Here is a 50,844-nt window from a genome sequence, read left to right on the forward strand (position 1 = left end):
TCGGTCGGAGGGGTGGCTTTGTAAAGCCGTTTGTCTCCACCCGCATAGCGGGTGGGTTGAAGCTGGCCGCTGCGCGCCCAGCAGACTAAAGTCTTGAACGCAAAGGAGGCCACTTAATGTGGCCTCCGTCTTGCGCAGGACTGCCCGAGCAGGCGATGTTACCCCATACGCCCGCCCAGGTCCGCCGGGATCACGACAGCTTGACGATCGGCGCAAAGCCCTTCATAAGCTTTTTGGTCTGGCCGGTCTTTTCGAATTGAACCTCGATCATGTCTCCAGCGACCGAGATCACGGTACCGGTGCCAAAGGTCTTGTGGCTCACGGTATCGCCCGCGGCAAAGTCCTGCGACGCGCTGGCGCGATCGACTTTGCGCTCCACCGTCGGCGACACCTTGGACGACGGCTTTTTGGCTCGCGGCGCGCCCGAGCCAAAGGTCGAGGCAACACGGCCGGCGTCGGGCGAGACCCCACGATGGCGCTCGGTCCCATAGCTGCTGCCGCCAAAGAAATCGTCGAAGCTCGATCCGCCGCGCGATCCGGAGCCGCCGGTCGAGCGCGTATGCGAACCGAACACCTTGCCGCCATACATATCCGAACCCATGCCCGAGCCAAAAGTGCCGTGACGGTCGCCGCGCTTCTCCCATCCCGTGCCCTCAAAACCGGCAGAGCCGATACCGCTAAACTCGATATCTTCAAACGGAATCTCGTTGAGGAAGCGCGAGCGCGGGTTGGCCGAGGTCGAGCCATAGGTACGGCGCGTTGCCGCATATGTTAGGAACAGGCGCTTGCGGGCGCGCGTGATGGCGACGTATGCCAAGCGGCGCTCTTCCTCGAGCTTGCCCGGATCGTCGCTGCCACCAAAGTCGTGCACGTGCGGGAAGATGCCCTCCTCCATGCCGGCAACGAAGACCGCCGGGAACTCCAGACCCTTGGCGGAGTGGATGGTCATCATGGTGATGGCATGCGTCTCGCCGGCCAGGGAGTCCAGGTCGGAGCGCAGGGCCAGCCACTCCATAAGGGCGGGCAGTGCCTTGCAGGTAAGCGGGCCATAAGTGCGCTCAATCTCGTCAGCATGCACGGCACCGGCCGGCAGCTCCGTCGGCGCGGCGTACGCGTTGCCCGCGATGGCGGCAGCCAGAGCATCCTGCGGAGAGAGCGCCGGAGCCGCCAGACTGTCGAGCGGATTGGAGCCAGCGGCGTCACGGGCGCCGACCAATGCCTCAAACGAGGATGCGGGTGCGGACGGTCCGGGCTCGGGCGCAGGTGCGCTCACCACGACGGGCTCGGGCTCGGCGCCTGCCGGCACATCGGCAACGCCAGCCGCACGCAGCTCTTCCAAGCTCTCGAGCGTACCCTCGATATCCTCGTGCGTCTCCTCAAACTCGGCGGCGACGCCCAGGAATTCCTGGATGTTCTCGGCGCGGCTCTCGGACTCCATGGTGCCCTCGGCGCGGAACGCCTGCAGCAGGCCCGTCTTGTCGATGATCATCTCAACGACGTCCTTGAGCTCGCCGTCCATGCGGCGGCCCTCGCGCACCAGCGCCACAAAGCTCGACAGGCCGTTGCGCACCTTGGCGCTAAACATGCCCGTCTCGGCCGTTGCGATCTCGCAGGCCTGGAAGAACGAACAGCGGTTATCGCGCGCCAGCTGCTCGATCTTTTGAATCGAGGTGGAGCCGATACCGCGGCGCGGCGTGTTAATGACGCGCTTGACGCTCATTTCGTCGGCCGGGTTCACGATCATCTTGAGGTAGGCCATGACGTCGCGGATCTCGGCACGGTCGAAGAATCGCGTGCCGCCGACGATCTTGTAGGGCACGCCCGCGCGCAGGAACATATCTTCGAGGATACGCGACTGGGCATTGGTTCGGTAGAAGACGGCGATATCGTCGTAGCTCGTGCCCTTGGAGTGCAACTTTTCGATCTCGCCGGCAATCCAGCGGCCCTCGTCGCGCTCATCGCTCGCCTGGAAGGCCTGGATCTTCTCGCCGTCGCCCTCGGCCGTAAACAGGCGCTTGTCCTTGCGCTGCGAGTTATGGCGCACCACGGCGTTGGCGGCGCTCAGGATATGACCCGTGGAGCGGTAGTTCTGCTCCAGCTTGACGGTCTTGCAGTTTTTAAAGTCCTTCTCAAAGTCCAGGATGTTGGTAATGTCGGCGCCGCGCCAGCTGTAAATGGACTGGTCGTCGTCGCCCACGACCATGAGGTTTTGGTACTTGGCGGCCAGCAGGTTGGCGATCTCGTACTGAACGTGGTTGGTGTCCTGATACTCGTCGACGCTAATGTAGCGGAAGCGCTCCTGATACTTATCGAGCACCTCGGGGCGGGTGCGCAGCAGCTCGAGCGTGCGCACGAGCAAGTCATCGAAGTCCATAGCGTTGGCGGCGCGCAGGCGGCGTTCCAGCTCCAGGTAGACCTGCGCGGCCTTTTTGTCGTTGGGGCTGTCGGCAGATTTAAGCATGTCCTCGGGGCCGATCATGGCGTTTTTGGCCGAGCTGATCTTGCTGCGGATCATGTTGATGGGGAACTGCTTTTGCTCAATGCCGAGCGCCTGCATAATGTCGCGAACCATGCGCTTGGAGTCGTCGTCATCGTAGATGGTGAACTGACCGGTGTAGCCCAGCAGGTCGGCGTCCTCGCGCAGCATGCGCACGCACATGGCATGGAACGTGCATACCCACATGCCGCGGGTACCGTTGGGGATGAGCGCCGCCAGACGCTCGCGCATCTCGGCCGCGGCCTTGTTGGTAAACGTGATGGCCAGGACCCGCCAGGGCTTAACGCCTAGGTCGCCGAGCATGTGCGCGATGCGGAAGGTCAGGACGCGGGTCTTGCCCGAGCCGGCGCCGGCAAGGACCAGCAGCGGACCCTCGGTAGTCAGGACCGCCTCGCGCTGGGCGGGGTTGAGGCTGTCGATGTCGACGAGCGGCTTGGCGGGCTTGGGCTCCGGCGCCGGGGCGTCGTAGATGTCGAGCGGAACGAGCTCGGGCTCCGGCGCGGCAGGGGCGGTGTACGCATCGAGCGGCACAGGCTCCGGCGCGGGCGGAACGGGCGCGGCGATGTTCTTTTCCCAGGGCAAGGGCTGGGTCATGGGCGACTCCTCATCTGACGGACGGCGCGCCTGCGGGCGGCGCCATAGTTTGAGCCGTACCAGTATACCGAGCCGCGCGGACACCGACGCAAATCACACCACGACTCCGCGCACCGCCACCACCCAAGCGCCCCAAATAAGTTGCGGTGAAATAGTTCCTGAAACCAGCCTTCTGGCCCCCAAACAGGAACTATTCCACCGCAACTTCGATTGGCTCGGAGGGCTAGAATATCTACCACTTCTACCCCATCCCCACATGGCAGGAGGGCCTCTGTGAAGCATAAGGTGCTCTATTACATGGTCGATGGTTCGACCGAAGCTGGCCAGGCAGCGCTCGATGCAATCGAAGGTGGCGACCAGATTGAGCTGATTGGCTGCGCGCATGAGCCTAATGTCTGTCCTACCGCCGAGCAGCTGATCGGCTGCGAGGGCTTTGTCGGCGAGTTCGGTCCCGTCGATGATGCATGTGCCGACGCCATGGCAGCCGCGGGAATGCGCATCGTCTCGAACATGTCTATCGGCCTGAACCACGTTGCCGTCGACCGGCTGGCCTCACATGGCATCACCGTCACCAACTGCCCTGGATACTGCTCGGACGACGTCGCTCAGCACGCCATCGCTTTGATGCTTGACCTGATGCGCCAAGTTACGTTTCTCAACCGCGGCGTGCGCGATGGCGCCTGGAATCCACTTGCCGGCTACACCATGCATCGCACGCAGGGCCGCACGTTGGGGCTTGTCTTTTTTGGCAGCATCGCGCGTGCTGTTGTGCCCATCGCGCAAGCGCTCGGCATGAAGGTACTGGTGTGGGCGCCGACCAAGACGGCAGAAGAGCTTGTCGCCGCCGGTTGCGCCAAGGCTCAAACGCTCGATGAACTGCTCGGCGCATCGGATATCGTCAGCCTGCATTGTCCGCTGATTCCCGAGACCGAGAGCCTCATTGGAGAGCGCGAGCTCGCACTCATGAAGCCCACGGCATTTTTGATTAACACGGCCCGCGGGCCCATCGTAGATGAGGATGCCCTGGTTACTGCCTTGGACGAGGGCATCGCCAGCGGTGGCACGCGCGGCATCTGCGGCGCCGCGCTCGACGTGCTCGCCGATGAAACCGCGCCCAACCAGGCCCTGATCGCGCACCCGCGCTGTATTGTCACGCCCCATTGTGCGTACAGCACGCAGGAAGCCTACGACACCGTCCGTCACATGTCGCTGCAGGCCGTAGTAGACAAGCTCGTCTTCAACCGCAAACCCGAACACACCGTGACCGAATAATTGGTGCAAACAAACCTGGCCCCAATGCACCAATCACGGAGCCGCCGATGTCATAGCAACGGCAGCGAGCGGCGGCCAGAGCGAACAAATTGGCATGAAAAGAGGGCGGCATAGACCTTTTGGTCATGCCGCCCTCTTTGAATGACAAGCTGTCGCTCTGGCCGCCGCGCAGCGTCAACCAAGTTACAGGCCGAGCATCGGCACCGCTACAAAGAAGTATGCAAGCACTACGATGCCCAGGATGATGCGGTAGACGCCGAAGCACTTGAAGTCGTGACGACGGACGAAGCCCATGAGCCACTTGATGGCGATGAGCGACACCACGAAGGCCACAACGCAGCCCACGCCCAGGATGGCGATCTCGTTGGCGCCAAACGTGCCGCCCTTAATGAAGTACTTGACCAGTTTGAGCGCGCTCGCACCGAACATAACGGGGATAGCCAAGAAGAACGTGAACTTGGACGCCACCGAACGCGTGCAGCCCAAAAGCAAGCCGCCGATGATGGTGGAACCGGAGCGAGACGTACCAGGCACCAGCGAAAGAACCTGGAAGCAGCCGATGCCCAGCGCGGTCTTCCAGCTCAGGTCCTCGAGCGTAGTGATGGAGCCAAAGTCCAGATCCTCGTTATCGTCCTCATCCTCGGCAACAGCCGCTGCGGGCGCTGCAAAGTGCGCACCGGCGGGACGTCCGCCCGCCACCACGGCACGCGAACCAAACGAACCGGCAACGGCCATTTCCTCGCGCTTGCTGGCGCGCCAGTTCTCGATCACGATAAACAGCACGCCGTACACGATAAGCGCCAGCGCCACGACGGGAGCGTTGTAGAAATGCTCCTCCATCCAGTCGTTGAGCGGCAGGCCGATCGCCGCGGCAGGAATACAGCCGAGCACGATCTTGCCCCACAGCACCCACGTGTCGCGACGGCCTTCCTTGCCCTTGCTGGGCGAGAACGGGTTGAGCTCGTGGAAGAACAGCACGCAGACGGCCAGAATGGCGCCGAGCTGAATCACGACCAGGAACATATTCCAGAACGTCTCGCTCACGTTCATCTTGACGAACTCGTCCACCAAGATCATATGGCCCGTCGACGAAACCGGCAACCATTCGGTGATGCCCTCGACCAGTCCCATGAAGGCAGATTTTAGAAGCTCGATAATATCCAAAGGGACCCCCTCGTTAGACACCCGCCGGTAGATGTTCTGCGGACGATGCGGGCGATGTCCCATTATCAACCGTTAGCGGCGCGCCCGCGCCTACCCTTACCAAAAAACTCGCCCGTTCACAGAATTGCGAGCGGTCAAACCGAAATCCTTGGGTATAACTGCAACAAGGTAAAGTGTCCGGCGGCCAACGCGCCCGCGCCCGCTCGACGCACGAGCCTCACGCCCGTGCGATAGACCAAGGAGGAAACCATGAACGAGGGCTACACCAAGGTATTTGTTTCGCTCGACGGTACCGAGCAGCAGGATTTTGTGCTCGCACGCGCCATCAAGGTCGCCGCAAACAACGGTGCCAAGCTGATTATTGGTCACGTGATTGACTCCACGGCGCTCGAGAGCGCCGGCTCCTACCCGGTCGACCTGGTCAACGGCCTAGAGGAGGCCTTTAACAACTCCATTGCCAAGCAGCTCGAGGAGGCCAAGGCCAATCCCGATATTCCCGAGGTCGAGGTCATGATTCGCGCCGGTCGTATTCGCGAGACGCTCAAGGACGAGATGCTCGACGTGGTCAAGCCCGACCTGGTGCTCTGCGGTGCCCGCGGCCTATCCTCGATTAAGTATGCGCTGCTGGGCTCGATTTCGACGTTCCTGCTGCGTAACACGGACTGCGACATTTTGGTCGTGAAGTAGGTTCCTTCCCGTCGGCGCAAGGCCTGCGGGGTTATCACGCCGACGTCCTCGCCGCTTCGCGGCTGCGGGATGTCGGCTTAGATAACCCCTCCCGGCCTTGCGCCTTCGTCACCGTACTTCAACGAGTTATCTGATTAAAAGATGGCGTGCTGCCCCGTTTGGGGCGGCACGTTTTGTTTGGGTGGGGCGGCACGTTTTTGTTATGGGGCGATTCTGTTTAGGCGGGTTTGTACTTCTGGAATGATCTTATCGAACATTGCTTCTGCCTCAGGGAAACCTTCTTCTTTGAGGCTGCGCGCTGCATCTCTCAGTGCGTCTGGCACCTCACTGCAGGTGTCGTTAATCATTCCGGTGACGATCCCCTGGGGCAAACCCGCCTCGGCCATTTGCCTCAACACCGACTCGCGAGTCACATCATCGATTTTTCGGCTTCCGCCAAACGAAACCCCCATCTCGCGAACGAGATTGGGATAGATCGTTGTACACAACACGTCGTAGAGCGGCGCCAACCTCACTTGCTTCCAGTCCTCGTCCCACACGAGTGACCAATTCTTAAGATGGTTGTCGCAGTTTCCTACGGCATAATCGAACAGTTGGTTATAGCCAACAAGAAACCTATCCTCCATTTGATTCGTCGACACCCTTCGTACCGCGTCGACGATAAGCCCCAGGTAATTGACGCCCGTTGGCTCATATTTAAGCTCGCGCGAAATGCCTTTTGCCTGACAAATGTCCTCCTGGTGCAGACGATTTGGAACCAGCAGCCCATCGAGCGAACGACCACCATTAGACATCGCTCGGTCAAACCGCTTCACGGCGATAATCGGTTCGGCATCTTCAACTCGAATTAGAAAGCACTCTTCGGCTGATAGATCCATCAGCGAAGCAGCTCTCACGCACATAGCTTCGCACACCGTCTCACCCGGAAATGCTTTCGACCCCGCTTTGAGGATATGCGTCGATGGGGCTGCCCCGTGGGGCAGATACCATCCATCGCATGAGTCATCACCCGCATGGTAGAGGCCGATTTTCGCCTGAGCGCCCGCAAGGGAAATTCGACTCTCGAGCGCAAGACCAAAGGCCACCTCCGCTGGCGCGTACGCCAGCTTGTTCAGCTGCTTCTCCCCTATCTCCTCATAGCCCATTTCGAGACCGTCGGCCGAAGGTTCTCGCGTCAAAATCAAAGCGCCGACGGGTTCGTTGCGAACCAAATCGAGGACCTTAAAGTAATCGCCGCGTTCCGCCCGAGCCTTTTTCTCAAGGTCTCTATTGAGCTGTCCCTCTGGAATAATGCCGGAGAAAAAGGAGCTCGTTACGTCCGGGCTGAATGTCTCGGCCGACAAGGGCAACGAGGACGAAATCGGAACCGCGTCAGCATTCTCGAGGTACTCGGGGACATAGGTGAATAGCGGAAGCCCAGCATTCTCTTCCAATATGCCAAGCAGCTGGTAGGATCCCTTAAACTCACGATGAACAAACAGCGTGCCGCCCATTATTTTCCCCTCACCTTCAGAATAAAATCGATATCCACGATGGAGGCGTAGTCGAAAATGACGCCGATTTCGACCGTTGTCCGCCCCCGCTCGATATCGCCTATCACACGAAGGCTGCGACCCGTCATAGTCGCGACGTCGCGTTGAGTTAGACCAAGTTCACGCCTTCTAAGCCTAAGGGCCTTCCCCATCTCGCCCGGATCGAAAACCATGCGTTCCGAGAAAGCAGTTTCAGACGGCTTAAGTTTGATGCGCCCATCGAGCACTTTAGTCGTTGTCACCGTTCTCATGTCGCTCCTTAGCTATGTTCCCATTCGTGAACATAGTATAGAACTGTAAAGCTATGTTCCCGAACGTGATTATAGCTTTACAAGTAATACCTATATTCACGTTCGTGAACATAGTAGCCAAAGCAATCGTCATCCTCCTAAACGGGAAGATTCCGTCGATTGCGCCACGCGGACCGGCTACTCGAAGTATTGGAACTTGTTCGTTGAGAAGGCGAAGGTTACGGTGAAGCCTTCGCCGGGCTCCGACGCTGCGGTGACGGCGATGCCCATTTTGGAGCATAGGCGTGCCACCAGGTAGAGGCCGATGCCCGTTGCGCGTTTGGTCGTGCGGCCGTTGTCGCCGGTAAAGCCCTTCTCGAACACGCGGGGCAGGTCAGCTGCGCTCACGCCGCAACCGTTGTCGGCAACGGTAAGCTCAATACGCTCGCTCGCCTGGCCTTCGTCCAGTAGCGCTCCCGAAAACGTAATCTTCGCACCGTCCTCGCGCGCGTATTTAATGCTGTTCTGAATAAGTTGGCCCAGGATAAACTCGAGCCACTTCTCGTCGGTAAAGACCTCAAAGTCGAGGTTCTCACACACCGGTGCCACGTGCGCCGCGATGAGCTCGCGCGCGTTGGCCTTAATCGCGCCCGTCACCAGGGCCTTGAGGCTCCAGCGGCGAATCAGATAGTCGCGCTCCACGACTTCCGAGCGCGCATAGTAGAGCGCCTGGTCGATGTAGCGCTCCACGCGGGCCAGCTCGCGACCCAGGTCATCCACGCGCGATAGGTCGCCTTCGCTGCCGTCCAGGTTTTCCAAGATCAGATGGGCTGCCGCCAGGGGCAACTTGGCCTCGTGGACCCAGCTCTCGATATAGTCGCGATAGTCATCGGTTTGACGGCGGCCTTCGGCTACCTCATCGCAAGCCGCCTTGCCCACGCGACGCAAGACCTCGTACTCGAGCTCGCCCTCAGCATAAGTCGGGCACTGCACCATCTCCTGCACCCATGCTGGGCTTTCCAGCTCCTCGGCCGCGCGCTCCAGCTGATGCAAAAAACGACGACGGCGCGCATACTCGATCACGATTCCGAGCATGCCAAAGATAAAGGACACGCCAACTGCCACGATTGTGATGGAAACGGGCGCCCCGGCGACCGTCAGCACAAAGCAGCTCAGCAGCACGCCGCACGTCCACACGGCGACGGGAAGCAGCGCGTCTTTAAAGAACTTGGCAAACATCATGGCCGGCCCCTAGACCGAATAGCCCTGGCCGCGGTGCGTGGTCAGATACCCCTTGATGCCGATTTTTTCGAGCGTGGTGCGCAGGCGGTTGATGTTGACGGTAAGCGTGTTGTCGTCCACGAAGGCATCGGAGTCCCACAGATCCTGCATGATAGCCGAGCGCGAAACGATCTTACCCGCGCGGCTCAGGAGCAGCGAGAGAATGCGCAGCTCGTTTTTGGTGAGCTCGGTGGCATCGCCGGTTGCCGTATTGGTGACCGTGGAGCGGGCGAGATCGAGCTCCAGTCCCTTATGGACAAGCGTGCTGCGCTCGCCTGCCGCCGCGGTGCGTCGCAGCAGGGCGTTGATGCGCGCCACGAGCACGCGGGCGCTATAGGGCTTAGGGACAAAGTCGTCCGCGCCGAGCGTCATGGCCATGACCTCGTCGATCTCGGTCGTGCGCGACGTAAGGACGATGATGGGAACCTCGGACTCGCGGCGGACTTCGTGGCAGATATGCTGGCCGTCTTTGACGGGAAGTGTGAGGTCGAGCAGTACCAGATCGGGCGTGGCCGCGAGGATATCGCGCGAGACGTGCTCGAACGATTCGCAGGCCTCGACCTCAAACCCGGCGCGCGCCAAGATGTCGGCGAGCTCGCGACGGATGGGTTCGTCGTCCTCAACGATATAGATCAGCGCCATGGATTACGCTCCCCTCTTGGTTGTCTCACAGTCATTATGGCCGCGAAGCCACCAGTGCGCGCCGCGCACGGCGCCAAGGTGACAGAACTGTTCGCGAGCGGTGGCGTTGGGCACGTCTCGCGCTCGCAACGTATACGGGGGCCAAAATGATTTTTTAATCCCCGTCCCAAAAAAAATCATTTAGCGGCGGGCGCGGAGCTTTTCGTAGCCGTCGGCAAAGAAGGCGACCGTGGCGGCGTCGGGCTCGGCGGCATCGGCGTCGGTGGCGGGAACCACGCCGTGCTCGTCGCTCACCAGGAACAGTGCGCCCTTGAGCTGAGCGGGGATATCCACGCGCGTGACCGGCATGTCCTTGGTTTGGGCCAGCTGCTCGATGAGCGTCGCCGTACCGCACAGGCACTCGTCCGCCGGCGCCACAAAGGCCAGCTCGCCGTTGTTGACGGCAGCGAGCAGCTCGGGTGCCACGCCGGTCTCGTCGGCCTCGGAGCGGGCCTCGGCAGAACGGGCGCGCAGTGCCTTGGCCGACGTGTCGGCCAGCGGCTCGTACTCCCCCACCGTCATGGCGGCATTGCCGTTCACATCGATCACCAGCATGAGCACGCCGTCGTGGGCGGTGTAGTCGCCCTCGGCAAGCGACCACTCAACGTGCTGCTTGGCCCAGCTGAGCATGTTATGGGTGAGCGGCTCGCCCTGCACCAAGCGCTCGGACAGCGCGCGGATGTGGCGGTTGAGCATGGGCACCTTTTTGTTGGACATGCGCCAACGGCAGATGAGCGCGGGCTTATCGAGCGCGAACTTCTCGACCGCCTCCTGATTGGCGCAAAAGTCCTCGTACGCACGCTGATCCTCGGCATTGCCAAACAGCTCGGCGTCATCAATCTGGGGCATGGTTGTACCTTTCGTGTTAGTCATTCCGTCCTCTTATACCAAAAAGACGGCCCTCCAAACGGAGCAGCCGTCTTTTGCAGAGATTATTTTGTCCCAGGGCGGAACTTAGTGCCTAAAGTGGCGAGCCCCGGTGAACACCATAGCAATATTGTGTTCATTGCAGGCCTGGATGCTCTCGTCGTCGCGCTTGGAGCCGCCGGGCTGAATGATGCAGGTCACGCCATGCGCGGCAAGCACGTCCACGTTGTCGCGGAACGGGAAGAACGCGTCGCTTGCGCAGGCAAAGCCGCCCTTCTCAACGCCCTCGCGCTCGCAGAAGTCCTCGGCACGCTCGCAGGCCAGCAGTGCGGAATCAACGCGGTTGGGCTGACCCGGGCCCATGCCAATGCCGGCCTTGCCCTTGGAAACCAGGATGGCGTTGGACTTGACGCCCTTGCAGACCTTCCAGGCAAACTCGAGCTCGGCCATCTCAGCGTCGGTGGGCTTGCGGTCGGTGGGGAACGTAAAGGTCGCGGGGTCCTCGGTCACATGGTCGACCTCCTGCACCAGCATGCCGCCGTCGATGGAGCGCAGCTCCACCTGGGCGCCGTGGTCCACGCCGCCGGTGGCCAGCACGCGCAGGTTGGGGCGCTTGGCCATGCGCTCGAGCGCCTCGTCGGTGTAGCTCGGGGCGATGATGACCTCGACGAACTGCTTGTTCTGGTCGGCGAAGTGCTCGACCAGCTCAAAGGGAACCTCGCGGTTGCAGGCGATGATGCCGCCGAAGGCGCTCTTGGGATCGCAGGCGAAAGCGCGGTCGTAGGCGGCCGTGATGTCCTCGGCAACGGCGGAACCGCAGGGGTTCTGATGCTTGAGGATCACGCAGGCCGGCTCGTCGAACTCGCGGACCAGGTTCCAAGCGGCGTCGGCATCCAGATAGTTGTTGTAGCTGAGCGGCTTGCCCTGGATCTGCTCGGAGCCCACGAGCGGGAACTGCGAGCTCGCGGTGTTCTCGCAGCCCTCGGCAAAACGATAGACCGTGGCCTTCTGCTGTGGGTTCTCGCCATAGCGCAGGTCGTCGACCTTTTCCAGCGAAATCTCGAGCTTGGCAGAGGTGTCCGCCACGTCGCTTGCCTGGGCGGCAAGCCAACGGGAGATAGCCGTATCGTAGGCGGCGGTAGTCTGGTAGACCTTCACCTGCAGGCGACGACGGGTGGAAAGCGTGGTGCAGCCGCCGGTCTCGTGCATCTCGGCAAGGACGGCGTCGTAGTCGGCCGGGTCGGAGATGACGGTAACGCTCGCGGCGTTCTTGGCGGCAGAGCGCAGCATGGAGGGGCCACCGATGTCGATGTGCTCGATGGCATCCGCAAAGGTGACCTCGGGGTTGGCGACGGTCTTCTCGAACTCGTACAGGTTGACGACGACCAGGTCGATCAGCTTAATGCCGTGCTGAGCGGCCTCCTGCATGTGCTGCTCGGAATCGCGGCGGGCCAGCAGCGCGCCGTGGACCTTGGGGTGCAGCGTCTTGACGCGGCCGTCCATCATCTCGGGATAGCCCGTGAACTCCTCGATGGGGGTTACGGGAACGCCCGCGTCCTCGATGGCACGAGCCGTGCCGCCCGTAGAGATAATCTCGACGCCAAAGTCGTCAACCAGCGTCCGTGCGAAATCGACGACGCCCGTCTTATCGGTAACCGAGATCAACGCGCGTGCGATCTTCACATCAGATCCCATGCAGTCCTCCTGTCTGGTACGCCGCCGTGCTCTGTGAGTCGGTGATACGTCGATCTGCAGCGCTCGCGCAGCGGCATTGAAAATACTGATTCAATGTAGCGCATCGAGCGCGACGTTGCACCCCGCAACGCACGGCTGTGCAGAAAAAGTTTGCGAGCGGGGGTTGCAGGAGCGCCGCTGAGCACGGTGAGTTGATGGAACACAGGGGCACCATAATTAGATGCCAATGGCGTGGTAGAACTGTGCTCGATATGCATCCGCAAAAGAAAGAGGCACCATGGTCTCGCGGGTTCTCTACCGACCGTTTGATACCGAAGACTTCGACGCCATCGCGCTGATTCTGCAGCAGCTTTGGCATAACAATTCGGATAACGATGAGTACAACCGCCTTGAGGCCGCGTGCGACCTCGCCTATTGCCTTTCGTCATCGACGTTTTCGCAGGTTGCCGTAATCGACGGTCAGGCGCGTGGCATTTCGCTCGCGCGTGCGGGACAGAGCTCCGGCGCCACCGTTAAGGAACATTGGATGGATACCGAGCGTACACTGCTGTCGCAGATGCGTGAGCTAGAACCCGAGTCGTGCGCCGAGTATCTCTCGTTTGTGCGCGCCACCATTCGAACCAACAACCGCCTGCTCGAGAAAAGCCCACTGCCGCATGACAATGAGGTCACGCTGCTCGCCGTCGACCCTGACGTCCACGGCCTGGGCGTGGGATCGGTGCTGCTCGACGCCGCAATCTCACATCTGTCCTCGTGCGGGGCGACCAGCGCACACCTGTATACCGATTCCAACTGCTCGTGGAAGTTCTACGAGCTGCACGGCTTTAAGCGCACGGCCACGCACCGCGCCAACCGCGAAGAGCGCCGTCACGACATGCCGCGTGAAAGCTTTCTCTACGAACTCGACCTAACAGCCTAGCCCAGGCAGCCACACCTAGTCATTTAAGTCTGTCCCCAATGAGTAGCCTTGGTGATCTGCAAATAGCTGTGGTCAAAAAACATCAAATATGAGTACTGTTACCTTTTTAGTAGCAGCGATTTGGGGCATTTTTGATGCTTGTAGGCATGACGACCAGCTGCACGAGCTGACGTAACTCCCCAAATGTTTAATAAAATGGGCTCCTAACGAGAAGTACTCTCATTAGGAGCCCATTATTATGTGCAAACATATGTGACCAACGCAGCAACAGTACTCATATTTGGCATTTTTTGTCCACTGCCCCTTGCGCGAAGGTCCTCAGCGGAAAGTTTGACCCGTTTCGATGCACAAAAAAGGGATGAATCTTCCCTGGCAACCGCCCAGAAAGATCCACCCCAAAGCAAGCGCTCACTAGAACGTTCCGCCGCCGCCTCCGCCGGCGCCGCCACCACCGCCGCCAGAGAAGCCGCCGCCGCTGCCGCCGCTCGAGCTATCGGAGCTCGAAGCCAGCTCGCGGATGGTCTCGTGGTACACATCGTTGAACGAATCGAGCGGGGACTCGTTGCCGTAGTGATGGTAATACCACCAGTAGCAGGGGTAGTTGTCGTAGAAATCGTCGCTGTTGCGCAGGTCCGCAGGCACGGCCTCGGCCAGCTGTCGCAGCACTTCTTTCGAAACGCCCAGGGCAACGCCCATCACCAGCAGCTTGTTCCACAGCACCAGATCGCCCGGGACGGCTTCCTTTAGGCGTGTGAAATCCTCGAGCCAATGCTTGAGCGCCTTGCAGCGAGCCGCCACCTCGGCGCCCTCCGGCGTGTAACGGCGGAAGGTGCAGCTCAGGACAAAGCCCACAATCACGATGGGAATCGAAATCGCAGCGGCAACGACGTTGGCCTCCGCAAAGTCGGTATAGAACAGGGAACCCAGGATGCAAAAGACAATAATGATGCCAAGAATCAAGCCGGCCACCAGGGCGACGCTACCGTCCGATGCGATAAGCTCGCGCCCTTCCAGCTTGCCCTTGACCGTGGTCTGATAGTCCTCGAGCTTGTCGCCAACAGATTCGGTGCGCTCGCTGGCGTAATCTTCCAGCTCGCTAAACGTGCGCGAACGGACGCCGTCCTTGTCGGGCTTAACGCCGGCAAAGAAGACCTTGAGTACGTCGCGATCGATGCCGTCCTTCTTGGCGGCCTTCCAGCCCTCGTCGGTCACGGTGATGCGATACGTCTGCTCCTCTTTTTCACGACGAAGCAGACCCTTCTTCTTGGTCTCGATCGCCTCTTCCAGCTTGATCACGCGATCGTCGGTAAGCTTCATAAGCGTGGCGATATATGCCTGGTCGGGCACATCATTCCAGGCCATGAGGGCCGCCAGCACGGCAGGATGGTCGGCCGAGGGCACATCGCGGAAGTAATCGTCCTGGAAGAGCGGCTTGGGCTTGGGGCGACGCAGTTTGAGCATCACGATCGCACCGGTATAGGCAACTGCCACGACAACACACACTACGGCAATCGCGCTGGCAACCGCACGCGCGTGCTCGCGGCGGGCGTTGGCCTCGTCGGCCCATTCCTTCTCTTCGCTCAGAATCGTCGACATGCGCTCTTCGCCCGAGGCGGCAAGCTGCGGCACCCAGTCGCTGGGGAAGGCGACGCGCGCCTCGGCGAACTCGCCCTCATGCACGCACGGAATGGTATAGGTGACCATGGGTTCGCTCTCGTCGAGCGACACGTCGCCCGTCAGCGGACCGTGGCCCCACGCGCGGAAGTTATCGCCCTTGACGGCCGCCGTCCCCGCGGCGGCGTTTGCGAAGTAGACTTCCATCTCGACGTCATCAGAATCCGCCGACCAGCCGTCGCCCACAAACTTCCAGTAGAGCTCGGCGGTGTCGGACCAGTTCATGACCGCACCGGTCATGGTGTAGCTCACGTAAAAGATCGCGCTGTCGCCACTCTCGTGGGGACTGAATACCTTGATCCTTACGCCGTCGCCGGACTGCTCCACCGTGTAAACACCGTTGTCGCCCTTGTTTGCGCTGTCGACCTTGTTAAACGCGGTGTCGTCTTCCTCGACGCTCAGCACATCGACCCCCACCGAACCTCCTTGCTGGTTGGAGCCCGTATTGATATCCCAATACACGCCGTTGATGTCGTCGTCAAAATCGAACTGACGTCCCTCGACAACGGTCAGCGAGCCATCGGCCTCGACCGTGGCGCCGATATAGGTTTGGCTCATGGAATAGCCGTCGGCATGGGCGACGGCGGGCAGCAGCAACAGTGCGCACGCAACAAGCGCGCAGACGGAAGCGAATCGCGCAAATAGGCGGCGCTGCCGACAGGGTTTGGCAACGGGGGCGTTCATAGGCACATCCTTTGTCTGTGATACCAGTAACGCTATTGTCCCACGTTTGTGAGCTCGCGACGCGAGCTTCTAGGTCAGCGGAGTACCAAACGGGACAAAAGTCACGCCCACGGGTAGTCGTTGGGGACGCTCTTAAACAACTAGCCATTTGGGACAATCTTTGGCTGAGCCCATGACCGGAGGATAATACCACTTCATAGCTCCGTCACAGGTGTAGCGGCTTTGTGTGGGCGCGGCGTGAGCCGATTAAGCCGGCGAGCGAGGGGCATAAAGCAGTTGAGCGAAAACGGTTTGCCCCTTTGCCGTTCGCTTGAGGATCATGTCCCCCTTTTCCGCGGAAACCCCGGCAGTTGCGAAGAGCTGCCGGGGTTTCTGTCGTCTAAGGTGCTGAGTTGATAGACAGAAATCAAAGCACCGAGTCTGCGGCCCGCCATACGCCATGCAGGGGCCTCGACAACTTGCGAGCCACGGCAACGCCTTCCCTACCGTGCCCCGCGCTATACTCGTCCGCATGGATATCAAAACACGCAACATACCAACGCTCTCCGCGGACGCGCCAACGACGCTGCTCGCCCCCGCCCTCGCGCCCGTCGTGGGCCGCTTCGCCCCATCGCCCTCGGGCCGCATGCACCTGGGCAACGTCTTCAGCTGCCTGTGCGCGTGGCTTTCGGCCCGCAGTCAGGGCGGCCGCATCGTATTGCGCATCGAGGACCTGGACGATCGCTGCAAACGGCCGGAACTCGCTGCCCAGCTCATCGATGACCTGGCCTGGCTGGGGCTCGAGTGGGACGAAGGCCCCTACTACCAGCACGATCGCCTGGATCTATACGAGACCGCGCTGCACAAGCTGCAGAACGCCGGCCTCACCTATCCCTGCTTTTGCACGCGCGCCGAGCTCCACGCCGCGAGCGCGCCGCACGCCAGCGACGGCACGCCCATCTACCGCGGTGCCTGCCGAGGTCTTTCTGCCGAAGAGGTCGCCCGCCGCAGCGCCCTGCGCGCCCCGGCCACACGTCTGCGCGTTCCCGCCGTCGACGACCTCGCGGACGACGTGGTCGAGTTTGTGGACCGTACGTACGGCGCCCAGTGCGAGGCGCTCGCCACCGAGTGCGGCGACTTTTTGGTACGCCGCAGCGACGGCGTGTTTGCCTACCAGCTGGCTGTTGTGGTCGACGATGCCGCCATGGGCGTCACCGAGGTCGTGCGCGGATGCGACCTGCTGGGCTCCACGCCGCGCCAAATCTATCTTCAGCATCTACTGGGACTGCCCACGCCGCACTACGCACACATCCCGCTGCTCATGTCACCGGACGGCCGCCGCCTTTCCAAGCGCGATCGCGACCTGGACCTGGGCGAACTACGCACCCGCTTTGGCACGCCCGAAGCACTGCTCGGCTGGCTCGCCGGACAAACAGGCATCGCACCGGACACCATGCCCCGCTCCGCCGAGCAGCTCGTCGAGCACTTTAGCTGGGATGTTATCCGCGAGCACCGCGAGAACATCACCATAACGGCCGCATAGCCAAACGCCCCGACCCCTTCACGCCCACCCCTCGACGAGTGCATAATCCTGCGTCTTGTTATGTACGGAATAATTCCGTACAATGAAGCAAAGGAGGTTTTACCATGCCAACGATTGAAAAGCAGCGCCGTATGGATCTAAGGCTGACCGAGCGTCAACGCCTTACTTACGAGCGCGCCGCGGCCTTGCGCGGGCAAACTCTCACCCAATGGGCCACGGCTCACCTTGACGAGAGCTCCGCACGTGACATCGCCGAGGCGTCAACAACCTATCTTTCTCCTGATGGTTTTGATGCATTTTGCGAAATGCTCGATTCGCCCATGCCTCAAGCCGCAAAAGCGTTGCTTGACCGTAAAGCGATTTGGGAATGAGCACGTTTACCAAGCCCGTTCAACTCCCCGTTGGCCAAGGCATCGAAGCTTTCCACTGTGGAAATACTCTTGTAGACGGATGGGCTAAAAACAGATCGGCCTCGGCGCGAAAAAGAGGGTCAGCGGTTATATACGCATCGTATTGCGACGGCGCAGTCGCTGGGTTCTATACGCTATGCACGCACTCCGTAGCCCGCGAAAATGTTGATGGAGGATGGTTCGTGCGAAACTCCCCTTCCCAAGTTCCCGCAGTGTTGCTTGGAATGATGGGGGTTGACGAGAAGTTCAAGGGGCTTGGTCTTGGGGCATCACTGCTCAAAGATGCCATCGAGAATGCCCTGAAAATTTCTGCCCTGGCAGGAGCGCGAGCTTTGATTGTCGATCCAGTAGATGATGAGGCTGCAGCGTTCTATGCGCATTTTGGCTTTGTAACCCTACCCGGCACCAACCGAATGGCGCTGAAACTCTAAACCGTCGGCGACATCTCCTCCGGCTCGCAGTATGTCTTAAGTTACCCTGCAGATAATCACCATTGCCGAAATGTAGGGTAACTACCCAAGACATCGTATGAAAAGCTCGCTACGCCCCTCCCCTACACAGCATCCCAGGGCTGGAGCTCGTCACCAAGGCGGACGATGCGATCGTAGAGCACGGTGTGGCGCTCGGCCGGGTTTGCATCCCGATGAAAATGCCCGTAATACCAACGCTTGTAGTCCAAGCGGTCCTCCAGCTCATCGAAAAACGCCGTAAGCCGGTCAACCTCAGGACGATCCCACCCGGGCGCCGGATAGAGCGTGGGCGAGAGCATGCGCGTGGAGCAGGTGTGAGTGATTACGTAGTCGACCTTCCAGCCCACACTGTCGAGCTTTGCCCGCGCCTCATCAAAGTTGCGCTCGTCCGGGAGCTCCTGCGGCCACCAGCTCGAATACGGTATGCGATACTCCTTGTCCACGCTCGTGGCGCCGCCCATGGTAAAGATTGTTGAGCCATCGAGCTCAAAGACCTCGCCGCGCGTCAGGCGCCGTATGGGCGAGGTATCCGACAGACGCTGGGTCAGGCCGCCGTGCCACAACTCCATGGGGCGCTCCGCCCAATGGTCGAAGCGCTCGTGGTTGCCGTCGACAAACAGCACCGTATAGGGGCGAGACTCCAGCCACGCGATATCGGCGCATTCCTCGGCGGAGAAATCCCACGGAAAACCAAAGTCGCCCGCGACAATCAGATAGTCGTCGCTCGTCAGACTATCCCCAAGTTCCCAATCGCGGAGCTTTTGCATGTCGATGCCACCGTGGACATCGCCCGCCACATAGACCGTCATCGGATCACCACTTCCCTCTTATATGCCTCGAGATCGTGTTCGATCTGCTCGTCGTCCGTGGCGTTGACCCACCACGGCCATTTAACGCAACACGCCGGCTCGTCGACCTGCGCAAACCACGACTTGAGCTCCTCCAGGCTCACCGGGGTGTAGCCGTTGGCGTCCACACCCACGTCATAGCGCAGCAGCCCCTGCCTGAGGTTGAACCTGTTGTACGCGCCGCCGCAACTGTGGATATGCCCGTGAAGATGCCAGCCACCGTGCGACATACCCTGCCAGTCGACCATAGGGTAGTGGCTCAGCACGATTTTTTGGCGGTCGATCTTGAGCACGCAAATGGGTGGCTCGACGATAAAGGCATCCGCTACCGCAGGCTGCGTCCAGTCTTTGTCGTGGTTGCCGGGCAGCAGATGAACGCGCTTGCATGCGATGCTTTTGCGCAGCTCGTAGGCCTCTTGAACCGTCATCTTAAAGCTGAAGTCACCCAAAATGTAAAGCTCGTCGTCCACAGCGACCTTGCTATTAACGCTCGCGACCATGGCGTCGTTCATCTGCGCAACAGTCGACCAAGGCCTGTCGGCGAGCCGTAGCATGTTCTCGTGTCCAAAGTGAGTATCGCTGGTAAACCAAATCAAGGGGACCTCCTAACGCTGCGGTGCATCCATTCTTTAGGGCTTACCCTTCGTTCTTCCATCCAAACGGGTCAAACACCCAAAAAATCAGATCGAGCACGCCGCCGGTCGCCATGGCACCGGCAAGGGCCATGCAAACGTGCAGTGAGCTGGCGCTTCGAAGCACGTCGAACGGCCCCAGGACGGCGAACAGCCCGACCGCCGCGCCGGCCATGCACAGCGCGAGGCACGGCGCCGCGTCCTTAACGCATTTCTTCGCGAGATGCTTGGTGTTGTCACTCATCGATATCGAACTCCTTAGAGGGTCGCTGTTCTGGTGCATGCCGCCGCGACAGAGCATGGCGGCAGGTTAAGTGTCACATGGCGTGCGGACACGTTTTTGGCCTCCACAGTAAAAAACGGTGCGCGCCGCGTGGGACCTTCTTGCCCCCTACGGTGCGCGCCGAAAATGGTCCGCTTCCCCTCTGTCCCTAACGGGTCAGCTGGCGGCGCTTATCGGACAGGAAGACACCGGCGGCCACCAGGACCGTGCCGCCGATAACGAAGGTCTCACCCAGCAGGTCGGACGTATCGCCCGTGGCAGGCATCGCCGTCTGCCGCGTCGCGGCCTCGGTTGTTGCCACCGCATGTTTGGCCTGGTACGTCACTTGCGTGGTGGGCTGGGCCTGCTCGCCATTCCCGTGCTCGGCGGCCTCTTGGCGAGCGATCTCGGCGTTGAGCTCGACAATAGCCTGATCGAGCTCGGACTTGGCGGCGGTGTAGTTTGCAAGCGCCTCCAAGTATGCCGGCGCCACAGCAGCCGTCGCAGCCGTGGCAGCATCGAGCTCGGCCTTGGCGGCCGCGGCGCGCTCGGCGGCATCGTGAGCCGCAGCAATCTTGGCGTTGAGCGCCTCGTCCGCATCGTCAGCGCTGCCGTTGGCAATGGCTTCGGCAAGATTGATCCCGCGCAGACGGGCAGCCGCGGCGGCAGAGGCATCGCGGGCGGCAGCCGCATCCGTCACAGCATCGTCAGCCTCCACCACGTCGTACTCGGCATCCATCACGGCATGCGCCGCAGCATCGAGCGCGGCATCGGCAGCGGCTTTGCCCTCGGTAGCCTTGGTAAGCGATGCGGCAGCATTCTTAAGCTGAGAGGCGCGGGCGGCAGCCGCGTCAGACTTTGTCTGAGCCGTTGCCACGGCGGCGTCGGCATCGCTCGCAGCCTGCTGTGCCATATCGAGCTCCGTCTGCACGGCAGCAGCATCGATGTCTGCCTGATCGGCATCGCCTTGGGCGGCAGCAAGTTCGGCCTCCGCCCCGCGCTGATTGGCACGAGCGTCTTCGAGTGCAGACGATGCCGCATCAAACGCACGCTGAGCTGCAGCAACATCGGCCGAGTACGCCGCCAGCTCGTCCTGAGCAGCAGCAAGCGCGCCCTCCTTGTCGCCAACACCGGCACGAGCGGCATCCAGCGCACGCTTGGCGGAAGCCACCTTGCCTTTGGCACTGTCGAGCTCGCCAGACTTGGCAGCCACGACGTCCTGCGCTGTTGTCACAGCAGCGTTGGCAGCACTCAAATCGGCGCGGGCATCGCTGACGGCACGCACGGCGGCGTCAACTGCAGCCTGCTTCTGCTCCACGGCGGCCTGGGCCTCAGAAACCCTGGTCACAGCAGCATCAACATCAGCGGAAGCGGCGTCGACCTGCGCCTGCTTCGCGGCAACTGCCTGCGATGCTGCGTCCACTTTGTTGGCGGCATCGTCGGCAACGCCCTGCGCCGCAGCAAGCTCCTTACATGAGTTGCTTGCCCGGTTTGTCCTGGCATATCTGTCGTCCGACGAGGGACAGAAAACTGGCAGACACCTCGCACGGAGATGCGCTTGTGCAACTTGCCCCCAAAGACCTCCGAAGCATGACCGTACCCGTTCCCAGCCAACCGGAACAGAAGCGCTACGCGCAAGAGCACGAAGCAAAACAGCGCTCCTACGAGGACGCTCTTAAGAAGGCGGAGCATTACGCCGCGAGCAAGGGAACGATGCAGGGCTGGGATCGGCAGCCTGCTTGGACTTTTCCCGGCAGCCTGCCGATCGGTCGCGCCGTTCAGTGCAGCGGCTAAAGACTGTCATCAATCAAAATTCGGGCTCCTCAGACGGCGACGCATGCCATGGGAACCGCCTTTCTGTTGGCGCCGAGGATAGTATACGGTCGCGCTGGCGCGCCCGGGAGATTCCATGCGTAAGCGGGCCCGTGACGCGGATAGAAGATGGGGCAAGGGAATTGACGGTGAGGAGGTAGCTATGAGCGTCTGGAGGGAGCCGGGTGCGGACGCGAGGTGTCTGTGCGACGACGGAAACGTGAGGACGTGGGCAGAGCTCACGCACGGCCTCGATGACGACGTGTACCCGAAGAGCGCAGACGACGAGGGATGGCTGCTGTGGACGTTCGGGGCGGTGTGCGCGTGCGCGGCAATCCCGGATGACGCAGCGCCATGGGCGCGGGAGCGCAGGATCAGAGTCGCGGGCGGTAGTGACGGGGATGACAGGGCACGGACGCGCCCCGGAAGACCGACGTCCGACGGCGCGGGCGAACCGCGCGCGACGGCGCTTGCCCACGCTGGGCGGCAAAAGTCAAAAGATTATTTATCACCATAGAGCGCAAGTTCGAGGGCAAGCCCGTATACTCCCGGTTCCGGAAGCTGGACGCGACTAAACGCTGCCTGCACCTGTTCAACGGTGGTGCACTCGTCACCGATTACTGCCAGCGGAACCGGAATGCCGTCAATCGGCATGGCCCTAGGGTCATAGTCATACCTAAGGAAATGAAGAGCACCAGGTTGAGGAGCATATCCAAATGACAGGTTTGACTGACCTCCAAGCCTTTCTAGAATTCTCTGATATACGGGCTCGGGGGTTACAAACCATAGTCCAGTCCGGCACAGTTTCTCACGCTGCAGAACTTGCCCTTTATATACGAGTTGGGGAATGATTCTTTTTGAGACATTTTCCCAGTTAAGTCCAACAGTAGATTGAACGATGCGTCTACCGTCAATCAAGGCTTCTCTTGAATCCCGATAGTTACCGGTGGTATCAATTGTCTGGACCTCAATTGAAGTGAATTCCCTTAGTTCTCCAAGGGCATCTATATATGCCAAGACCCAGTCTGCAAAGTAATTACCACTGCCGTTCCGCTTCGGGAGCCTTAGTTCTCCGCCCCATCTATGTCCAAAAACGGCTATAGCGCCGCCCTCTTCTTTTGCCTTTTCAACGGCAACCCTGCCCGAATACAAATGTAACTTTTTGCCAAATGACTTTTCAGCGATGATGCTGAGCATCTTGTAGTCGTCCGCATATAGCCTATGTGGACAACAAATAATATGGTTATCGTTCTTTACTTGCTTGACTGCGCAGACCCCAGACCTTTGTCCGTCTCTTGATAACATCTTCGTACAAGTGTCATGAATAAAAGGGCATTCCTGCCGCGCAACCGCTGACGCGGCGATTTCAGATGTGTCCTGCGCCCTGTATCCAAAGAAGTCGGTTACCGTTCCAGCCATGCTACGCCTCCAAAACTGATTTTAAAGAAGTACCTACTGCCGCCGCGAGCATGGGCGGTACGGCATTGCCGACTTGCGCATATTGTTCTGCCTGAGAACCGAAAAACACATAATGATCCGGGAAGGATTGGATCCTCGCCGCTTCCCTTACGGTAAATGCACGGTCTTGTTCAGGATGGAAGAACGCCCCCCAATGCGGGTCGCACTTGGTAAGAACCGTACTGGCCAGTTCATCCCAGGACTGTCTGCCATATCGTTTTGTATGATCGCTCCGTCTAGCAGCTTTCATCCCTTTGGGCAATAGCTCGAAAGGAATGTCGGTCCAATTACCACCCTGTTTAATGTACTTAAGCCGTTGCATGTTTATCTCTGACAGCTTCGCCGCCTCATGATTGAGAACGCCAGTTGAACCGATGCGCAGCAATTTCTGGTATTCACATTGAGGCTTAGTCTGATAGTCTTTTACGGCAGTGCCACGTTCTCCATTTTTGAGGCGGGGCAAGTCTCCAATTGCCTCACGCAGTGTAGTAAATGGAGCTGACGTCTCCGGAGAGGGACGCTTGACTATTTGGCGACCGTCAAATGTGGTAGCGAAATTAACCCGAATCGGTGCATGACGAACAGGTTCCGGCCAAGCACTCTGGGGGATAACTGCACCCCTGAGACCCAAAACAATCGTGCGCCAACGCATTTGTGGTACGCCGTAATACGGGGCGCCAAGGATATGGACATCCGCCCCATAGCCCAAATCAGCCAATGCCCTCAAAATAGCATGAAGCGTCGCGCCCTTTTCGAAGGAAACGAGCCCGGGGACGTTTTCAATAAGAACAGCTCTCGGCTTGAACTCGTCAACGAAGCGCAGGTACTCCCTAAACAGATGATTGCGTGGGTCCTCTTTCGATCGAATTGGAGCGTTGATCGAGAAACCTTGGCACGGCGGACCACCGGCAAGTAGATCAAGCTCGCCGGTTTCTAGGCCAAGTCGCGTACGTATATCGAGGGGATTCACCTCTCGAATATCACTTACGCAAACTTCTGCATTTGGATGGTTATGGCCATAGGTTTGAGCATACGTTGGCATTATTTCTGATGCGAAAAGCGAGTGGAATCCAGCCTCTTCAAGTCCTTCGGAGAGGCCGCCAGCTCCGGCAAACAGATCTATACAGGTCAGGTTACTCAAGAGCCCTCCTTGGAATTGATGAAAACCCTTCTAGTTTAGTCTAGCGGATTGTCCTGACACGTCTTGTTTCCGGGATTTTCTGGTGGCAGACTAATTGCTCGGCTACTGTTGAACCATCATCATATGCCTCAGCGCACACAACAGTACCGTTCGATTTCGTTCAAAGCACATTCGAAACCGAGCATATATTGCCAGGGCGGCCAGAAATAGCGCCACGAAAACCGCGGCTTGAATTGGATTGCTCGCCGCCAACGCAGACCAAAGCGAGCCCGCGATAAAAGAAATCACCAGACCAATCAGGTCGAGGGCCCAGCTCGTATAGTGCGCTTCGGCAACCGCCCGTTCGATTATTTCGCATTTCTTTTCCAAGCTAATATCCTCGTCAGCTCCAGCGAGAGAGAAGTCCATTCCTGAAATCAAATCAATTAATTCTGCCTCGCTATATCCGCTTTTCTTGAACTTTTTTGCGAAGAAACCTGCTGGACCAGGCACATAGGTAGGATAGTTTTTACGAAATAGATTCTTATAAGCGATCCCCATTGTTTACCCCTTAAAGCACGGATGCTGTCTAGCGTTATTGTTCTATCATTTCGCTCGGACAGACTTTACAGAGCCGCCGCCAATCATTCATGGAAAGCGCCCTATGCGGCCTACCTCCGTCTAATTATTCCCCGCGCTCCTCATACCCGCGTTCGAGCTTCTTCCCAAGCTCTGCGGCACAGCGCTTCGTTTCCTCGGCAAACAGGCCATCGATGGCCCTGTCGATCCGCGTGCAAGTCTGCCGGTGCTCGTCCTTCCAGGGCAGGTTGAGCCCCAAGTTCGCATCCCAATAGCCGCCGAGCTTGGCGTCAATCACTTCCTCGGGATACAGCACGTCGCGGCGAATGCCCTCAACCGCATCGTCCTCGTCCATATCACAGGCCGCATCGCCCTGCTCAAGGCACTTGCGCAGCTCCTTCTGCTCCCGGATGTTGTTCAGCATGCGAACACACACCACGGCCAAAAAGCGATAGCGTTCGCATAGATCCCACTCGCCTTCGAGCCATACGCGAAAGCCCAGCATTTCGCTCGCGGACTCGTCGTCCATCAGGATCAATTCCCACGGAAGCACATTGGCGAGCGCGTCCTCCCCCAGCCTTTGCACGCCATCGCGCGTAAAGATGCACGGCTCCACCTCGTAATAGCCAAAGCCGTGGCCTGCACCACAACGATTAATGGCGTGCTTGGGCAGCAGGACGATCTTGTCGCTGGGCTCGGGGTCAATCTTGCGCAGCTTTTTGATCTTGCGGCGGGCGCGCTTTAGGCCGCGCTCGCTATCGCCACGGCCGCCCGCCTTGCCGGCGCATCGCAGGGCGATCTCGCGCACCAGGGTCTTTGTGTCCGCCGCGCACAACCGGTCCATCGTCCGGCGCAGACGGCATAGCGCTTGTGCAGCAGTGTCACCATCGACAAGGCGCACCATGCCCACCGGCTAGCCCATCCCAACGGCCTGCCTGCAGTCGCTACGAAGGCCAGCGTGCCGACATGAGCGCGACAACCGCTGTACCCAGCCCCATTCGTCTGATGACACCGCCGCAGCGGGCAGATACGACCCCCAGAGTGGGCATCCCTGCCAACCCTCCGCGAACCCCATGCGGCGCAGCTCGTCGGCATCCAGCCTGTCTAGCAGCTCAAACAAGCGTGTGCGCCAGCCCGTCTCGGGGGCGATGCGCTCCAGCAGGTAACTCAGGATGGTGAGTATGCCGAACATGTTGTCCGACCGCACCTGGTACGGCTCGTGCCACTCTGGATACTTCGACTTGGTGGGGATGGTCGGCCTGGTGCCAAGCCCTCTGTTCCACAGGCGGCCATGGTGATCCTGTGCTCGATGCATAAAAGAAGACCCGCCAGTGTGCATGCTCGAGAGCAGAGGCCGGGCGGGTTTACTACGAGAATTTTACCACGGTCGAAGCCATTCTATACGAAGCTCCACGAGGAAAGTTTGCAAGCGCCCGCCTCCCTTGAATATCAACTTCATCCCACCCAAAAACTCATCCAACATTAATCTTGGCTCAAGAATCGCTTAATCTATTACCTGCACTATAGAGTTCGACCAAGGGCGGGGCGGCGCCGCGCAACGCAGGCCGCCGAACGCAACGCTCGCGCCCGGGCAAATCGCCCGGCGTCGCGCCCATCGAACGAAAGGACAGGTCATGGACGACCTCGAAAAAGTTGAAACCATCCGCACCAAGTGCAACGTGAGCTACACCGATGCCAAGGCCGCGCTCGACGCCGCCGACGGCAACGTTCTGGATGCCATCATTTGGCTTGAGTCGCAGGGCAAGACGCAGGCCACGTCGGCGCACGCCGCCACCGAGTCCGCGCCGGTCGATGAACCTTCGGCCGAGATGGTCGCCGCGCAAGCCGCCTATGAGAAGTCGAGTGAAAAGACCGACTTCTCCAAGAAAATGGACAGCGTGTGGGAGTACCTCAAAAAGCTCTTCCGTCTGAGCCTGGACACCAAGTTTATCGCCACGCGCCGCGACGCCATCATCCTCAACATCCCCATCCTGATTCCCATCGTCGCGCTGTTTGCCTGGGGCGCCACGATATGGCTGATGCTGATTGGCCTGTTCTTTGGCATGCGCTACCGCATCGACAGCGACGGCGATGTGCCCGGCAGCATCAACAACCTGATGGACCACGCTGCCGACGCCGCGGACGGCATCAAGCAGAATCTGAACGACGACAAGTAATCGCAGACGGGGGCACATATGGCACGAATCCTGATCGTAGAGGACGAGGAGAAAATCGCCCGCTTTGTGACGCTCGAGCTGGAGCACGAGGGCTACCAGGTGGAGCATGCCGCCGACGGCCGCACCGCCGTGGACCTGGCGCTGGAGCGCGACTACGATCTGATTCTGCTCGACGTGCTGTTGCCGCAGCTCAACGGCATGGAGGTGCTGCGGCGCGTCCGCAAGCACAAGGATGTGCCGGTGATTATGGTCACCGCACGCGATGCCGTGATGGACAAGGTGGCCGGGCTCGATGCCGGCGCCGACGATTACCTGACCAAGCCGTTTGCGATCGAGGAGCTGTTCGCACGGATCCGCGTGGCGCTGAAGCGTGCGGAGGCCGTGCAGGCGGCTTCGGGCGTTGGCGGCATCGGGACGGGCGCGGCGAGCGGCGCGGATGTCGGCGCCACTGCGATACCCCCGGCCAGCGACTCGGCCCGGACCGCCGCCGCGCCTTCTCCCGCCGCGCTCACCGTGGGCTCGGTCGCGCTCGATCCAGATCGCCGCGAGGTCACGGTCGGCGGCTCGCCCATCGTGCTAACCGCCCGCGAGTTCGACGTCCTTGCCCTGCTTATGGCGCACGCCGGCACCGTACTCACGCGCGAGCGCATCGCGCACGAGGCGCTCGGCTACGAGTACGTGGGCGATACCAACAACGTCGACGTGCACATCGCGCACCTGCGTGCCAAGATCGAGGACGCCGGCGGCGCCCGCATCATCCAAACCGTGCGCGGGGTGGGCTATGTCTGTCGCGCGTAACGCCGAAACCAAACGCGTCACCTCCATCGCCCGTGCCATCAACTGGAGCTACATGTGGCGCCGCCTGGCGAGCTACATCTGGCTCGACCTGTGGCTGCTGGTTGCTGCGGCGGCGATCCTCATCTATGGCTATAACCAAACGCTGCCCGACGGCGCGTTTACCGCGGGATGGATCCCCGGTGCCGCCGTCCACGGCATGTCGCTGACGCCCGCGCACGGCTGGGACCCCGCCACGCTCACCTATACCGTCGAGCTTGCGCGCACCACCAAGACCTTCCCCCTCGCGCAGGACCTCATCGCGCTGTGGCCCCTCTATCTTGTCGTTGCAGGTGGGCAGGTCATCAGCGTGCTCAACATGCTCGGCGGCGCCCGCCGCGTGCGCCGCACCATGGCACCGCTCAACGACCTGGCCCTGCGCGTAGACGAGCTCAGCCGTATGCAGCTCTCCGGCGGCAAGATGGAAACGCTGGAGCAGGCCATCGAGCGCGCAAGCGTCGACTCGCCGAGCGTCACCACCGGCGACGCCGACCTGGCGAGCATCGAGGTCGCGCTCAACCGCCTGCTGCGCCAGATGCAAGAGGCAAAGCTGCAGCAGATGCGCTTTGTCAACGATGCAAGCCACGAGCTACGAACGCCCATCGCGGTGATTCAGGGTTACGTAAACATGCTCGACCGCTGGGGCAAAGATGACCCGGACGTGCTGGCGGAATCCATCGCGTCCCTCAAGGCCGAAAGCGAGCATATGCAGGAGCTCGTGGAGCAGCTGCTGTTTTTGGCGCGCGGCGATGCCGGGCGCACGGTCCTGCGGCGTGCGAATACCAACCTGGCCGCACTGGTCGGCGAGGTATGCGAGGAGTCACAGATGATCGATGCCGAGCACACGTATCGGCTGGCTTTTGACGCCTTGCTTGCCAGCGACCCGCGCTGCGACGCGCCCGTCGACGTGGCGCTCGTGAAGCAGGCTCTGCGCGTGATCGTGCAAAACGCCGCCAAGTATTCGGACGCGGGCACATCCATCTCGTTTGGCGTGACGCCGGATGCGGGCGCGGGCACGATCGACATAAGTGTTGAGGACGAGGGCATCGGCATGAACCAGAAATCCGCAGCTCACGCATTCGAACGGTTCTACCGCGCCGACAACGCGCGCGATGCCGGCGCGCAGGGCTCGGGTCTGGGGCTCGCCATCGCCAAGTGGATCGTCGACAGCCACGGCGGCGTCATCGGTGTGACCTCAGTCGAGGGCGTCGGCAGCCGCTTTACGATTCGCCTGCCACGATAGAAAGCCCCTCGGCATAAATAAAGGGATAAGGCCATGCGGCCCTATCCCTTTTTGCTAGCTATAGCAGCTTGTGCGCTACTCGCGGCACAGATGCACGGCGAAGCCGGCGAACTCGCGCTTAAAGTACACGAGTTTGGTGCCGCCGTCGGGCAGCAGCACGCGCGACTCCTCGTTGACCTCGAGTCCGCGCTCGGCAAACCACTTCTCGGCCGCATCGATGTCGTTGACGGCAAAGCCAATGTGGCCCTTGGTGCCACGACCGTTCTGCTTCATGACCTCGATCAGCGAATCGTTAAAGTACGAAACCGGGGTCTCGATGACAGGTAGGCCCATCATCGTCGAGAACAGCTCCGCGATCTCCAGGGCATCGGCCGGGTCGGTGGCGTTAATGCCCACGTGGGCGACGCGCATGCCAAAGAGCTCTACCGGGTTGGCGTTCTGCTCATTCATACAGGCAGCGCCTACTGAGCCATAACGTCGAGAACGGCCTTCTCGGCAGCGACGCGGTTCATGCCGGTCATGAAGGGCACGCCGCTCACGTACGGGCAGGTGAGGCCCTCGGGGGCAACGGTGGTGGCGATCAGCAGGTCGGCGCCCTCGTCGCAAGCGTCCTTGGCCTCGGAGATGGCGCACTGCACGATCTCATACTTGCCGGCGTAACCGTTGGCGTCGAGCATGGTGGCGACCTTCTGGGCAACGAGCGTGGAAGTAGCAGCGCCAGCACCGCAAGCCAAAACGATCTTCTTCATAGGTAATGTCTCCCTTCGAGGTTTACTTTAGGTAAGTGTACCGCAGCGAGCGATGGCGCTCGGCCTCGATGCGCTTTTGTGCCAGTTTGCTTGCACGCTGCGTATAATACATCTAGTACATGTTGTCATACCGCTCGCCTTACGAGCGACTAAGGACTCTAATCATGCCCGATTCCCGCACCCTCTGGACCGCCGTCGTTATCATCTGTATCGCCATATCGGTGTTCTTTAGCGTTAAAAAACGCACCACGTTCAAGCGCCTGCAGCAGCTGATGGCCGCCAAGCAGTGGGATGAGTTCGACCGCCTGCTCGACAGCAAGCTCACCAGCATGCTGTACCCGCGCTACAACCGCGACTACCTGCGCCTGAACTCCTACCTGCTGCGCGAGGACCACAAGCGCGCCGACGAGATGTTCGATTTGCTGCTGGGCCTTAACCTGCCCAAGATGCAGCGCGTCGACCTGGTAATCAAGGCCTTCAACTACTACGTTGGCCAGGAGGACCGCAAAAAGTCCAAGGAGCTGCTGCACGAGATCAAGGGCTTTGAGGGTGGCCAGGCAGAGGCGGTCGCGCACGAATGCCAGCTGATGTACGACACGATGATCCTCAAGCGCCACAACGACATTCCCGAACTGGAGCGCATGCTCGAGGAGGCCGGCGACGACAAGGTCAAGGCTTGCCGACTGGAATACCTTCTGGCCCTGCAGTACAAGAACAAGGGCGACGAAGCCAAGTTCCAAGAGTTCCTGGAGAAGTCAGGCCAGCACTCGATGGCCGTCAACGCGTAACGGACGGCTTGTGCTAGACTTCTAGTCTCACGGGGGCGTGGCGGAATTGGCATACGCAGGAGACTTAAAATCTCTCGCCGCAAGGATTGTGGGTTCGAGTCCCACCGCCCCTACCATATGACGCTTACGGGCCCGTGTCCTTTTGGGATGCGGGCTCGTTTCTCTAAGATGCCGGCGGGACTCGAACCCGCGAGGGGGCGAGCGTCAAGCGGACGCGCAGCGTCCGCAGCGAGCCGGCGAGGGCGCCGGCAGGCGACCGAAGCCGGTGCGGATTTGCGCAGCAAATACGCAGACGTCCCACCGCCCCGCGCTTCTGAATTTGGAACGGGGCTAAATAGACTACTCATATCGAGTCAAGGACTGTCCCAGGCTGCCGGCAGGAAAGGAACGTCCCTAAGTGCCGGCTGTTGAGTTGCGGTGGAATAGGGACTGCTTGGGGTCCCAAAGGGCGATTTTAGTCCGTATTTCGCCGCAACTTATTTGAGGGTGCTGAGTTCCGGGGTCCAGGTGATGGTGGGGGCTTTGCCGTCGAGGACTTCGTTGATGGTGGCGGCCATGCCGGCGAGCAGGCTGTTCTCGCTTACGGTGAGCGTCTGGTAACCGCCGGCTCGCATGAGCTCGCGGATCACCACGGCGCCGGCCAGAATCACGCCCGCACGCTTGGGCTGCACGCCCGGCAGTGCGGCAATGCCCTCCACGTCCAGCGCGGACATGCGCTCGATAGCGGCCGAAATCTGCTCCATTGAAAGCTTGCGCAAGTGCACAAAGCTCGAGTCATACGGCTCCAACTCGTGAACCAGCGCCACGAGCGTGGTGACAGTGCCACCCACCGCAACCAGCCGCTCGGCGCGCTCAAAGTCGCTGGGCAGGCTCTCAAAGTAGGCGGCGAATTGCTCACCTGCCCAGTCCGCTGCAGCCGAAAGCTCGCCCGCCGCAGGCGGCAAGGCCGAGAAGAAGCGCTCCGTCACGCGACGGCAGCCAATGTCCAGCGAGCGCGTGCCCTCCAGCGCAAAGATCCCGCGCTCCGGTGCGTACACGCCCGTCGCGAGCTCCGTGGACCCGCCGCCCGAATCCGCGACGACAATGCGCTCGCCGACAAAGTCGTGCGCCACGCCAAAAAACGTCAGGCGCGCCTCGACCTCGCCCGGAATCACCTGCGGCTCGAGCCCCAGCTCGCGCAGGCCGTCCAGCAGCAGCGCGGCGTTGGACGCATCGCGCGCAGCGCTCGTGCACGTGGTGCAGATGCACGCGGCCCCAAAGGCGCGTGCCTCGGCCACGAACATGCGGCACGCGGCGAGCACGCGCTCCACAGCCGCCTCGCAAAAGCGACCCGTCGCGTCGACGCCCTCGCCCAGATCGGTAATCTCGGTATGCTTGGACGATTCCACGATCGCCCCGGCCTCGACCTGCGCCAACACCAGTCGCGACGACACCGTTCCCAGGTCGATCGCCGCCACCTTATATCGTTTGCAATCTGCCATTGCGGGCTCCCCTCCGGGCGCTACTCGCCTATTCGCCGCTGGACGCGACCGTCTGACCCTCGACGCCGTTAAAACCAAACAGCGTATCGAGCGCCTGAATGTACCACGGCGCATCCTTGCCGACTTCTTCGATCTCCTTGGCCACTTCGCTGGCCTTCTTGGCGTTCGACGACTTCTTACTCGACGACGAATCCGAATCGTCATCCAGGCCCAAGACGTCAATCCTCGTCTCGCCGGGCATTACCAAGCCCAGGTCCTCGGATGCCGCATCCTTGATGCCCTCCTCCGAGAGCAGCTTGTCGACGCTTTTTTGCAGGTCGTCGTTATACTGCTCGCGAATCTCGACCTGCTTGGCCAAGATATCGCTCGAGCGTTTTGCCACATACAGATCGCGCACGGGAAAATACAGGCTCACGAGCGCCAGGGCCACAACGATACCGATAAACAGCCCTCGCTGGGGTCCGTGGGTAAAGTCGTAGATTGCCTTGACCACCGCGTTATCGTTGGCGTAGTGCATAAAGTCCGAGCCCGAAAGACGGCTCGACGGCCTGCTCGATCTGTCGTGCGTCCGAGCCGAGGAACACGATGCATGCGTCGAGCGCGACGGACGCACCGGGCTGTCTTCCGGCATATTCATCTGAGCATTGGAGCGCGAGGCACTTGCCGCACGATGCGTAGGACGGGCGGCACCGGCATAATCGGACCCGCCGAGCTGCACCGTATGCGCGCGGCGAGGCGACGGCTCACGCGAACCGGCGGAATAGTACCTGTTGTCGTAAATCTGATCCATGTGCGCCTTGTGCGGTTGAGGTTTGTTTGCGCTAAGTATTCTAGTTATAGCACGAGCGCGCACAACGCCTTCGGCGGCCTTTGCTCGACATAAAAAAGGCGCTGAGCCACACGGCCCAGCGCCCAATGACAGCAAGCAGAAGTAGGGCGGGCCCGAGTCAACCCCGCCCCGCGAGCACCACTTGCCTTAGCGAATGTTGTAGAACGCGGCCTTGCCGGCGTAGCGCGCGCTGCCCTCGAGCTCGTCCTCGATACGGATGAGCTGGTTGTACTTGGCGATGCGGTCGCTGCGGCACGGGGCACCCGACTTGATCTGGCCGGCGTTGACGCCCACGACCAGGTCGGCGATCGTGGAATCCTCGGTCTCGCCGGAGCGGTGGCTCACGATGCAGGCGTAGCCGGCCTCCTTGGCGGTCTCGATGGCCTCGAGCGACTCGGTGAGCGTACCGATCTGGTTGACCTTGACCAGGATCGCGTTGGCGGCGCCCAGCTCGATGCCCTTCTTGAGGCGCTCGGTGTTGGTGACGAACAGGTCGTCGCCCACCAGCTGCACCTTGTTGCCAATGCGGCGGGTAAGCTCGACCCAACCGTCCCAGTCCTCCTCGGCCATGCCGTCCTCGATGGAGATGATGGGATAGGTGTCGACGAGCTTCTCCCAGTAATCGACCATTTGGGTGCTCGTGTACTCAACGCCCTCGCCCTTGAGCTCGTACATGCCGGTCTCGGCGTTGTAGAACTCGGTCGAGGCCGGGTCCATGGCGTACATGAAGTCGACGCCGGGCTTAAAGCCGGCCTTCTCCACGGCCTTGGTGATGTACTCGAACGGCTCGGCATTGGTCTTGAGGTTGGGCGCGAAGCCGCCCTCGTCGCCCACGCCGCCGCCCAGGCCGGCCTCGTGCAGCACGCCCTTGAGGGTGTGGTAGACCTCGGCGCACCAGCGCAGGCCCTCGGCAAAGCTCGGGGCGCCCACCGGCATAATCATGAACTCCTGGAAGTCCACGTTGTTGTCGGCATGCACGCCGCCGTTGAGGATGTTCATCATAGGCGTGGGCAGCAGGTGGGCGTTGACACCGCCCAGGTACTGGTACAGCGACAGGCCCGCCGACTCGGCAGCGGCGCGGGCGACGGCCAGCGACACGCCCAGGATGGCGTTGGCGCCGAGCTTGGTCTTGTTGGGGGTACCGTCCGCGGCGATCAGCGCGGCATCGACGGCGCGCTGATCGAAGGCGTCGAGGCCCACGACGGCGTCGGCGCACTCGTTGTTGACGTGCTCGACGGCCTGCGAGACGCCCTTGCCCAGATAGCGGCCCTTGTCGCCATCGCGCAGCTCGCATGCCTCAAAGGCGCCGGTCGAAGCGCCCGAAGGCACCATCGCGCGGCCGAAGCTGCCGTCCTCGAGCACGACCTCGACCTCGACGGTGGGATTGCCGCGGCTGTCGAGCACCTCGCGACCGTAGACGTCCAAAATGTCACTCATGCTGTCTCCCTCTCACTTGGAAACGTAGTTGATGCAAGCGACTGGCCGACCGTGCACCATCGGTGCGCCTCCGTAAGTTAGCCATGTCGCACTTTTGCATTATGCCCTAAGTTAACCGAGGGATACAATTGTTTTCGAAAAATTTAGCGGGAACGATGAGACGTGTCAGCTCGTCGTTCCCGCAGTTTTACTCCTCCGCCTTTGCGGCATCCCACAGGTCGTTGAGGCCATGGGTCGAAAGCTCAGCCAGATCCATATGGGCGTTGGCCGTCATCTGCTCCATCGCGGCCCAGCGGCGGCGGAACTTTGCCGTGCTGGCGCGCAGAGCACTCTCGGCGTCGATTCCCTCCTTGCGCGCAACGTTGACCAGGGCAAAGAGCAGGTCGCCAAACTCCATCTCGCGCTCGGGCGAGCCGGGAGCCTCAGCCTCAAACTCGGCACGCTCCTCGGCGACCTCGTCCCACACGTCCTGGACCGTCTCCCACTCAAAGCCCACGGCAGCCGCCTTGCGCGACACCTTCTGAGCCTGCATCAGCGCCGGCAGGTGCGTGGGCACGCCGTCGAGCAGGCCCTCGGGCGCAGCCTCGCCTGCCGCCACGGCCTTGTCCTTGGCAGCTTTCTCGGCAAGCTTAACCTCGTCCCAGATCTTGAGTACCTCGTCAGAGTTATCGGCATCCGCATCGCCAAACACGTGCGGGTGACGGCGGATGAGCTTGGCGTCGATATCGCGTGCCACATCGGCCAGCGTAAACTCACCGGCGTCCGCCGCAATCTGCGCATGCAGTACGACCTGCATGAGCACGTCGCCGAGCTCCTCGCGCAGATGCGCCACGTCGTCCGCCTCAATGCAATCGAGCGCCTCGTAGGCTTCCTCGATCATGTTCTTGCCGATGCTCTGATGCGTCTGTTCGCGATCCCACGGGCAGCCATCGGGCTGACGCAGACGCCAGATGGTCTGCACCAGATGCTGCAGCTCGGCCGACGCGTCGACCAGCGTGGACAGATCGCGCGAGCCCTCGGCATTTTGCTGGGCCGTGTGCTGCGCCATGGTTAGTCCTCCTCCATGATCACGTGGCGGAACGCACCGCCCTCGTAGATGCCGTAGCTGTGCGTGCCATCCTTGGGAATGCTCACGCTGCCGGGGTTGAAGAGCCATAGGCCCGGGTGCGTCTCGCTTGCCTCGTTAACCTTGATATGCGTGTGGCCGTAGACGAGCGCGGAGCCCTCGGGCAGCGCGGGCGCGTGGTCGACGCTGTTGTGCATGCCGGCGCCAAAGACGTGGCCATGCGTCAGGAACAGCTCGCGGCCGGTCTCGTCGAACAGCATGGCGTAGTCCGCCATGACGGGAAAGTCGAGCACCATCTGGTCGACCTCGGCGTCACAGTTGCCACGCACCGCGATGATGCGGTCGGCCAGGGCGTTGAGCAGCGGAATCACACGCTTGGGGGCGTAGTCGCGCGGCAGGTCGTTGCGCGGGCCGTGGTAGAGCAGGTCGCCCAGCAGCACAATGCGGTCGGGCTGCTCGGACTCGATGGCGGCGACCAGGCGCTCGGTCCAATATGCCGAGCCGTGGATGTCGGAAGCGATGAGGTATTTCATGGTGGTCCTTTCGGGTGGGGTGGATATGACTGGGCGCGGGATGTCGCCGGCCGCGCTATTCAAATCGCAGTGCCGCGCTCTGGGCCGCCTGCATCACGCGTTGGAGCGGCACGTTGTGCTCACGGGCAAGACGGGCGCAATCCTCGTACTCGGGAGCCGCGCGCTCGCTGCCGTCGGGCAGGGTGGCTACTTTGACGGCCACCTCGCCCCAAGGCGTCGCCACCTGCTCAAAACGACGCGGCAGACAGACGCGCTCCATAACCTGGCGGCGGATGCCGTTGGTCGTGGTTTCCAAAAAGATGATCATCTGCAGACGGTCAATGTCCTCGCGAGCGCAGATTACCTGCAGCTGCCAGCCGGGACGACCTTTTTTGCAGTAGAGAGGCAGCCAGTGCACTTCGCGGGCGCCCGCCTCACGCAAGCGGTCGGCGGCATAGGCGAGTACCTCGGGCGACGCATCGTCGATGTCGCACTCCAGCTTGACGATGGTTTCGGGCGCATCGGTCTCGCGGGACAGCGGAGATGTACTTCCACGTTGCATACGGTCCGGATCCTTTCCGCACGGGCTCGTTTTATTCATCCAAACGCTAGCACATCGGACGTGGCACAGGCGTGACTTTCGTCCGTCGCCGCCCTCGCCCCTATCCAAACATGTACATCAGCCTCCAAACATGTCATTTTTTGTCGGTTTTGGAGGCTGACGTACATGTTTTGGAGCGGGCAACGCCTAGGACAAACTCACGCCGCCCACACCCACCCCTTAAGTTCGCCACGCTCAACAATTTTGAACATTCTACGCAGTTCGTCGGCCAAAAATAACCCTCGGCGTACTTATGCAACCCCCGATGGTACTCTAGTTGCATTTGGCTAACTAGACGGCTGTCGAGCATCCTGCGCGGCACCGTCACGACACCGGAGGTTCCATGTTCGAGAAGCGGCTCTTCTCCCTTGTTCCGCAGGCAACGCCCTACATTGTGGCGAGCGTCCTGTTTAAGTGGATTGCGCTCATGGCAAACATTACCGTGATGTGGGTGCTCGCGCGCATCTTGGGCGGTATCGTCATCGGCGGCCTCCCCACCTCGCTCGCCATCGATGCACTCAAGCAGGCCGCTCTGCCGCTCGCCGCCGCCATCATCGTGCGTGCCGCCTCCATCTATCTGGCCCAGCGCGCCGGCGACAAGGCTGCCTTCGAGGCCGTCCGCCGCGTGCGCTCGCTCGTCTACGACAAGCTCACCGCGCTCGGCCCCTCCTACACCGAGACCGTCCCCACCGCCGAGGCCGTGCAGACCAGCGTCGAGGGCGCCACGCAGCTCCAGGTGTACTTTGGCGGTTACCTGCCGCAGCTTTTCTTTGCCGGCCTGGCGCCCATCACGCTGTTTGTGCTGCTCGCAGGCCAGGCGGGCCTTCCCGCCGCACTGTTGCTCGCCTGCGTTCCGGTCATCCCCGTCTCCATCATGATGGTCATGCGCAACGCCAAAAAGATCGGCGCCGAGTACTGGGGCAGCTATGTCGATCTGGGCGGCATGTTCCTGGAGGCCGTTCAGGGCCTCACCACCCTTAAGGTCTACCAGGCCGACCGCGACTGGCACGAGCGCATCAACGCCGAGTCCGAGCGTTTTCGCGGGGCGACCATGCGCCTGCTGGTGATGCAGCTGCGCTCCATTTGTGTCATGGACCTGGTCGTCTACATGGGCGCCGCACTCGGCATTATCGTCGCCGCGCTGCAACTCGCCAGCGGAAAGATCGGCTTTGACGCCGCCTTCCTCATCGTCTTTCTATCGCAGGAGTTCTTTTTGCCCATGCGCCGCCTGGGGTCGCTGTTCCACACGGCCATGAACGGCATGGCTGCCTCGCGCCGCATGTTCGGCATTTTGGATACGCCCGAGCCCGAGCGCGGCAATGTTGAGCTTGACGGCCACGGCGATATCGAACTTTCCGGCGTGGGCTATGCCTACGGCGACCGCACCGTGTTGGACGGCGCCGACGCGACCATCGCGCGCGGCTCGCTCGTGGCGCTCGTGGGCGAAAGCGGTGGCGGCAAGTCCACACTCGCGGGGATCATCGCAGGCCGCAAGGATGCCTACCGGGGCAACGTTCGCATCGGCGGCGTTGAGCTGCGCGATGCCACGGCCGCCTCGCTTATGCGCGCCGTGACCCTGGTGCCCACCAACGGCTATCTGTTCGCCGGCACCCTGCGCGAAAACCTGCTGCTCGCCAAGCCCGATGCCACCGATGCCGAGCTTTTGCACGCGCTCGACCGCACACGCGTTGCGGCCTTTGTGCAGGCAAACGGCGGACTCGACATGGTGATTAACGAAGGCGGCACCAACCTTTCGGGCGGTCAGCGTCAGCGCGTGTGCATGGCCCGCGCCCTGCTGCACGACTCGCCTATCTATGTGTTTGACGAGGCTACGAGCAACGTAGACGCTGCAAGCGAGGCGGCGATTGGCGAGGTCATCGCGTCGTTTGCCGGCGATCACACCGTGATCGTGGTGGCACATCGCTTGTCGACCATCGTGGACGCCGACCAGATTCTGGTGCTAGAGCGCGGTCGCATTGCCGAGCGCGGGACTCACGGCGAACTTCTGGCAGACGCGGGCGTCTATGCACGCATGTGGGACAGCCAGGAGCAGCTCTCGGCGTATGCGTATGCCGAGGACGGGGCTGAGGATGTTGCCGTGGTGGAGGCTGCCGAGGGCGATGACGTTTGCGCTGATGACCGCGGCGGTGCCGGCGTGGCTGCAACCGCCGCGGCATCCGGCTCCGGCCATGCCCGTCGCTCGGCTCCGTCCATCATGTGGCGCATGATGGGGCTCGTGCGTCCGCTGGCCGGATGGCTCGTGCTGGCCGTCGCCCTGGGCAGCATCGGCATGCTTACCGCCGCGTTTGTTCCGGCGTTTGGTGCCTTTGGACTTATGGCCGCCTTGGGTCACAACGCCCTGGGGCTGGGTCTTGTTGGCGCATGCGTGGCCTGCGCCGTCTGCGGCATCGCGCGCGGACCGCTCCACTATGGCGAACAGCTCTGCAACCATTACATCGCGTTTCGCCTACTCGCGCACATCCGCGACCTGGTGTTCGGAGCCCTGCGCCAGCTGGCGCCCGCCAAGCTCGAGGGCCGCGGCAAGGGCGAGCTCGTGAGTCTCGTCACCTCGGATATTGAGCTGCTCGAGGTCTTCTATGCACACACCATCTCGCCCATCGCCATCGCCTTGGTCTGCACCGCCGTCTTTGAGGGCTTCTTGCTGACCGTGAGCCCCGAGCTCGCCGGCATCGCGCTTGTGGCCTATGCGGTCTTGGGCGTGCTGCTGCCTCTGGTTTCGGCCAAGGCATGTGGCACCACCGGCCGCCAGAGCCGCGAGGGCGCAGGCAAACTGGGCGCCTTTGTGCTCGACAGCCTGCGTGGCGCGTCCGAGACCATCCAGTTTGCCGGCGGCACCGATCGCGGTCGCGCCCTGGGCGAGCTGACCGAGCAGGTCGGCACCGTGGACGCACGCCTCAAGCGCCGCCAGGCAGCCAGCGAGGCCGTGGCCGACGCGCTCATCCTCGTTGCCAACCTGGTGATGCTCGGACGTGCGCTGCAGCTGGTGGCTGCGGGAACGATCGATTTCGCCGCGGCGTTTGTCGCCGTCTTTACCTTTGTGTCGTCCTTTGGCTCGGTAATGGCCGTGAGCCGTCTGGGCGCCTCGCTACAGGAGACGCTCGCCTCGGGCGCGCGCGTGCTCGACCTGCTCGATGAGCAGCCCCAGTGTGCCGAGGTCGCGGACGGACAGGACGTGGAGTTCGCTGGCGCCGCCGCCGAACATGTGAGCTTTAGCTATACGGGTGACGCGGGTGCCGACGACGCAGGACAGGTGGCGGACGAGACGGCCGCGAACCTCATCCTCGACGACGTGACCTGCACCTTTGCGCCCGGCACCATGACCTGCATCATGGGGCGTTCGGGTTCGGGCAAGTCGACGCTGCTCAAGCTGCTCATGCGCTTTTGGGACCCCACCGCCGGTGCCATCACGGTGAGCGGCATCGACACCCGTCGCATCAACACGGCGAGCTTGCGCGGCCACGAGGCCTATATGACCCAGGACACGCACCTGTTCTGCGGCACCGTGCGCGAGAACTTGCTCGTCGCGCGCGCCGACGCCACCGATGCCGAGCTGCTCGACGCCTGCCAGTCCGCCTCGCTCACTGCGCTTATCGACCGCCTGCCGCAGGGCCTCGACACCCCCGTCGCCGAGCTGGGCGACTCGCTCTCGGGCGGCGAGCGTCAGCGCATCGGCCTCGCGCGCATCTTCCTCAACGATGCGCCCTTCATTTTGCTCGACGAACCCACCAGCGCGCTCGATGCCCTCAACGAGGCAGCCGTGATGCAGGCGGTCGATGAGCTCAAGCGCCGTGGCAAGACCATCGTGCTGGTGAGCCACCGTGCCAGCACCTGCGCGTTTGCCGATTGCTCGCTTTCGGTCGAGCACGGGAGGCTCAGCTAATGGCGCGCCCGGCCGACACGCCGGAGCTGGCGGGCGAGCGTGCGCGCGAGGCCCAGATGGTGTCGCAGATGATCGCCCTGTGGTGCCGCGGGCATCATGGCGGCGGGCGTGCGGGCGTGCGGGCTGCTGGTGGCGATGCGCCCGCGCGCATAAAGCTCGGATTCCGAACCATCGCCCTCTGTCCCGAATGCGCCGAGCTGCGAGAATACGCCGTCGCACGCATTGAGCGCTGCCCGCATATGGGCACCAAGACGTTTTGCTCGGCCTGTCCCTCGCATTGTTATCGGCCTGCCATGCGCGAGAAGATCCGCGAGGTCATGCGTTGGTCGGGCCCGCGCATGATCTTCTATCGCCCCATCACCGCCATACGCCACGCGGTGGTGACCGTGCAATCCAAACGGGCGGCGAAGCGGAGCAAGTAGCACTGGAGCTGACGTGCGCCGCTGCCGCCCCTTGCCTTCGCCTCAAACGTGTACGTCAGCCTCCAAACATGTCATTTTTTGACGGTTTTGGAGGCTGATGTACACGTTTTGAGAGCGCAAACGAGGCCGCACCGCGCGCTGCACAGCCTTTCCACTCGATTTCAACTCGCGGCGCGCACGACATGCCAGACGCCGCGTCATTACAATGGAGCGGATTCGCCAAATGCAAAGGAGCCGCCATGTCCACGTGCCCGCTGGTTGATTGCCATACCCATACCTCGTTTTCGGACGGACGTGCCTCGTTTGAGGAAAACGTTCGCGCTGCCGCAGCAGCCGGCTGCCAGGTCATGGTCTCGACCGACCACCTCACCTTGCCTGCCAGCATGGATGCTAACTGCGAGGTGCAGGTTGTCGAGGGCGACTTGCCGGTGCATCGCCTGGCATTTGAGGACGCCCGCAAACTCGCCGCGCAGATTGCGCCGGAGCTCAGCTTTATCTACGGATTTGAATGTGATTGGTACGAGGGCTGCGAGCCCTTGGTTGAACGCTGGTCCGATGGCGCCGTGGTGCGCCTGGGCAGCGTGCATTGGATCGGCGACCCCGGCGATATCATGGCCGGCGCCGCGGGTACGGCGGGAACGGAGGATGTCGCTCGCCCCGACACGCATGATTCGCTCTGCGGTTGGATCGACGACGACACCAACCTGCATGTTTGGGAGAACCTGGGGGTGCGCGGCGTATGGGAGCGCTATGTCGACGACTGGTGCCACGCCTGCGAGAGCTCGCTCAACTTTGACGTGATGGCCCATCCCGATCTGGTCATGCGTTTTTCGAAGGAGGGCTTCGCGCCCGACTTTGACCCCATGCCATTCTGGGAGCAGATGGCCGAGTGCGCTCACGATACGGGTCGCCGCGTTGAGGTCTCGACCGCCGCGCCGCGCAAGGGCCTCGACGACTACTATCCCGCGACCGGCCTGTTGCGCTGTTTCGCCCACGCCGAGGTGCCGATCACTTTTGGCTCGGACGCGCACCGCGCCTTCGATATCTGCTGGAACATCCGCGAAGCCCAGGCCCACGCCTACGAATGCGGCTACCGAACCTTCGACATCCCCCACCCCACTGGCGAATGGAAGCCCGCGCCCCTCTTCTAACCCATCCCCTTCATCAGTTGCGGTGAAATAGGGACTGTTTTGCCTGATGAAGCGTTTAAACAGTCCCTATTTCACCGCAACTTCCATGGGGCCAGGGTAGCTAATTTGGGCTTGACTAGTGACGGCGGGCGTTGAGTTCGCCGGCCAGTTCGTCGAGGGTGATGCCGTAGCGCTCGAGCGTTACGAGCAGGTGGTAGATCAGGTCGCCGGCCTCGTAGCGAATGTGGTCGTGGTCGTTGTCCTTGCAGGCCATGATGACCTCGCTCGCCTCCTCGGCCAGCTTCTTGAGCAGCTCGTCCTCGACGTCGGTCAGCAGACGAGCAGTGTAGCTCTCCTGTGGCGATGCGTCGCGACGGCCGTGAATCACCTCGGCCAGGCCCGTCAGCGTCTCACCAATATTTCCATCCTGAACATTTGCGGTGCGCACACCCATAGTTCAATCCTTTCCGTTTTGCCGAGCGCCTAACAGAGCGCCCGCCCTAGGCGAGTTTCTTAAAGAAGCAGGTACGGTTGCCGGTGTGGCAAGCCGGGCCCGGAGAGTCCACCTTGACCAGCAGCGTATCGCTATCGCAGTCGGCCCAGAGCTCCTTGACCTCCTGCATATTGCCGCTCGTCGCGCCCTTGTTCCAGAGCTCCTGACGGCTACGGCTCCAAAACCACGTGGTCCCGGTCTTGAGCGTCAGCCCCACCGACTCCTCATTCATCCAAGCAACCATAAGCACCTCGCCAGTGTCATACTGCTGAACCACACAAGGAATCAGCCCCTTGGCGTCGTATGTAAGCTCGGCCGCAGTCGTCACTTGCTCCATTTAAAAGTCCAATCTCACAGGGATTCCCTGACTGGCCATATATTCCTTCACTTCGCGGATGCTGAAAGTTCCAAAGTGAAAGACGCTGGCTGCCAGCACGGCGTCGGCTTCGCCCTCGATTACACCCTCGGCAAAATGCTCGAGCGTGCCCACGCCACCGCTCGCGATGACGGGAATCGGCACCGCACGCGCCACGGCGCGGGTAAGCGCCAGGTCGAAGCCGGCCTTGGTGCCGTCGCGGTCCATACTGGTAAGCAGAATCTCGCCGGCGCCGCGACGAGCCGCTTCCTCGGCCCACGCCACAGCATCGATACCCGTGGCGTTGCGGCCTCCCGCGGTGAAGACCTCCCACTTGTCGGCGCCCGGCTCGCCGGGCAGGCCGACGCGCTTGGCATCAATCGCCACGATCACGGCTTGGCTGCCAAACGCCGCGGCAGCTTGGCTGATCAGCGACGGGTCACGCACGGCAGCAGAGTTGAGCGACACCTTGTCGGCGCCGGCCGCAACCATGGTACGCATGCCCGCCAGGTCGCGGAAGCCGCCGCCCACGGTATAGGGAATAGCGAGTTCCTCGGCCGCGTGCGCCGCCATCTCGATGGTCGTCGCGCGGTTATCGCTCGTCGCGGTGATGTCCAAAAACACGACCTCGTCCGCACCCTCGCGGTCGTAGGCACGCGCCAGCTCCACCGGGTCGCCAGCATCGCGCAGGCTCACAAAGTTGACGCCCTTGACCACGCGGCCGTCCTTGACGTCCAGGCAGGGAATCACGCGTTTGGTAAGCATGGGCTACTCCTCCCCTCGGGCGGCGGCCAGCGCCTGGGCCAGCGTAAAGTTGCCCTCGTAGAGCGCGCGACCGGTAATGGCGCCCTCGATGGCGTCCTCGCCCACCGCGGCGAGTGCGCGGATATCGTCGAGCGTCGAGATGCCGCCCGACGCCACGACGGGAAAGCCCGCGACCTGCGCCACGTGGCGATACGCAGCCACGTCGATGCCCGTCTGCATGCCGTCGCGCGCGATGTCGGTGTAGACCAGGTGCTTAAAGCCCAGCTCGCTGAGCTGCGCCACGGCATCGTCGAGCGCCACGCCCGCGCCGTCGCGCCAGCCGTTCACCTTGACCTGGCCATCGCGCGCAGCGATGTCTGCCACCAGCAGCTCGCCAAATCCGCGGGCCGCCACCTCGGCAAAGCCCGGCTCGGTCACGAGCACCGTGCCCAGCGCAATGCGACGCGCGCCGTAGCCGGCAAGCTCGTCGATACGCGCGAGCGAGCGAACGCCGCCGCCCACGTCCACAGACAGACCGTCGACGCCGCAGCTGGCCTTAATCGCCGCCGAATTGGCAGCGCATGCGTCCTCGTCCTCGCCAAAAGCGGCGGACAGGTCGACAACGTGCACCCAGCTCGCGCCCTGCTCGGCAAAGGAGCGGGCGACGGCCACGGGGTCGTCGGAATATACCTTGCAGCGGCTGCGATCGCCGCGCTCCAGGCGCACGACCTTGCCACCGATCAAATCGATTGCGGGAAACAGGATCATCGGCCGGCCTCCTCGACGATGTTGACGAAGTTCTTAAGGATGCGCTGACCCAGCGCGGAGGATTTCTCGGGATGGAATTGGCAACCCCACACGCTGCCGTGGCGCACGATGCACGGGAAGCTCCGCGTGTAGTGCGTGCGTGCCAAGACATCGGCGACATCGGCGTCGTCAGCCACCGCGTAGCTGTGGGTGAAGTACATGTTGGCGCCCTCGGCAAAGCCGGCGAGCAGCGGATCGGCCGTACCGGCGGGCGTCATATGCACTTGGTCCCAGCCCACGTGCGGTACCTTCAGACGGCTCGATTCCAAGCGTGTGCACGAGCCGCGCATGATGCCCAGGCCATCGACCCAAGGACCGCCAGCCCACTCGGAGGCGTTGCCGTCGGCGACCGCGCCCTCGTCCGCAGGCACGCCCTCGTTGCCGCGCTCAAAAAACAGCTGAAGGCCCAGGCAGATGCCGAGCAACGGAGTTCCAGCGGCAACGGCATCGAGCACGGCCGCCTCCTCGCCGCTCTGGCGCATAAAGGCGATCGCGTCATAAAACGCGCCCACGCCCGGGATGACCAGGCCGTCGGCGCGGCGAATCTGCTCCGGATCGTCCGACGTGCAGGCGGCGGCACCGGCGCGCGCAAGCCCGCGCGCAACGCTCGACAAGTTGCCCTTGTGGTAGTCGACCACCACGATTTTCGGTTCGCCCACGCGACCCTCCCTTTTCCTCATCCAAAACCTGCCAAAAAGGGACAGGTTTATTTTGGTCGGTTAAACGTTCACCCACCACATGAGACAGCATTTCCGCAGATAAAACCTGCCAAAATAAACCTGTCCCTTTTTGGTAGGTTACAGCGAGCCCTTGGTGCTGGGGATGCCCTGCACGCGGGGATCGAGCTCGCAGGCGTGGCGCATCGTGCGGCCCACGGCCTTAAAGGCGGCCTCGATAATGTGATGCGAGTTGCCGCCCGCCAGCTCGCGCACATGCAGCGTGAGTTTGGCGTCGCGCGCAAAGGCGTAGAAGAACTCGACCGCCAGCTCGGTATCGAAGCTGCCCACGCGCTCGGTCGGCACGGGCAGCTCGCAGTAGGCCTGCCCGCGGCCCGAAATATCAACAGCAGCCATCACTAGCGTCTCGTCCATGGCGATCGCCGCGTCGGCAAAGCGTGTAATGCCCGCCTTGTCGCCCAGAGCCTGGCAAAACGCCTCGCCCAGCACAATACCCGTGTCCTCGACGGTGTGGTGCGCATCGACCTCCACGTCGCCCACCGCGTGCACCGTCAGATCGAACAGGCCATGGCGGCCAAAGGCGTTGAGCATGTGGTCGAAAAACGGTACGCCGGTCGAGATATCGCACACACCGGATCCATCCAGGTCGAGCTTGACGACAATGTCGGTCTCGCCCGTCTTGCGGGTTACCTCGGCATAGCGGTCCATCTACATCTCCTCCTTCACCAGCGCGGCAAACGCGGCCAGCACCTCGTCGTTTTCCTGCGGGGTGCCCACGGTAATGCGCAGGCAGTCCGCGAGCCCCGGCGCGTAGCTAAAGTCGCGCACCAAAATTGAATACTCGTCGCGCAGACGCTCGCGCACGCGCGTGGCATGCGGCGTGCGCGCGAGCACAAAATTTGCCGCGCTCGGCCATACCTCCACGGGCAGGCCCTCGGCAGCCATTGCGCGTAGGGCGCACAGCTCGCGCTCGCGCTCGGATGCAACCTGCGCCACCACGGGCGCGTATGCATCGCGGGCACGCACGCAGGCAAGCGCTGCGGCCTGGCTCAGCACGTTGACCGAATAGATCTGGCGAATCGCCGCGAACACATCGATGACCTCGGGCGCCGCGATCACATAGCCCAGACGCGTGCCGGCGGCGCCAAACGCCTTGGACAGCGTATGCAAAATCACCAGGTTGGGATGCTCGGCGATAAGGCCTTGCGCCGTGGTTGCCGTGCCAAACGAATCGTCGGCAAACTCAACGTAGGCCTCGTCGACCATCACCATGCCAGGGCAGGCATCGCACAGCGCCGCGACAAAGTCGAGTGGCGCCACATCGCCCGTGGGATTGTTGGGCGAGGTCACGATGGCCAGGTTGCACTCGGGCGCCGCCGCAAGCACGGCAGCCTGATCGAGCTCAAAGGTTGCCGGATCGCGCCACACGTCGCGCACCTCGGTCTGGCACAGCGATGCAAAGAAGGCGTACTCGCTAAAGCACGGCGGGCAGTTGAGCAGGGTCCGCCCCGCGCCGCCAAACGCCAGCAGGTAGTTATAGAGCAGCTCGTCGCCACCGTTGCCCACGCAGATGTTCTCGCGCGTCACGCCATGCCAGACAGCAAGCTCGTCGCGCAGGTCGTTAGACATGGGATCGGGATAGCGGTTGAGCGGCGTGGCGGCAAGGGCCGCATCGACCGCCTCGCGTACACCTGCCGGCACGGGATAGGTGTTCTCGTTGGCCGAAAGGTTGATGCGCGTGGGCGTAAAGTTGGGATCATAGGGCTCAATACCGGCCAGGTAAGGCTGGACGAGCTCCTTCATGCGGGGTGAAAGCTCGGCCATGTTAGGCCTCCTCGCCGGCCGCACCGGCGGCACTGCTCGCAGCCGCCGCCAGGTCCACGCCCTCGGCAACAGTCGCGATCGTATCGCCCGGCCAGGCGACCTTGGTCAGGTCGGCCGCGGCCAGCGACTCGGCACTCACGGAGTCCTCGCCCTGCTCCAGCACGCGACGGCGCAGTGCGGCCGAAAGTGCGTGTGCCCACAGGCCCTCGGCCTCAGCCAGGCGCTGCGTAGCGGGAGCGTCGGAAAGCAGGCCCTCGGGCGTATAGCAGATAACGCTCGAGCGTTTGACGAACTCCTCCACCGAAAGCGGGTTGGAGAACATGGCCGTGCCGCCGGTCGGCAGCGTGTGGTTGGGGCCGGCGACGTAATCGCCGAGCGGCTCGGAGCTCCAGGCGCCCACAAAGATGGCGCCAGCGTTGCGAATGCCTCCGAGCAGGCCCATCGCGTCCTTGCAGTGCAGCTCCAAGTGCTCGGGCGCCACGGTGTTCACGGCCTCGACGGCGGCGGCCATGTCGGCGGCCACCACGATGGTGCCCTCGTTATCGAGCGAGGCACGCGTGATCTCGGCGCGCGGCGACTGCGCCACCAGAATATCGATACCCGCCTCGACCTCGCGCGCAAACTGCTCGTCGCAGGTCACCAGATAGCAGGCGGCCAGCGGATCGTGCTCGGCCTGAGCCATCAGGTCGGCCGCGACCACCATGGGCTTGGCCGTGGCATCGGCCAGCACGCAGACCTCGGACGGGCCGGCGACCATGTCGATGCCCACGTCGCCCGACACGATCTGCTTGGCCGCGGCGACAAAGGCGTTGCCCGGGCCGGTGATCTTATCGACACGCGGAATGCTCTCGGTGCCGTACGCCAGCGCAGCGACAGCCTGGGCGCCACCCACCATATAGATCTCGTCCACGCCGCCGAGCTTGGCAGCCGCGAGCGTATACGGGCTGATCAGGCCATCCTTTTGCGGCGGGGTCACCATGACCACGCGTTTAACGCCGGCCACCTTGGCCGGAATGGCGTTCATGAGCACGGTGGAGGGATACTGCGCACGGCCGCCCGGCACATAGATGCCGGCAGCTGCGAGCGGGGTCACCTTGACGCCGAGCATCGTGCCGTCCGGGCGCGTGGTAAACCAGCTCTGCTCGACCTCGCGCTGGTGGAACTCGCGAATCTGGCGCGCGGCCTTCTCGAGCGCGGCAACAAAGGCCGGGTCGAGGCCTTCGAGCGCGGTGTCAATCTGCTCCTGCGGAAGGCGGAAACTCTGCAGCTCAACGCCGTCAAAACGCTGGCAATAATCGCGCACTGCGACATCGCCGTTGGCGCGCACGTTGGCCACGATATCGCGGGCGGCGTCGACGATGTTTTGCGGCAGCACGCCCTTGCGGTTGAGCTGGTTAGTAACGAGGCGCTCACCGGGAGCAAGTTTGATGGTCTTCATATCGGTATCCCCTATCGGTTAGGTTGCGTTTGAGAAACGAGAAGCCGGGCGGTGGCGACAATCGACCCGCAGCCCGGACGTGGGGGCGCCCGCGCGCGCTCGCGCTATTGTGCCGAGCCCGCGACGGGCTCAAAATGCTTGTCCTTCACGGCAGCCGCCAGGCGGTCGGCCAGGTTACGCACACGCGGATCCAGGCGCGCGGCGCCCGGGTTGACGAAGAAGCGCGCCGTGCAATCCATGATGCGGCCGGTAATGACCAGGTCGTTGTCGCGCAAGGTCGCACCCGTGGCGGTGATGTCCACGATACGGTCGGTCATGCCGACGATGGGGCCCAACTCAATATTGCCGTGCAGGGAGACGATATCGGCATTCACGCCGCGCTCGGCATACCAAGCGCTCGCGATGCGCGGGTACTTGGTGGCTACGCGCAGAGAACCACGACGGGCATAGTTGCGCTCAGCCTGGCCGGCGCGCCATGCGGGCTCCGCCTCAATAAAGGTGCACAGGCCGTAGCCCAGATCGACCAGCTGCAGCAGGTTGAGGTCGGCCTCGATGAGCGAATCCCAACCGCAGATGCCGCAGTCGGCGCCGCCGCAACCCACAAAGGCGGGCGCGTCGCTGGGACGCACGATGACAAACTCAATATCGCCGACCGCGCCCTCGTCGGCACGCGTGTCGCGACCGCGCACGATCAGGTGGCGACCGGGATCGCGCAGCTCAGAGACATCCAAACCCGCGGCCTCGAGCACGTCGAGGGTATCGGCCTTGAGCGAACCCTTGGGCACGGCGATGCGCAGCGGGCCCTCGGCGCCACGTCCCACGGCGTGGTCGCCATCGGAGGCGGCGTCTTCGGCCGAGGTGTGCGCGGCCTCCAGGCGCTCGAGCGAAAAGGCAAAGCCCGCCGCCGGCACCTCGATGCCGTCGCCGAACGCGCCGGTAAAGATGGAGTCGTAGCGACCGCCCGAACCCACCGGATCGGGCAGGCCACCGGCATAGGCCTTAAAGACCAGGCCCGTGTAGTAATCGAAAGAATTCATGATGGAGAAGTCGAAGGACAGCACCTGTGCATCCTCGGGAGCCAGGCCCTCAACCAGGGCACGCAGCTCGCGCGTCAACGGCGCGACGATACCGGCCGCTGCCAGCAGCGCGTCCACGCGGTCGAGCACCTCGGCACCGCCATGCAGGCGCGGCAGCTCGCTAATGGCGGCCTTGACGGCCTCGGGCTCGGCGCTTTCCGCCACGCGGGCATCGAGGCCCACAAAGTCGTTGGCGTGCACGCAGCGCAGCGCCTCGACAGCCAGCTCGCGATCTTCGCATGCCGCGAGCAGCTCCTTAAACGGACGCACGCTGCCTGCGATAATGTGCGCATCGGGCAGCGCGAGTTTGCGCACGGCCTCCGCTACCAGCGAGACAATCTCCACGTCGCCCGCGGTGTCACCCGCGCCAATGAGCTCAAAGCCCAACTGCGTAAACTGACGCGAACCGCCGGCATTGCGTTGGCACTCACGAACCACCGGCGCCTCGTAGCGCAGGCGCAGTGGCAGGTCGGCCGCGCGCATGCGGGTCGAGACCAGGCGCACGATCGGCAGCGTGTTGTCGGGACGAACCACCAGCAGGCGACCATCGTCGTCAAAGAGCTTGAACGGCGTATCCGCGATGCGGCCGCCCTCCTCAAGCGAACCCTTGTCCTCGAGCAGCGGCGTCTCGACCGGAAGGTAATGATGCTCCCTAAAGCAGCCCTTCACCGTCAGCGCAATCTCCTCGCGCGCCTGAGCCTCCTCGGGCAATATGTCCCGGAATCCCCACGGTGTGGCCGTCATCTGGTGAGCCTCCTCATGCTGTGCTTCGTATAGAACAGAAGACCGGCATAGCTCCGCCGGTCTTCTGGGTACTTTAGCATACTAGAGTGCTTGCGGGGAGAATCGTCTCCCACGGCTCACAGCGTATTCATTTGGAAACATTGGGGAAAGCACATCCCATTTCGAGCGGCCATTCCGGGACACGCTTTCCGCTTGAAGCCTCAACGGGAAACCGCATCCCAGAATAGACGCTCAGAACGGGACACACTTTCCGAAACCCACCCCATCGGGAAAATGCATCCCGGAATGAGCCTCCAGAATGGGACACGCTTTCCCAAACCCATCCCAACGGGAAACGGCATCCCATTCCAGGCCCTAATTCCGGAACAAGCTTTCCGCTAAGGCTTCTACCGGAAACCGCATCCCACTCTGGGCGCTAATTCCGGGACACGCTTTCCCGACCAGCCCCGCAGAGCCACTCGCACTAGCGGCCGGCATGCCCCAACGCAAAAAGGGCGCCCGCGCGAACACGGACGCCCTTGTGTAGGGTCGAGATATCAACCAGCCAAGATATCGGACCTACGACCAGCTCTTAGTAGTCGAACTGGTGGTAGTAGCGGCGGTACTTGAGGTTGTGCTTGGTGACC

Annotated in this window: 48 protein-coding genes and 1 tRNA gene; 15 read left to right on the forward strand and 34 right to left on the reverse strand. The window is 62.0% G+C overall.

Annotated elements, in window-relative coordinates; genetic code table 11:
• Positions 1-190: 190 nt before the first annotated feature.
• Entirely contained in the window at positions 191-3,091 is a 2,901-nt protein-coding gene (locus I2G43_RS10185; RefSeq protein ID WP_195536059.1) for an ATP-dependent helicase, read from the reverse strand.
• Between the two features lie 273 nt (positions 3,092-3,364).
• Here I2G43_RS10185 and I2G43_RS10190 point away from each other — a divergent pair, with 273 nt between their 5' ends.
• Entirely contained in the window at positions 3,365-4,363 is a 999-nt protein-coding gene (locus I2G43_RS10190; RefSeq protein ID WP_195536060.1) for an NAD(P)-dependent oxidoreductase, read from the forward strand.
• A gap of 183 nt (positions 4,364-4,546) precedes the next feature.
• Here I2G43_RS10190 and I2G43_RS10195 read toward each other — a convergent pair whose 3' ends face one another.
• On the reverse strand, positions 4,547-5,527 hold the full coding sequence (locus I2G43_RS10195; protein ID WP_195536061.1) for an undecaprenyl-diphosphate phosphatase: 981 nt from the start codon (positions 5,525-5,527) through the stop codon (positions 4,547-4,549).
• A gap of 249 nt (positions 5,528-5,776) precedes the next feature.
• Here I2G43_RS10195 and I2G43_RS10200 point away from each other — a divergent pair, with 249 nt between their 5' ends.
• Complete coding sequence (locus I2G43_RS10200; RefSeq protein WP_055251269.1) at positions 5,777-6,214, forward strand: universal stress protein; 438 nt, start codon at positions 5,777-5,779, stop codon at positions 6,212-6,214.
• Positions 6,215-6,414: 200 nt separating this feature from the next.
• Here I2G43_RS10200 and I2G43_RS10205 read toward each other — a convergent pair whose 3' ends face one another.
• From I2G43_RS10205 to purH, 6 genes are all read right to left on the reverse strand, one after another.
• Complete coding sequence (locus I2G43_RS10205; protein WP_195536062.1) at positions 6,415-7,707, reverse strand: HipA domain-containing protein; 1,293 nt, start codon at positions 7,705-7,707, stop codon at positions 6,415-6,417.
• The gene (locus I2G43_RS10210; RefSeq protein ID WP_195363296.1) at positions 7,707-7,997 is read right to left on the reverse strand and encodes a helix-turn-helix domain-containing protein; all 291 of its coding nucleotides are present in this window, start codon (positions 7,995-7,997) and stop codon (positions 7,707-7,709) included. Before I2G43_RS10210 ends, I2G43_RS10205 begins: the two co-directional genes overlap by 1 nt.
• Before the next feature lie 177 nt (positions 7,998-8,174).
• The gene (locus I2G43_RS10215) at positions 8,175-9,218 is read right to left on the reverse strand and encodes a sensor histidine kinase (protein ID WP_195536063.1); all 1,044 of its coding nucleotides are present in this window, start codon (positions 9,216-9,218) and stop codon (positions 8,175-8,177) included.
• Between the two features lie 9 nt (positions 9,219-9,227).
• Positions 9,228-9,899 carry a response regulator transcription factor gene (locus I2G43_RS10220; protein WP_195536064.1) on the reverse strand — a complete coding sequence of 224 codons (672 nt, stop codon included), beginning with the start codon at positions 9,897-9,899 and terminating at the stop codon, positions 9,228-9,230.
• Positions 9,900-10,079: 180 nt separating this feature from the next.
• Positions 10,080-10,787 (reverse strand): hypothetical protein, encoded by a 708-nt coding sequence (locus I2G43_RS10225; RefSeq protein ID WP_229071812.1) that lies wholly within the window; start codon positions 10,785-10,787, stop codon positions 10,080-10,082.
• A gap of 105 nt (positions 10,788-10,892) precedes the next feature.
• The gene (gene purH / locus I2G43_RS10230; RefSeq protein ID WP_195536066.1) at positions 10,893-12,500 is read right to left on the reverse strand and encodes a bifunctional phosphoribosylaminoimidazolecarboxamide formyltransferase/IMP cyclohydrolase; all 1,608 of its coding nucleotides are present in this window, start codon (positions 12,498-12,500) and stop codon (positions 10,893-10,895) included.
• Between the two features lie 277 nt (positions 12,501-12,777).
• Here purH and I2G43_RS10235 point away from each other — a divergent pair, with 277 nt between their 5' ends.
• A complete protein-coding gene (locus I2G43_RS10235; protein WP_195536067.1) occupies positions 12,778-13,419 on the forward strand; it encodes a GNAT family N-acetyltransferase in 642 nt (213 codons plus the stop codon).
• Positions 13,420-13,830: 411 nt separating this feature from the next.
• Here I2G43_RS10235 and I2G43_RS10240 read toward each other — a convergent pair whose 3' ends face one another.
• On the reverse strand, positions 13,831-15,777 hold the full coding sequence (locus tag I2G43_RS10240; RefSeq protein WP_195536068.1) for a DUF2207 domain-containing protein: 1,947 nt from the start codon (positions 15,775-15,777) through the stop codon (positions 13,831-13,833).
• Positions 15,778-16,288: 511 nt separating this feature from the next.
• Here I2G43_RS10240 and gluQRS point away from each other — a divergent pair.
• From gluQRS to I2G43_RS10255, 3 genes are all read left to right on the forward strand, one after another.
• Complete coding sequence (gene gluQRS, locus I2G43_RS10245; protein WP_267473464.1) at positions 16,289-17,299, forward strand: tRNA glutamyl-Q(34) synthetase GluQRS; 1,011 nt, start codon at positions 16,289-16,291, stop codon at positions 17,297-17,299.
• Between the two features lie 104 nt (positions 17,300-17,403).
• Positions 17,404-17,670 carry a DUF1778 domain-containing protein gene (locus tag I2G43_RS10250; RefSeq protein WP_089572439.1) on the forward strand — a complete coding sequence of 89 codons (267 nt, stop codon included), beginning with the start codon at positions 17,404-17,406 and terminating at the stop codon, positions 17,668-17,670.
• Positions 17,667-18,140, forward strand: a complete 474-nt coding sequence (locus I2G43_RS10255; protein WP_195536069.1) for a GNAT family N-acetyltransferase — start codon at positions 17,667-17,669, stop codon at positions 18,138-18,140. The genes I2G43_RS10250 and I2G43_RS10255 overlap by 4 nt, the downstream gene beginning before the upstream one ends.
• A 122-nt stretch (positions 18,141-18,262) precedes the next feature.
• Here I2G43_RS10255 and I2G43_RS10260 read toward each other — a convergent pair whose 3' ends face one another.
• The 4 genes from I2G43_RS10260 to I2G43_RS10275 form a co-directional block, all read right to left on the reverse strand.
• Entirely contained in the window at positions 18,263-18,988 is a 726-nt protein-coding gene (locus I2G43_RS10260) for a metallophosphoesterase (RefSeq protein ID WP_195536070.1), read from the reverse strand.
• Positions 18,985-19,623 (reverse strand): metallophosphoesterase, encoded by a 639-nt coding sequence (locus I2G43_RS10265; protein ID WP_195536071.1) that lies wholly within the window; start codon positions 19,621-19,623, stop codon positions 18,985-18,987. Before I2G43_RS10265 ends, I2G43_RS10260 begins: the two co-directional genes overlap by 4 nt.
• A 40-nt stretch (positions 19,624-19,663) precedes the next feature.
• The gene (locus I2G43_RS10270; protein WP_195536072.1) at positions 19,664-19,903 is read right to left on the reverse strand and encodes a hypothetical protein; all 240 of its coding nucleotides are present in this window, start codon (positions 19,901-19,903) and stop codon (positions 19,664-19,666) included.
• Between the two features lie 187 nt (positions 19,904-20,090).
• Positions 20,091-21,344, reverse strand: a complete 1,254-nt coding sequence (locus I2G43_RS10275) for a hypothetical protein (protein ID WP_195536073.1) — start codon at positions 21,342-21,344, stop codon at positions 20,091-20,093.
• Between the two features lie 167 nt (positions 21,345-21,511).
• Between I2G43_RS10275 and I2G43_RS10280 the strand changes: the two genes are divergently transcribed.
• A complete protein-coding gene (locus I2G43_RS10280; RefSeq protein WP_195536074.1) occupies positions 21,512-21,715 on the forward strand; it encodes a hypothetical protein in 204 nt (67 codons plus the stop codon).
• Between the two features lie 519 nt (positions 21,716-22,234).
• Here the strand turns inward: I2G43_RS10280 and I2G43_RS10285 are convergent.
• The 4 genes from I2G43_RS10285 to I2G43_RS10300 form a co-directional block, all read right to left on the reverse strand.
• Positions 22,235-23,152, reverse strand: coding sequence for a NotI family restriction endonuclease (locus I2G43_RS10285; protein WP_195536075.1), 918 nt, complete (start codon positions 23,150-23,152; stop codon positions 22,235-22,237).
• A 1-nt stretch (position 23,153) separates the two neighbouring features.
• Positions 23,154-24,332 (reverse strand): DNA cytosine methyltransferase, encoded by a 1,179-nt coding sequence (locus I2G43_RS10290; RefSeq protein ID WP_229071815.1) that lies wholly within the window; start codon positions 24,330-24,332, stop codon positions 23,154-23,156.
• 102 nt (positions 24,333-24,434) lie between these two features.
• Positions 24,435-24,872 (reverse strand): hypothetical protein, encoded by a 438-nt coding sequence (locus I2G43_RS10295; RefSeq protein ID WP_195536076.1) that lies wholly within the window; start codon positions 24,870-24,872, stop codon positions 24,435-24,437.
• Positions 24,873-24,996: 124 nt separating this feature from the next.
• Positions 24,997-25,698, reverse strand: a complete 702-nt coding sequence (locus I2G43_RS10300; protein WP_195536077.1) for a hypothetical protein — start codon at positions 25,696-25,698, stop codon at positions 24,997-24,999.
• Between the two features lie 826 nt (positions 25,699-26,524).
• Between I2G43_RS10300 and I2G43_RS10305 the strand changes: the two genes are divergently transcribed.
• The 3 genes from I2G43_RS10305 to I2G43_RS10315 are packed head-to-tail and all read left to right on the forward strand — an operon-like array spanning position 26,525 to position 29,144.
• Complete coding sequence (locus I2G43_RS10305; protein ID WP_195536078.1) at positions 26,525-27,067, forward strand: DUF4342 domain-containing protein; 543 nt, start codon at positions 26,525-26,527, stop codon at positions 27,065-27,067.
• 18 nt (positions 27,068-27,085) lie between these two features.
• Positions 27,086-27,865 carry a response regulator transcription factor gene (locus I2G43_RS10310; RefSeq protein ID WP_195536079.1) on the forward strand — a complete coding sequence of 260 codons (780 nt, stop codon included), beginning with the start codon at positions 27,086-27,088 and terminating at the stop codon, positions 27,863-27,865.
• Positions 27,849-29,144: a sensor histidine kinase gene (locus I2G43_RS10315; protein WP_195536080.1), complete on the forward strand. Its 1,296-nt coding sequence runs from the start codon at positions 27,849-27,851 to the stop codon at positions 29,142-29,144. The genes I2G43_RS10310 and I2G43_RS10315 overlap by 17 nt, the downstream gene beginning before the upstream one ends.
• 75 nt (positions 29,145-29,219) lie before the next feature.
• Here I2G43_RS10315 and I2G43_RS10320 read toward each other — a convergent pair whose 3' ends face one another.
• Positions 29,220-29,594: a VOC family protein gene (locus I2G43_RS10320; RefSeq protein WP_117779021.1), complete on the reverse strand. Its 375-nt coding sequence runs from the start codon at positions 29,592-29,594 to the stop codon at positions 29,220-29,222.
• 11 nt (positions 29,595-29,605) lie between these two features.
• Entirely contained in the window at positions 29,606-29,893 is a 288-nt protein-coding gene (locus I2G43_RS10325; RefSeq protein WP_055252380.1) for a PTS sugar transporter subunit IIB, read from the reverse strand.
• Between the two features lie 164 nt (positions 29,894-30,057).
• On the opposite strand from I2G43_RS10325, the gene I2G43_RS10330 reads away from it, so the two are divergent.
• Positions 30,058-30,681 (forward strand): hypothetical protein, encoded by a 624-nt coding sequence (locus I2G43_RS10330; RefSeq protein WP_195536081.1) that lies wholly within the window; start codon positions 30,058-30,060, stop codon positions 30,679-30,681.
• A gap of 31 nt (positions 30,682-30,712) precedes the next feature.
• Positions 30,713-30,797, forward strand: a tRNA-Leu gene (locus tag I2G43_RS10335).
• Positions 30,798-31,157: 360 nt separating this feature from the next.
• Here the strand turns inward: I2G43_RS10335 and I2G43_RS10340 are convergent.
• The 6 genes from I2G43_RS10340 to larC form a co-directional block, all read right to left on the reverse strand.
• Positions 31,158-32,162 carry a hypothetical protein gene (locus tag I2G43_RS10340; RefSeq protein ID WP_195536082.1) on the reverse strand — a complete coding sequence of 335 codons (1,005 nt, stop codon included), beginning with the start codon at positions 32,160-32,162 and terminating at the stop codon, positions 31,158-31,160.
• Positions 32,163-32,190: 28 nt separating this feature from the next.
• A complete protein-coding gene (locus I2G43_RS10580; protein WP_229071816.1) occupies positions 32,191-32,952 on the reverse strand; it encodes a hypothetical protein in 762 nt (253 codons plus the stop codon).
• Between the two features lie 186 nt (positions 32,953-33,138).
• Positions 33,139-34,428, reverse strand: a complete 1,290-nt coding sequence (gene eno, locus I2G43_RS10350; RefSeq protein WP_195536083.1) for a phosphopyruvate hydratase — start codon at positions 34,426-34,428, stop codon at positions 33,139-33,141.
• Positions 34,429-34,615: 187 nt separating this feature from the next.
• Complete coding sequence (gene mazG, locus I2G43_RS10355) at positions 34,616-35,476, reverse strand: nucleoside triphosphate pyrophosphohydrolase (RefSeq protein ID WP_195536084.1); 861 nt, start codon at positions 35,474-35,476, stop codon at positions 34,616-34,618.
• A gap of 2 nt (positions 35,477-35,478) precedes the next feature.
• On the reverse strand, positions 35,479-36,027 hold the full coding sequence (yfcE, locus tag I2G43_RS10360) for a phosphodiesterase (protein ID WP_195536085.1): 549 nt from the start codon (positions 36,025-36,027) through the stop codon (positions 35,479-35,481).
• Positions 36,028-36,082: 55 nt separating this feature from the next.
• Positions 36,083-36,568 carry a nickel insertion protein gene (larC, locus tag I2G43_RS10365; RefSeq protein ID WP_229071818.1) on the reverse strand — a complete coding sequence of 162 codons (486 nt, stop codon included), beginning with the start codon at positions 36,566-36,568 and terminating at the stop codon, positions 36,083-36,085.
• 382 nt (positions 36,569-36,950) lie between these two features.
• On the opposite strand from larC, the gene I2G43_RS10370 reads away from it, so the two are divergent.
• The 3 genes from I2G43_RS10370 to I2G43_RS10380 all read left to right on the forward strand — a co-directional run bounded on the left by I2G43_RS10370 (position 36,951) and on the right by I2G43_RS10380 (position 42,081).
• Positions 36,951-40,508, forward strand: coding sequence for an ATP-binding cassette domain-containing protein (locus I2G43_RS10370; RefSeq protein WP_195536087.1), 3,558 nt, complete (start codon positions 36,951-36,953; stop codon positions 40,506-40,508).
• Positions 40,508-40,930 (forward strand): nitrous oxide-stimulated promoter family protein, encoded by a 423-nt coding sequence (locus I2G43_RS10375; RefSeq protein WP_195536088.1) that lies wholly within the window; start codon positions 40,508-40,510, stop codon positions 40,928-40,930. The genes I2G43_RS10370 and I2G43_RS10375 overlap by 1 nt, the downstream gene beginning before the upstream one ends.
• A gap of 239 nt (positions 40,931-41,169) precedes the next feature.
• A complete protein-coding gene (locus I2G43_RS10380; RefSeq protein ID WP_229071820.1) occupies positions 41,170-42,081 on the forward strand; it encodes a PHP domain-containing protein in 912 nt (303 codons plus the stop codon).
• Between the two features lie 115 nt (positions 42,082-42,196).
• On the opposite strand, the gene hisE is transcribed toward I2G43_RS10380, so the two are convergent.
• The 9 genes from hisE to hisG all read right to left on the reverse strand — a co-directional run bounded on the left by hisE (position 42,197) and on the right by hisG (position 50,218).
• Positions 42,197-42,514, reverse strand: a complete 318-nt coding sequence (hisE, locus tag I2G43_RS10385) for a phosphoribosyl-ATP diphosphatase (RefSeq protein ID WP_195536089.1) — start codon at positions 42,512-42,514, stop codon at positions 42,197-42,199.
• A gap of 46 nt (positions 42,515-42,560) precedes the next feature.
• Positions 42,561-42,890 carry a phosphoribosyl-AMP cyclohydrolase gene (gene hisI / locus I2G43_RS10390; RefSeq protein WP_195536090.1) on the reverse strand — a complete coding sequence of 110 codons (330 nt, stop codon included), beginning with the start codon at positions 42,888-42,890 and terminating at the stop codon, positions 42,561-42,563.
• Positions 42,891-43,673, reverse strand: a complete 783-nt coding sequence (gene hisF / locus I2G43_RS10395) for an imidazole glycerol phosphate synthase subunit HisF (RefSeq protein WP_195536091.1) — start codon at positions 43,671-43,673, stop codon at positions 42,891-42,893.
• A 3-nt stretch (positions 43,674-43,676) separates the two neighbouring features.
• Positions 43,677-44,420 (reverse strand): HisA/HisF-related TIM barrel protein, encoded by a 744-nt coding sequence (locus tag I2G43_RS10400; RefSeq protein ID WP_195536092.1) that lies wholly within the window; start codon positions 44,418-44,420, stop codon positions 43,677-43,679.
• Positions 44,417-45,118 carry an imidazole glycerol phosphate synthase subunit HisH gene (locus tag I2G43_RS10405; RefSeq protein WP_324249544.1) on the reverse strand — a complete coding sequence of 234 codons (702 nt, stop codon included), beginning with the start codon at positions 45,116-45,118 and terminating at the stop codon, positions 44,417-44,419. The genes I2G43_RS10400 and I2G43_RS10405 overlap by 4 nt, the downstream gene beginning before the upstream one ends.
• 138 nt (positions 45,119-45,256) lie before the next feature.
• Positions 45,257-45,844, reverse strand: coding sequence for an imidazoleglycerol-phosphate dehydratase HisB (hisB, locus tag I2G43_RS10410; RefSeq protein WP_117779030.1), 588 nt, complete (start codon positions 45,842-45,844; stop codon positions 45,257-45,259).
• Positions 45,845-46,960: a histidinol-phosphate transaminase gene (hisC, locus tag I2G43_RS10415; protein WP_195536094.1), complete on the reverse strand. Its 1,116-nt coding sequence runs from the start codon at positions 46,958-46,960 to the stop codon at positions 45,845-45,847.
• A gap of 1 nt (position 46,961) precedes the next feature.
• Entirely contained in the window at positions 46,962-48,398 is a 1,437-nt protein-coding gene (gene hisD, locus I2G43_RS10420; protein WP_195536095.1) for a histidinol dehydrogenase, read from the reverse strand.
• A gap of 104 nt (positions 48,399-48,502) precedes the next feature.
• Positions 48,503-50,218 (reverse strand): ATP phosphoribosyltransferase, encoded by a 1,716-nt coding sequence (gene hisG, locus I2G43_RS10425; protein ID WP_195536096.1) that lies wholly within the window; start codon positions 50,216-50,218, stop codon positions 48,503-48,505.
• Positions 50,219-50,844 lie beyond the last annotated feature (626 nt).

The sequence above is a fragment of the Collinsella aerofaciens genome (assembly GCF_015557435.1).
Lineage (GTDB): Bacteria > Actinomycetota > Coriobacteriia > Coriobacteriales > Coriobacteriaceae > Collinsella > Collinsella aerofaciens_Z.

Coding starts and splice junctions, on each gene's coding strand:
- I2G43_RS10185 (WP_195536059.1), bottom strand. CDS start 3,091: ATGACCCAGCCCTTGCCCTGGGAAAAGAACATCGCCGCGCCCGTTCCG.
- I2G43_RS10200 (WP_055251269.1), top strand. CDS start 5,777: ATGAACGAGGGCTACACCAAGGTATTTGTTTCGCTCGACGGTACCGAG.
- I2G43_RS10205 (WP_195536062.1), bottom strand. CDS start 7,707: ATGGGCGGCACGCTGTTTGTTCATCGTGAGTTTAAGGGATCCTACCAG.
- I2G43_RS10210 (WP_195363296.1), bottom strand. CDS start 7,997: ATGAGAACGGTGACAACGACTAAAGTGCTCGATGGGCGCATCAAACTT.
- I2G43_RS10215 (WP_195536063.1), bottom strand. CDS start 9,218: ATGATGTTTGCCAAGTTCTTTAAAGACGCGCTGCTTCCCGTCGCCGTG.
- I2G43_RS10220 (WP_195536064.1), bottom strand. CDS start 9,899: ATGGCGCTGATCTATATCGTTGAGGACGACGAACCCATCCGTCGCGAG.
- I2G43_RS10225 (WP_229071812.1), bottom strand. CDS start 10,787: ATGCCCCAGATTGATGACGCCGAGCTGTTTGGCAATGCCGAGGATCAG.
- purH (WP_195536066.1), bottom strand. CDS start 12,500: ATGGGATCTGATGTGAAGATCGCACGCGCGTTGATCTCGGTTACCGAT.
- I2G43_RS10235 (WP_195536067.1), top strand. CDS start 12,778: ATGGTCTCGCGGGTTCTCTACCGACCGTTTGATACCGAAGACTTCGAC.
- I2G43_RS10240 (WP_195536068.1), bottom strand. CDS start 15,777: ATGAACGCCCCCGTTGCCAAACCCTGTCGGCAGCGCCGCCTATTTGCG.
- gluQRS (WP_267473464.1), top strand. CDS start 16,289: ATGGATATCAAAACACGCAACATACCAACGCTCTCCGCGGACGCGCCA.
- I2G43_RS10250 (WP_089572439.1), top strand. CDS start 17,404: ATGCCAACGATTGAAAAGCAGCGCCGTATGGATCTAAGGCTGACCGAG.
- I2G43_RS10255 (WP_195536069.1), top strand. CDS start 17,667: ATGAGCACGTTTACCAAGCCCGTTCAACTCCCCGTTGGCCAAGGCATC.
- I2G43_RS10260 (WP_195536070.1), bottom strand. CDS start 18,988: ATGACGGTCTATGTGGCGGGCGATGTCCACGGTGGCATCGACATGCAA.
- I2G43_RS10270 (WP_195536072.1), bottom strand. CDS start 19,903: ATGAGTGACAACACCAAGCATCTCGCGAAGAAATGCGTTAAGGACGCG.
- I2G43_RS10280 (WP_195536074.1), top strand. CDS start 21,512: ATGACCGTACCCGTTCCCAGCCAACCGGAACAGAAGCGCTACGCGCAA.
- I2G43_RS10285 (WP_195536075.1), bottom strand. CDS start 23,152: ATGGCTGGAACGGTAACCGACTTCTTTGGATACAGGGCGCAGGACACA.
- I2G43_RS10295 (WP_195536076.1), bottom strand. CDS start 24,872: ATGGGGATCGCTTATAAGAATCTATTTCGTAAAAACTATCCTACCTAT.
- I2G43_RS10305 (WP_195536078.1), top strand. CDS start 26,525: ATGGACGACCTCGAAAAAGTTGAAACCATCCGCACCAAGTGCAACGTG.
- I2G43_RS10310 (WP_195536079.1), top strand. CDS start 27,086: ATGGCACGAATCCTGATCGTAGAGGACGAGGAGAAAATCGCCCGCTTT.
- I2G43_RS10315 (WP_195536080.1), top strand. CDS start 27,849: ATGTCTGTCGCGCGTAACGCCGAAACCAAACGCGTCACCTCCATCGCC.
- I2G43_RS10320 (WP_117779021.1), bottom strand. CDS start 29,594: ATGAATGAGCAGAACGCCAACCCGGTAGAGCTCTTTGGCATGCGCGTC.
- I2G43_RS10325 (WP_055252380.1), bottom strand. CDS start 29,893: ATGAAGAAGATCGTTTTGGCTTGCGGTGCTGGCGCTGCTACTTCCACG.
- I2G43_RS10330 (WP_195536081.1), top strand. CDS start 30,058: ATGCCCGATTCCCGCACCCTCTGGACCGCCGTCGTTATCATCTGTATC.
- I2G43_RS10340 (WP_195536082.1), bottom strand. CDS start 32,162: ATGGCAGATTGCAAACGATATAAGGTGGCGGCGATCGACCTGGGAACG.
- I2G43_RS10580 (WP_229071816.1), bottom strand. CDS start 32,952: ATGGATCAGATTTACGACAACAGGTACTATTCCGCCGGTTCGCGTGAG.
- eno (WP_195536083.1), bottom strand. CDS start 34,428: ATGAGTGACATTTTGGACGTCTACGGTCGCGAGGTGCTCGACAGCCGC.
- mazG (WP_195536084.1), bottom strand. CDS start 35,476: ATGGCGCAGCACACGGCCCAGCAAAATGCCGAGGGCTCGCGCGATCTG.
- yfcE (WP_195536085.1), bottom strand. CDS start 36,027: ATGAAATACCTCATCGCTTCCGACATCCACGGCTCGGCATATTGGACC.
- larC (WP_229071818.1), bottom strand. CDS start 36,568: ATGCAACGTGGAAGTACATCTCCGCTGTCCCGCGAGACCGATGCGCCC.
- I2G43_RS10370 (WP_195536087.1), top strand. CDS start 36,951: ATGTTCGAGAAGCGGCTCTTCTCCCTTGTTCCGCAGGCAACGCCCTAC.
- I2G43_RS10375 (WP_195536088.1), top strand. CDS start 40,508: ATGGCGCGCCCGGCCGACACGCCGGAGCTGGCGGGCGAGCGTGCGCGC.
- I2G43_RS10380 (WP_229071820.1), top strand. CDS start 41,170: ATGTCCACGTGCCCGCTGGTTGATTGCCATACCCATACCTCGTTTTCG.
- hisE (WP_195536089.1), bottom strand. CDS start 42,514: ATGGGTGTGCGCACCGCAAATGTTCAGGATGGAAATATTGGTGAGACG.
- hisI (WP_195536090.1), bottom strand. CDS start 42,890: ATGGAGCAAGTGACGACTGCGGCCGAGCTTACATACGACGCCAAGGGG.
- hisF (WP_195536091.1), bottom strand. CDS start 43,673: ATGCTTACCAAACGCGTGATTCCCTGCCTGGACGTCAAGGACGGCCGC.
- I2G43_RS10400 (WP_195536092.1), bottom strand. CDS start 44,420: ATGATCCTGTTTCCCGCAATCGATTTGATCGGTGGCAAGGTCGTGCGC.
- hisB (WP_117779030.1), bottom strand. CDS start 45,844: ATGGACCGCTATGCCGAGGTAACCCGCAAGACGGGCGAGACCGACATT.
- hisC (WP_195536094.1), bottom strand. CDS start 46,960: ATGGCCGAGCTTTCACCCCGCATGAAGGAGCTCGTCCAGCCTTACCTG.
- hisD (WP_195536095.1), bottom strand. CDS start 48,398: ATGAAGACCATCAAACTTGCTCCCGGTGAGCGCCTCGTTACTAACCAG.
- hisG (WP_195536096.1), bottom strand. CDS start 50,218: ATGACGGCCACACCGTGGGGATTCCGGGACATATTGCCCGAGGAGGCT.